The organism is Streptomyces sp. NPDC037273 (assembly GCF_055603625.1).
The window spans coordinates 392,678-447,679 of the sequence record NZ_JBVJVO010000006.1; the positions used below are offsets into that span (position 1 = coordinate 392,678).

Here is a 55,002-nt window from a genome sequence, read left to right on the forward strand (position 1 = left end):
GACGCCGACGAGAGCGGCGAGTCCGGCGGTGCGGCGGCTGTCGCGGGTCTCCTCGCTGAGGTTGCTGGTGACGTCCCAGCCCCAGTAGTAGAAGGCGGCGATGAGGGCGCCGGCGGCGAAGCCCTGGGGGCCGTCGAAGCGGTCGAGGCTGAACCAGGACCAGTCGAAGGCGGTGGCCCGGCCGCGGTGGGCGACGGCGGCGAGGACGAAGCCGATGAGGATCAGCATCTCGACGCCGGACATGACGAGTTGGGCGCGGACGGTGAGGCGGGCGCCGCCGAGGACGACGAGCAGCATCATCAGGAACCAGCCGGCGCCGACGGCGGCCGCGAGCGGGGTGTTCGACGCGAGGTCGGGGTCGATCAGGGAGAGCGTGAGGGAGCCGGCGGGGAGTGAGCCGGCCACCATGAAGACGGTGGCGGCGAAGACGAGGGCCCAGCCGGAGAGGAAGCCGAGGAAGGGGTGGAGGGTGCGGCCCACCCAGGAGTAGCCGGCGCCGGCGTTGACGTCGATGCGGCCGAGGCGGGCGTAGGCGAGGACGATGCCGAGCATCGGTATCGCGCAGAAGAGGAGGGCGGCGGGGCCGGCGTAGCCGACGGCGCCGAAGAGGACGGCGGTGGTCGCGGCGAGCGAGTACGCGGGGGCGCTGCCGGCGACGGCCATGACGATGGTGTCGAAGGTGCCGAGGACGTTGGGCTGGAGCCCTCTGCTCGTGGTGGTGCGCATGGCGGGTCCTCGGGACGGGGAGGTGTCAGGCGGGGTGGTGCGGGGGCGGTGCCGGGGGCAGGGCGAAGTGGCCCGTGCGCCGGGCCGGTTGCCGACGGCGGTGGGCGCGGATCACGGTGAATCGAGCGCATCGTAGTCGCCCCGGTGCCTTCCGGTAACGGCGGTGGGGAAGGTTCCGTTCCGTGACCGCCGGTAAGTCCGCCGGTACGCCCCCTTGGCGAGGTTTACCGCAGGTCGGGACTGGCGATGGCGCGGGCCGCGCGGACCTCCTGGCGGAGCGGTTCGAGGACTCCGGTCTCGTCGCCGAGGAGTGCGGAGCGGACTTCGACGAGGGTGTCGGACGCCCGTAGCCCGTCGGCGAGTTCGCGCAGTTCGCGGGTGACGGCGGTGACTTCGGCGGGGTCGGGGGGCGGGGCGCCGTGGCTGACGCGGATGCGGGCGGCGGTGGTGGCGTCGACGATCCGTTCGACGGCGACGACGAGCGGCCACCAGGCGGCGGCCCGGGCGCCGGTGGGCGGCGGTTCGGTGAGGGCGCGCTGGAACTCGGAGCGGACGGTCGACAGGTCCCGGTAGAGCTTGCGGCGGGCGCGGTGGCGGTCGGCCTGGTCGGTGCGGGTGGCGTCGGTGCGGGCGGCGTCGCCGCCGAAGGCGGTCTCCACGTAGGCGGCGGTGTCGGCGACGGCGTCGGCGAGCCGGTCGCCGATCCGGGTGTGCCAGGACTCGGGCCACAGGAGGTAGCCGGCGACGAGGGCGATGCCGCAGCCGATGAGGGAGTCGTAGAGCCGGGGCATGACGAGGTCGAAGCCCTGGTGGTTGAGGGTGTCGGAGAGCAGCAGGATGACCGGGGTGATGGCCGCGGTCTGGAAGGCGTACCCCTTCGCGGAGAAGGCGGGGATGAGGGCGGCGAGGACGATCATCACGGGCACGTCCCACCAGCCGCGGGGGACTTCGGAGAGGACGAAGGCGGCCAGGACGAGTCCGGCGGCGGTGCCGGCGGCGCGGAGCACGGCGCGGGAGAAGACCGAGCCGAAGTCGGGCTTCAGGACGAAGGTGACGGTGAGCGCGACCCAGTAGGAGCGGGGTACGGCGATCAGCGAGACGAGGGCCTGGGCGAGGCCGATGCAGAGCGCGAGCCGCAGGCCGTACCGCCAGGACGCCTCGGAGAGCAGGACGGCGCGGGTGGCGCGGCGGGCCCTGACCCGCAGGGCGGCGGGGCGGCCGAGCCGGTCGTCGACGTTGTACGGGTCCGGGTCGGCCTTGTGGACGACGGCGGCCGCGTGCCGCAGGGCGTGGTCCACGGCCTTCTCGGCGGGCCGTTCGGGCGCGGGCAGGTCGAGGGCGGGGGCTCCGGTGCGGCCTTCCTCGACGGCGTCGGCGAGTTCCCGTACGGCGGCGGGGACGGCGGCGGGCAGCGGTCCGACGAGCCGGGCGCGGAGGTGTGCGGCGGGCGCGGCTTCGAGGAGCGGGATGAGCACGTTGAGCTGTGACAGCAGTCTGACGAGGTTGGGCGCGCGGCCGTGCTGCCGGGTGCGGCGGGCGAGCACCAGGTCGTAGGACTGGTTGAGGGAGGCGGTGACGGCCTGCCTCTTCTCGTCGTACGCGGGCGTCCCCGTGGCCTCGTACAGCTCGGCGAGGGACCGGTAGGTGGCGGCGACGGCGGCGCGTTCGGGCGCGGCGCGGCGCAGCGGCCAGCCGAGCAGGGTGAGGAGGAGGACGAAGAGGCCGCCGAGGGTGAGGAGCAGCGGCGCCTTCCACCACGGTCCCGGCATCGGAAGGCCCGCCCCGACCACACAGTTGAGCAGCAGCAACAGCCCCGACACGGAGGCCACCGCCCCGATCGACGAGATCATCCCCGACACCAGCGCCACGAGCGTCAGCGCGGCCACGGCCACCCACCCGTGCCCGAACACGAGGGTGCCCAGGGTGACGCCGAGCGCCCCGAACAGCTGCGGCACCGCGATGTTGAAGATCCTCATCCGGTACGCGTCGGCGGTGTCCCCGATGACCCCCGACAGCGCCCCCATCGACACCAGCGCCCCGTACGCCGGCTCCCCCACCGCGAGCCCCACCGCCAGCGGCGCCGACAGCGCCACGGAGGCGCGCAGCACGGCGGCCCAGGGGATCGGCGTCGGAGCGGGCTTCAGCCCTGCGGTGAGCCAGGCGGGCGGGGCGAGCCGTACGGGACGGGTGGGGCGTGCCATGCGACCAAAAGTACTGTTCCCCGGCGGTATGCCCGTCGTGTGGTGTCAGTTGCGGTAGGACTCGACCTCGGAGGCGGGGCGGAGGGTGGCGGTGTCGGGGTCCTCGCCGAATTCGGACTTGGCGCGGCGTTGGCGGAGCAGGTCCCAGCATTGGTCGAGGCGTACTTCGAGGTCGGCGAGGCGGGCGCGTTCCTCCGGGGGGAGGCCGTCGGTGCCGGCGCGGCTGCGGAGGGCGCGCTCTTCCTCGACGAGGGCGCCGATGTCGTCAAGGATCTCCTCGTTGTCCATGCCTTCCAGCGTGGCGGATCAGCGCGCGGCCCGCAGGTCGAGATCGGTGAGGACGGCGCGGTGGTCGGAGCCGGCGAGGGCGGGGAAGCGGATGTCGCGGACGGTGAAGGCGGCGCTGACCAGGACGTGGTCGATCTGTACGAACGGCGGGAGGGGGGCGTCCGCGGGCCAGGTGGGGGTGCGGCTCGCGTCGGCCGTCCGGGCCGCGTCGCGGAGCCGGCCGCGGTCGAGGACGGCGCGGAAGGCGGCGTGGTCCTGGGAGGCGTTGAAGTCGCCGGCGACGAGGGACGGGCCCGTCTGGTGGGCGGCGGTGTCGGCGATGCGGCCGAGTTCCCGTTTCCACCGGGGCACCTGGTGGGCGAGCGGCGGTTCGGGGTGGGCGAGCTGGAGGCGTACGGGCACTCCGGCGATGTCGGCGGTGGCGCCGGGCATGCCCAGGGTGGCGGGGATCGTCCGCCGGTCGCGCAGCGGGTAGGCGCTGAGCAGCAGGGAGCCGGCGGATCCGGCGGCGTCCACGGTGGCGCGGTGGGGGAGCTCGGCGGCGAAGGCCGTGGTCAGGGTGTGGACGCAGGCGGGGTCGCATTCGGCGACGAACACGATCCGGGGGTGTTCGCGGCGGACGAGCTCGGTCAACGCGCGCGTGCCCCGGCCGAATTCCACGTTGGCGGACATGACTCTGAGTCGGGCGAGCGACGGACCCTGGGCGTCGGACGTCGGCGGTGTGTAGGGCAGGGAGGCCCAGGCGGTGGCGGCGAGGACGACGGCGGCGGCGAGGCAGAGGGCGCGGTGGCGGGCGGCGACGCCGAGCAGGACGGCGAGCGCGGCGGGGATGGCGAACCAGGGGAGGACGGCGAGGAGCTGGGGGACGGGCGTGACGGCGTCCGTGTCGAGGAGCCGGCAGCCGGTGACCACGGCGGGCGGGGCCGCGAGCAGCCCTCCGGCCCAGGCGGCGAGGCGGCGCCTGGGCCGGAGGGGCGGCGGCTCGGTGGGCCCGCCCGCCGTGGTCGTCACGTCTCGTCAGTGCCGCAGGGCCTGGGCGATCTCGGCCGTCGTGTCGCCGGTGAGGGTCCGATTGCTGCGGGCGGTACCGGACTTGGATTTTCCGGGCTCGACGCCGTCGATGTTCATCACGACGGAGTCGAGCAGGTTTCCGCCGCCGTCACGGAAGTTGACCATGATCGTGTAGTCGGCGTTCTTGTCCTTGGGGTTGGTCGCGGTGATCTCCGCGACCGTGCGGTCCCCGTCGGTGCTCGTCGGGCCTGCCTTGACGTCGCCGCCGGCGTTGACCCCGTCCTTGACCTCGTTCATCTTCTCCTCGGCGGCCGAGGCGACGGCCGCGGTGGCCGAGGAGATGACGTCACCGGCGGCGTCCTTGGCGGCGTCGCAGCCGGTGAGGGCGAGGGCGGTGGTCGCGGCGAGCGCGAGGGCGAGTCCCGTGGTGCGTCTCTGCACGGTCATGGGCGGGCCCTCTCAGTACTTCTCGCGGCCGTACGCGTCGTCCGTGGCCAGCGCCCAGATCACGAAGATCGAGATGGCCATGGAGAACAGCGCCCACCACGGCTGGTACGGCAGGAAGAGGAACTGGAAGAGGACGTTGAGCGAGGCCAGCGAGATGCCGGCGACCCGGCCCCACTCGGCGCCCTTGAGGATGCCGTAGCCGGCGACGGCGATGATGACGCCGAGGATCAGGTGGATCCAGCCCCAGGTGGTCAGGTTGAACTTGAAGACGTAGTCGCCGACGCGGGCGTAGACGTCGTCCTCGGCGATCCCTGCGATGCCCTGGAAGACGTCCATGAAGCCGGTGACCAGCATGAGGACGCCGGCGAAGAGGGTGCCGCCGGCGGCCCAGGCTCCGGCGGTGCTCGGCTGGGTACGCGGCGGGCGGGGTGCGGTGTTCTGGCTCATGGCCCCATCGTGGGAGCGTTCGTACGATTCCGAACTTTCAGTTGAGCCGAACGAGTGAGCGGAGGAACGCGTCGAGCGCCGCGTCGAACTCCTCGGGACGCTCCAGGTTCGGCAGGTGCGCCGCCCCCTCGACGACCACGAGCGTGGAGTCCGGCAGCAGCGCGTGCATCTCCTCCGCGTCGCTGACCGGCGTGTACGTGTCGTCCCGGCCCACCACGACCAGCGCGGGCACGTCCGCCCCCGCCAGCGTCTCCCGGTAGTCCGGACGTTCCGCCCGTCCGCGCAGGGCGGCGGCCGCCGCGACCGGGTCGGTGCCGCACATCATCCGGTGCACGTGCGGCGCCGCGTGCGTGTTGTACGGGGCGACCATCCGGTCCAGTACCTCGTCGGCGTACCCCCGCATGCCCTCCCGCAGGAGCCGGTCGGCCATGTCGTTCCTGGCCCTCTTGCCCTCCTCGGTCTCGGCGGCGGGGAAGGTGTCGGCGAGCACGAGCCCCCGCACGCGCTCGGGGTGCCGCCGGTACAGCTCCATGGCGATCTGGCCGCCCATCGAGAGGCCGGCCACCACGCACCGCTCGACGCCCAGTTCGTCGAGCAGGTCGACCAGGTCCTCGGCGAAGTCCGCCAGGCCCGTGGAGTCCGTCGTGGCGCCCAGCGGGGTGTCCCCGTACCCCCGGAGGTCCGGGGCGATCACGCGGTGGGTGCGGGAGAAACGGTCGATCTGCGGCTGCCACATGGTGTGGTCGAACGGGTGGCCGTGGACGAGGAGGAGGGCGGGGCCGGTGCCCCGGTCCTCGTAGAAGACGCGGGTGGCGAGGGTTTCGGCGATGGGCATGACCGCAGGCTAGGCAGGCCCCTTGACTCGGTGCAATAAAATCTTTGCTCTCGGTGCAATGGGGGCAGGGCCTCGGGGTCCGGCGGGAGGAGAGTGTGGTGGAGGAGTACCGGCGGATCGCCGACCGGGTCGAGGCGGCGGTGCGCGAGGGCCGGCTGAGGGCCGGCGACCGGTTGCCGCCGCAGCGGGTCTTCGCGCGGCGGCACGGGATCGCGAACTCGACGGCGATCAGGGTGTACGGGGAGCTGGCGCGCAGGGGCCTGGTCGTCGGGGAGGTCGGACGGGGGACGTTCGTCCGCGCCGCGCCGCCGCTGCCCGGGGCCGCGCTCGCCGAGGCCACCGGAGCCGCGCCCGTCGACCTCCAGCTCAACTACCCCGTCGCGGAACGGCAGTCGGAGCTGATGGCCCGGGCGCTCGCCGCCCTCGCCCGGCCCGACGTCCTCGCCGATGCCGTGTCGGGGCCGGCCGCCGCGACCGGCACCCCCGAGGCCCGGGAGGCGGCCGCCGCCGTGCTCGCGCGGCCCGGCTGGGCGCCGGACCCCGACCGGGTGCTCTTCGCGGGCAACGGCCGGCAGGCCATCGCCGCCGCGCTCTCCGCCCTCGTGCCGCCCGGCGGCCGACTGGGCGTCGAGGCCCTCACGTACCCGCTGGTCAAGGCGGTCGCCGAGCGGCTCGGCATCCGGCTGGTGCCGCTCGCCCTCGACGAGGAGGGCGTACGGCCCGAGGCGCTCGCGGCGGCTCACCGGGCCGCGCCGCTCGCCGCCGTGTACCTCCAGCCGACCCTGCACAATCCGCTCTCCGTCACGGCGGGCGAAGGACGGCGGGCCGAACTGGCCGAACTGCTCAGGGGCCTGGACCTGGCCGCCGTCGAGGACACCACCTGGGCCTTCCTCCACCCGGACGCGCCCGCCCCGCTCGCCGCGCACGCGCCCGAACGGGTCCTGCTCGTCGACAGCCTCTCCAAGCGGCTCGCCCCGGGCCTCACCTGCGGCTACCTCGTCGTCCCCAACCGGCTGAGGGACACCGTGGCGGACTCGCTGCGCTCCGGCGCCTGGACGGCCGGCGGGCTCGCGCTCGCCGCCGCCACCCGCTGGGCCTCCGACGGCACGATCACCGAGGCCGTCGGCGCCAAGCGCGCCGAGACCCGGGCCCGGCACGCCCTCGTCCTCGAACGCCTCGGCGGCCACGCCCTCCGCACCTCCCCGCACGCCTACTACTGCTGGTGGGAACTCCCCGCGCCCTGGCGGGCCGAGACCTTCACGGCCGCGGCCGCCGCACGCGCGGGCGTGGCCGTCACCCCGGGCAGCGCCTTCGCCGTCGGCCCCGGCACCGCCCCCGACGCCATCCGCGTCGGCCTCGCGTCGCCGCCCCGCGCGGTCCTCGGCGACGCGCTGATGCGCCTGGCGGCGCTGGCGGCGTCGACGGCACCGGAGGCCGAGCGGGGCTGAGGCCGCGGGGGCCTGAGGCCGAGCGGGCCTGAGGCCGCGGGGGCCGAACGCGAGGTGCCCCGCCCGGGGAAGGGCGGGGCACCGGTCTGCGGCAGCCGGACGGTGGGCAGGGATCAGGCGGCGATCCCGCGGCGGCCGGACGGGGGGCCAGGGATCAGGCGGCGATCCCGCGGCGGCGGAACAGGGCCAGGGCGACACCGGCGGCGCCCGCGCCGGCCAGGGCGGCGCCGCCCGCGAAGGCGAGGGTGTGGTCGGCGGCGACCGGCTCGGGGCCGGCGGCGACGGCGCCCTGGGGGACGACGGCGGTCTGGGCGGCGGCGCCGGTGCCCGTCTGGGCCGCGTGCTGGGCGGCGGGCGTGGCGGTGGAGCCCTTCTTGGTGCCGGTGGTGGTGCCGGTGCCGGTGCCGGAGTCCTTGGCCGGGGTCTCCTTCGCGGGGGTGAGGCAGTCCTTCGGGACGGCCGGGAAGCGCACGCCGTCCCACGGGATCGGGCCGCCGTGGACGCGCATCTGGAGCATCGGGAGCTCGGGGGCCGGGTCGAGCAGGCCCTTGATGCGGGCGCCGCCGTAGAGGGCGGTGTCGTGGGTGCGGTCGAGGACCGCGACCAGCTTGCCGTCGTCGTCGAGGAGCTTGCCGACCGGGCCCTTGGGGCTGTTCGAGAGGGCGAGCTGAATGCCCTGGAAGGGCGAGGAGGAGTAGCGGGTGACCGTGCAGCCCTTGCGGACGTCGCTGTAGTCGCCGCCGGTCAGCGGGTTGAGCCAGGACTTGACGGTGCCGTCGGCCTCCAGGACGACGAAGACGGAGCCGAACTGGTCGCCCGCGCCGCCGCCGTTCGCCTTCAGGCGGCCCGTGAGCTTGCCCTGCGGGGAGTAGAGGTCGGCGAGGTAGACGCCGGGGGCCTTGCGGTAGAGCTCGGCGTGACCGCCGTCGGCGAGCGGGCGGCGGCCGAGGCTGGTGCCGGCCGGGACCTCAGGGCCCTGCTCGCCGAGCTGTCCGTCCTGCGAACCGCCGGTCTTCGGGGCGCCGGTGGCGGGGGCGCCGGTGGCCGGGGTGCCGGTGGCGGCGGGAGTGGCCGGGGTGGCCGGGGTCGCCGGGGTGAGGGCAGCAGCCGTGGTGGACGCCGGGGCCGGGGTGCCGGTCGGGGCGGGGGTCGCGGCGAAGGCGCCGGCGGTCGGGGCGAGGACGGCACCGGCGAGGGCGGCGGTGACGATGGCGGTGCGGAGGGCGGTGCGCATGACGACTCCTGGAAGGCAGGTGTGGAAGAAGGAGAGCCGCATGCCGTCTTCTCGTCCGGGTGAGGCCGTTGGAGGTGTTCGGCTGGCTGCGAGAACAAAGTTACGGATCTTGTGCGACGGAAGCTTCGTCGTTGTGTCACGGGCGCGTGACAGGGGTCTCATCCCCTCCTTGCCCTCTCTATTCTGGATATGTAGAGTCCAGATTATGAAGATGAGTGAGGGCGTGGAATGGGCCCTGCACAGCTGCCTGAACCTGGCCTGGATCGGACCCGAGCGCGCGGTCCCCGCCGCGCGCCTCGCGGCCTACCACGAACTGCCGGCCGCCTACCTCAACAAGCAGCTCCAGGCCCTCGCCCGGGCCGGCATCGTCAGCTCCGTCTCCGGCCCCAAGGGCGGCTTCCGGCTGGCGCGCGGCCTGGACCGGATCACGCTGATGGACGTCGTCGCCGCGGTCGAAGGCCCTGACGAGGCCTTCCGCTGCACCGAGATCCGGCAGCAGGGCCCCGGCGCCGGCCCCTCCGGCTCGTACGCCGCCGAGTGCGCCATCGCCGGCGCCATGGGCCGGGCCGAACTGGCCTGGCGACGCGAGCTGATGGCCCAGACCCTCGACGACGTACGGGAACGGGCCGAGCTCCAGGCCCCGGAGGCGCCCGAGCGGATCCGCGACTGGTTCGCCGCCGCCTGACCCGACCGGCGCCCGCTATTCCGGATGCCGGACATCCAGTTCACGGACGTGTCACCGGCCGCCCCCGAGGCGGCCGCGATCCCCGGAAGGACGCCACCGGCGCCCCCGTCCCCGGCGACTTCGCCGCGCAGGTCGAGCTCTCCCTGACGCCTCAGCGGGGTCGCGGCGCTCGCGCTGCCGGGGATGCTCTTCGAGATCGACGCGGTGGCCGTGCGGCCCGTCGCCTGATCCACTTGCGGGGCGCCGGGCGGAGGTGTGCCCTTGAGGGTGCGGGAAGCAGCAGGGGGGCGACCCGAAGGAGCTCCTGCCATGGCGGCACACGCAGCGGTACCCGTCCGGCGCCAGATCAGTACCCACGGCTGGGGATGGGCGATCACGGTCGGCGTCCTGTACGGCCTCTACGCGGCCACCGTCGCCCGGCACGGCGGCCCCACCACGCTGGGCCAGCTGTGGCTCGGCCTGATCTCGGCGGCCGTCCTCGCCGTGGGCATCCAGATGCTCAGGCGCTACGGGCGCGCCCTGCCCCGTGAGCTCCGCGCCGTCGCCTGGGGCGCGTTCGCGGGCATCGCCCTCGGCTTCCTCTTCAGCCTGTCCGGCGCCAGCGTCCTGTCGTCGAGCGGGCTCGGACTGACCTTCGGCGCGCTCAACGGGGCCTGCGCCTACTACCTCTTCTACACCCACGAGGACGCCGCCGGGCGCCCCGCGCCGTACTGACGGCCCCCGCCCCGGGACTCGCCGCCGCGCCGGCGCCGCAGGTAGGCGACCGTCACGGCGGCGAGCAGCACCGGCCAGGCCGCGAGCGGCGCGTAGCAGGCGATCAGCAGGGCGTCCTGGGCCGGTGAGGCCGGGACGCCGGGGCCGAGGTCCGCGTACGCGGCGTACACGCCCCAGCCCGCGATGGCGCAGAGGCCCGCGACCCCGGCGAAGGCCGCGCCGGCCGCCGCGGACGGGTTCACCCGGCGTCCGCCGAGCAGGGGGAGCCGACGGGGGAAGACCTCGCCCCAGGACCGCACGAGGCCCAGGGTGAGGAAGGCGAGCAGCTCGGACACGACGCTGAGCGAGACGACGTACGCGGACATCCCGAAGTCCATCGCGCCGAACTCGGCGTCCTGCGTCACCGGAAGACCGGCGACGAGCGCGAGCCGCCACAGCCCCGACGGGAGGGTGACGAGCGGGACGGCATGGGCGGCGAGGACGGCCCAACGGGGCACGTCGGGCAGGGCCTTGGTCTTCATCATGCGTCCAGCCTCCGCCGCCCCCGGCCCCGGGTCGTCGCCCCGGAGTCCGGTCCGCCTCCGCCGCGCGGCGGAGACGGCCCTCGTCCGCGCGCACGGCGAGTACGGGTGGGGCCCCGCGCACGGCGGTGGCGCCGGCGGGGTGGCCGACGGAGACTGGGAGGAGCGCCCTCCCGGAGGAGACACGGTATGACCGACCTCGCCATCGAGACCGAGGGCCTGGTCAAGGTCTTCGGCGCGACCCGTGCCGTCGACGGCATCGACCTGCGCGTGCCGGCCGGGACCGTCTACGGGGTCCTCGGGCCCAACGGGGCCGGCAAGACGACCGCCGTGAAGATGCTCGCGACGCTGCTCCGCCCCGACGGCGGCCGGGCCAGGATCTTCGGCAGGGACGTCGTCGACGACGCCGACGCGGTACGCGGCCGGGTGAGCCTGACCGGGCAGTACGCCTCCGTCGACGAGGACCTGACCGGTACGGAGAACCTGGTGCTGCTCGGCCGGCTGCTCGGCCACTCCCGGCCCGCCGCCCGCGAGCGCTCCGCGCAGTTGCTCGCCGCGTTCGGGCTCGCGGAGGCCGCCGACAAGCAGGTCAAGAACTACTCGGGCGGCATGCGGCGCCGTATCGACATCGCCGCGTCCATCCTCAACACCCCCGACCTGCTCTTCCTCGACGAGCCGACGACCGGGCTCGATCCCCGCAGCCGCAACCAGGTCTGGGACATCGTCCGCGCGGTGGTCGCCCAGGGCACCACGGTGCTGCTGACCACCCAGTATCTGGACGAGGCGGACCAGCTGGCCGCCCGCATCGCCGTCATCGACCACGGGAAGGTGATCGCGGAGGGCACGAAGGGCGAGCTGAAGGCCTCGGTCGGCTCGGGTTCGGTGCACGTACGGCTCCGGGACGCGGAGCAGCGCCCGGAGGCGGCGCGGATCCTCGGGGAGGTGCTGAGGGCCACCGTCCAGCTCGATCAGGACCCGGTCGCGCTCACCGCCACGGTCGACGGCCACGGCACCGACCTGGGTGCCGCCGAGCAGGCCGCGCGGGCGCTCGCGGAGCTGGCGCGGGCCGGGATCACCGTCGACGACTTCGGGCTCGGGCAGCCCAGTCTCGACGAGGTGTTCCTGGCGCTGACGGACAGGAAGGGAACAGCGGCATGACCACGGTCGCCACCGGCAAGGACACCCAGGGCACGGACGCGCTCGACTTCGTCGCGCCGGACGCCGACGAGCTGGCGGCGCTGCTCGTGGGGCGCTCGCGCCCGCCGCGTCCCAGTGCGCTCTCGGCCTCGATGACCTTCGGCTGGCGGGCGATGCTGAAGATCAAGCACGTGCCGGAGCAGCTGTTCGACGTGACGGCGTTCCCGATCATGATGGTGCTGATGTACACGTACCTCTTCGGGGGCGCGCTGGCCGGTTCGGTCTCCTCGTACATCCAGTTCCTGCTGCCGGGCATCCTCGTGATGAGCGTCGTGATGATCACGATGTACACGGGGGTCTCGGTCAACACCGACATCGAGAAGGGCGTGTTCGACCGGTTCAGGACACTGCCGATCTGGCGGCCCGCGCCGATGGTCGGCTATCTCCTGGGCGACGTCGTGCGCTATCTGATCGCCTCGGCCGTGATGCTGACGGTGGGGATGCTCATCGGATACCGGCCGGACGGCGGGGTCCTGGGCGTGCTGCTGGGGGTGGCGCTGCTGCTGGTGTTCTCGTTCGCGTTCTCGTGGATCTGGACCATGTTCGGTCTGCTGCTGCGCAGCGAGAAGTCCGTCATGGGCGTCTCGATGATGGTGATCTTCCCGCTGACGTTCCTGTCGAACGTGTTCGTGGACCCGAAGACGATGCCGGGCTGGCTCCAGGCCTTCGTCAACAACAGCCCGGTGACGCATCTGGCGACGGCGGTCCGTGAACTGATGGCGGGTGAGTGGCCCGCGGCGGACATCGCCTGGTCGCTGGGGTGGTCGGCGCTGCTCGTCGTCGTCTTCGGGGCGGTCACGATGCGGCTCTACAACCGCAGGTAGCCGGTGCTTCCTGTCAGGCGGGCGGCTCGTCGTGGGCGGCGGTCTCGCCGCGGACGACGACGACCGGGCAGGGGGCGTGCTGGGTGACGTGGGAGGAGACGGAGCCGAGGACGGCGGCCTTGAAGCCGCTGTAGCCGCGGTCGCCGACGACCAGGAGCTCCGCGCCCTCGGCGGCGTCGAGCAGGGCCTGGGGGGCGTTGCCGCTGACGACGGTGCGGGTGGTGGCGGCGGCGACCTGCGGGTCGAGGGCCTTGGAGAGGGACTCGTCGAGGATCTGCTTGGCGAGCCGCTCGGGGTCGAACTCGGCCGGGACGCCCGGCATCAGCGTCGCCCAGGACGCCGGGTACTCCCAGCTGATCACCGCCTGGAGGGTGTCCCCGGTGAGGGCGGCCTGGGCGGCCGCCCACTTCAGCGCCTTGAGGGAGGGCGCCGATCCGTCGACGCCCACCACGATCCTGCCGGCCATCGCCGACCTCCGTTCGTTGTACGGCACATCTGAACGATCCGCCACCAACGTAACAAAAGGGGTCAGTCCAGGCGAAGGTCCGCCAGCTGGCGTTCGAACGGAACGACCTCGTCCTCGTCCTGCTGCCGGGCCGGCCGGGCCGCGACCGCGTCGGCCAGCTCCTGACCCGCCCGGGTGATCCGGGACGGCAGGCCGTCCGTCCACTCGTCGCCGCCCGAACCCCAGTCCTCCGAGGCCGCGTAGACGGCGGTCGGGATCGTGAGGGCCCGCAGATAGGCGAAGAGCGGCCGCAGCGCGTGGTCGAGGACCAGCGAGTGGCGGGCGGTGCCGCCGGTCGCGCCGATCAGGACCGGGGTGCCGGTCAGCGCCGCCGGGTCGATCAGGTCGAAGAAGGACTTGAACAGACCGCTGTAGGAGGCCGTGAAGACCGGGGTCACCGCGATGACCCCGTCGGCGCCCGTCACCTTGTCGATCGCCGCCCGGAGCTGCTCCGACGGGAAGCCCGTGACGAAGTTCTTCGCGATGTCGACGGCGAGGTCGCGCAGTTCCACCACCTCGACGTCCACGGCGTACTCCTGCTCGGCCAGCCGGTACCGGGCCGCCTGGAGCAGCCGGTCGGCGAGCAGCCGGGTGGAGGACGGGGCGCTGAGTCCGGCGGACACGGCGACCAGCTTCAACGTCTGCATGGCCTCAGACCTCCAGCTTCTTCTGTACGGACGGGTGGAGCGGGGCGGTCTCCGGCACGCCGGCGGGCCGCAGGTTCGCGAACTCCTTGCGCAGCACCGGGACGACCTCCTCGCCGAGGATGTCGAGCTGCTCCAGGACCGTCTTGAGCGGCAGCCCGGCGTGGTCGACCAGGAACAGCTGGCGCTGGTAGTCGCCCACGTAGTCGCGGAAGGACAGGGTGCGCTCGATGACCTCCTGCGGCGAGCCGACGGTCAGCGGGGTCTGGCTGCTGAACTCCTCCAGGGAGGGGCCGTGGCCGTAGACCGGCGCGTTGTCGAAGTACGGGCGGAACTCCCGTACCGCGTCCTGCGAGTTCTTCCGCAGGAAGACCTGGCCGCCGAGGCCGACGATGGCCTGCTCGGCGGTGCCGTGGCCGTAGTGCGCGTACCGCTGCCGGTAGAGGCGGACCATCTTCTCGGTGTGCTCCTTGGGCCAGAAGATGTGGTTCGCGAAGAACCCGTCGCCGTAGTAGGCGGCCTGCTCGGCGATCTCGGGGGAGCGGATCGAGCCGTGCCAGACGAACGGCGGGACGTCGTCGAGCGGGCGCGGGGTGGCGGTGAAGCCCTGGAGGGCGCTGCGGAACTTGCCCTCCCAGTCGACCACGTCCTCCCTCCACAGCTTGTGGAGGAGCGCGTAGTTCTCGATGGCGAGCGGGATGCCCTGGCGGATGTCCTGGCCGAACCACGGGTAGACCGGGCCGGTGTTGCCGCGGCCCATCATCAGGTCCACCCGGCCGTCGGCGAGGTGCTGGAGGGTCGCGTAGTCCTCGGCGATCTTCACCGGGTCGTTGGTGGTGATCAGCGTCGTGGACGTGGACAGGATCAGGTTCTCCGTGCGGGCCGCGATGTGCCCGAGGAGGGTGGTGGGGGAGGACGGCACGAACGGCGGGTTGTGATGCTCGCCGGTCGCGAAGACGTCGAGCCCGACCTCCTCCGCCTTGAGCGCGATGGCGACGGTGTTCTTGATCCGCTCGTGCTCGGTGGGGGTACGGCCGGTGGTGGGGTCGGTCGTCACGTCACCGACGGTGAAGATCCCGAACTGCATCGTGCTCACCTCTCGCTGGGCTCTTTGGTTGAATCTTAAACTGTCACGTCCAACGGCGCGACCCCCCGCCCTATTCCCGCCCGTACCCTGGACGCCATGACCGAGAAGACCCACGACAACGAGAACTGGAAGGAGCGGGGCGTCGCGCTCCGCGTCTTCGTCTACGTCTTCGCCACCCACGCCTTCGCCGGCTTCGTCTGGCTCCTCTTCTACGTCGGACAGAACGCCCAGAAGTGACCGTCCGGTAAGGCCCCGCACCGGCTCACGTAAAGTCCCGCACGTGAACGCTGCGATATCGGTGGTGTCGGTCGTCGGAATCGGCGCGGACGGCTGGGACGGGCTCCCCGAGAGGTCCCGCCGCGTCCTGCGCGCCGCCGACGTGCTGCTCGGAGCGCCCCGCCAGCTCGACCTGCTCCCCGCCGAGGGCCCCGCCGCATGCCCCGGCGAGCGCGTCGCCTGGCCCTCGCCGCTGCGGCCCGCCGTCCCCGGACTGATCGACGCCCACCAGGGCCGTACGATCGCCGTCCTCGCCAGCGGAGACCCCTCCTTCTACGGGATCGCCCGCACCCTCGCGGAGACCGTCGGCGCCGAGCGCCTCGACGTCCACCCGCACCCCTCCTCCGTCTCGTACGCCTGCGCCCGCCTCGGCTGGGCCCTGGAAACCGTCGAGACCGTGTCCCTGGTGGCCAGGCCGCTCGCCGCCCTCGCCGCCGCCCTCCACCCCGGACGGCGCCTCCTCGTCCTCGGCGAAGGCCCCGGCACCCCCGCCGACGTCGCCGCCTACCTGCGCGCCACCGGCTGGGGCGGCACCCGCGTCCGGGTCCTCGAACAGCTCGGCGGGCCCGCCGAGCGGCTCCTCGACGGCACCGCCGCCGACTGGCCGCACGAGCGGACCGACGCCCTCCACGTCCTCGCGCTCGACGCCGTACGGGACCCGGACACGCTCCGGCTCGGCGCCACGCCCGGACTCCCCGACGAGGCGTACGAACACGACGGCCAGCTCACCAAGCGGTACGTCCGCGCCGCCACCCTCGCCGCGCTCGCCCCCGCCCCCGGCGAACTCCTCTGGGACATCGGCGGCGGCTCGGGATCCATCGGCATCGAATGGATGCGCACCCACCGCTCCTGCCGGGCCGTCGCCGTCGAGAAGTCCCCCGAACGCGCCGCCCGCATCACCCGCAACGCCGACACCCTCGGCGTCCCCGCCCTGCGGGTCGTCACCGCGCAAGCGCCCGAAGGACTCGCCGCCCTCCCCACCCCCGACGCCGTCTTCATCGGCGGCGGCCTCACCGTCCCCGGCCTCCTCGACGCCTGCTGGAACGCCCTCCCGGCCGGCGGCCGGCTCGTCGCCAACACCGTCACCCTCGAATCAGAGGCGCTGCTCGCCGACCGCTACCGCCGCCACGGCGGCGAACTCGTCCGGCTCGCCGTCGCCGCCGCCGTGCCGGTGGGCGGGTTCACGGGATGGCGCCAGGCCATGCCCGTCACCCAGTGGTCCGTAACGAAGTAATCGAAGGGTTCACCACAGTCATGACCGTCTACTTCATCGGCGCGGGCCCCGGCGCGGCCGACCTCATCACCGTGCGCGGCGCGCGGACCCTCGCCCAGTGCGGCGTCTGCCTCTACGCCGGCTCCCTCGTCCCCACCGAACTGCTCGCCGAGTGCCCGCCGGACGCCCGGCTGATCGACACCGCCCAGCTCGACCTCGACCGGATCGTCGCCGAGATCGCCGCCGCCCACGAAGCCGGCCACGACGTCGCCCGCCTCCACTCCGGCGACCCCTCCGTCTTCAGCGCCGTCGCCGAGCAGATGCGGCGCCTCGACGCGCTCGACATCCCCTACGAGGTCGTCCCCGGCGTCCCCGCCTTCGCGGCCGCCGCGGCCGCGCTCAAGCGGGAGCTGACCGTGCCGACGGTCGGCCAGACGGTCATCCTCACCCGCATCGCCCAGCAGGCCACCCCCATGCCCGAGGGCGAGGACCTCGCCACCCTCGGCCGCAGCGGCGCCCTCCTCGTCCTGCACCTGGGCGCACGGTACGTCGACCGGATCGTCTCCGAACTCGTCCCCCACTACGGCGCGGACTGCCCGGCCGCGGTCGTCGCCATGGCCAGCCGCCCCGACGAGCTCGTCCTGCGCGGCACCCTGGAGGACATCGCCGACCAGGTGAAGGGGGCCGGCATCACCAAGACCGCCGTCATCATCGTCGGCCGCACCCTCGCCGCCTCCGAGTTCCGCGACAGCCACCTGTACGACCCCGCGCGGGAGCGGCACACCTGCTGAACCCTTTGCGGAGACGACGGAGGCCGGACCCCCACACGGGTCCGGCCTCCGTCATCACCACCACGGCTCAGGCGTTCGGCCGCTTGCCGTGATTCGCCTTCTTCTTCTTCCGCGCCCGCTTCTTGTTCCCGCGCTTCGCCATGGGAATGCCTCCCTTTCGTGGGGAATTTCGTGGGGGATCCTGCGTCGCTGTCGAGCCTAGGTTCGGGGCCGGGGGCCCGCATGTCGGTGCCACCGTCTTGAATGGGCCCGTGACCGTCTACGACGTCGCCCGGGCGCTGCCGGGCATCGAGGAACTGCGCGACCACAGCCGAGGGCTCGCGATGCTGGAAGCCGTGCTCTGCCCGGAGTGGGAGAGCCGGTACTACTCCTTCGACGCGCACTGGTCGGAGTACGAGCAGCTGGCGTCCATGAAGAACGGCCAGGGCGACGAGTACACGATCGTGCTCTCGCCGGCGGGCGCGTTCGCCCGCGTCTTCGACCACGAGTCGCCGCTGAGCCCGTTCGGGGAGCTCGCCGACGGGCAGACCTGGCCCGGCGTGCTCGACGGAGTGCCGGAGGCCTTCCGCGCCTACCTGACGGAACCCGCCTTCACCGACGAGGACGGCGTCCACGTCACCACCGCCTGCCTCTGGCGCGAGCCCGCGGACACGGCGTGGCGGACGGGCACGGTCGCGTACCCCGACGAGGCTTCGGCGGAGGACCCGGACGGCTCGGGCCGCCTGCTCCACCTCCTCGTGGACCGTTCGGCCGAGGCCTACGCGGAGTGGGCCTCGGACTACTACGAGACCGAGGTCGACGTGGCGGCCGTGCGCCAGGTCCTGGCGCTCACCCCGCTGACGGCCGAGCTCGTCGCGGCCCTCAACCCCGACGTCACCCTCGCCGACCTCGCCGAGGACATCGCGGAGACCGGCTACCCGGTCACCCCCGGCGACGCGTAGCCGCCCACTCCGGCGCCAGCAGCGACATCACCGTCGCGTCCACCCGCTCGCCCTCCCACAGGAGGGCGCCGCGGAGGGTGCCCTCCGCGGTGAAGCCGACCTTCTCGTAGACGCGGCGGGCGCGGGGGTTGAAGGCGTAGACCTCCAGGGAGACGCGGTAGAGGCCGAGGGTCTCGAAGCCGTAGCCGACGATGAGGCGGGTGGCCTCGGTGCCGAGGCCGCGGCCGGAGCCCTCGGCGGCGAACGCGATCCGGAAGGAACAGCTCTCGTTGTCGGCGTCCCACTCGTTGAGGACGGCCTCGCCGACGACCCGGCCCGTGGCCCGTTCGACGACGGCGAGGTCCAGCCGGTCGTCCTGGACGTTCCGGGAGCCGTACCACTTCCGGAGGGCCGGCTCGTCGAACTCGACATGGGAACCCGTCAGCCGGGCCACCTCGCGGTCCTCGAACAGGGGAAGCAGCGCGGGGACGTCGTCCTCGGTGAGCGGACGGAGGGTGACGAGCTCGCCCGTCAGGGTGGGCTTGTGGAGGAAGTCGGGCATGCGGCGATCCTCCACCGCGGGCCCGCCGCCTGTCGCCCGGATTACGCGCCGGGTCCGGCGGTCGCCGTCCGCCGTCCGCCGACCGCCGTCCGCCGTCCGGATCAGGCGCCCGGTCCCGCCGTCGACGAGCGGCCGACGACCGTTCCCGCGCGGTCGATGCAGATCACGTCGACGGCGACCGGGGCGCCCCGCAGGACCGCGAGGGCCTCGTCGCGGGCGCGGGCGGCCACCAGGTCGCCGAGCGGGACGCCGGCGGCCTCGCAGAGGCGGAGGGCGGCGAGGCCGGTGTTCGCGGCGGCGATCTCGGCCGCCAGGGACTCGGAGGCGCCGCCGGTGCGGGCCAGGGCGGCCAGGAAGCCCTTGTCGACCTGCGAGCGGGCGGAGTGGAGGTCGAGGTGGCCGGCGGCGAGCTTGGAGAGCTTGGCGAAGCCGCCGCAGAGGGTGAGGCGGTCGACGGGGTGGCGGCGGACGTACTTGAGGACGGCGCCCGCGAAGTCGCCCATGTCGAGGAGGGCGATCTCCGGAAGGTCGTAGAGCGTCGTCACCGTGCGCTCCGACGTCGAGCCCGTGCAGCCGGCCACATGGGTGAGGCCGCCGGCGCGGGCGACGTCGACGCCCCGGCGGATCGAGTCGATCCATGCCGAGCAGGAGTACGGGACGACGACACCGGTCGTGCCGAGGATCGACAGGCCGCCGAGGATGCCGATCCGGGGGTTCCAGGTGGAGCGGGCGATCTCGGCCCCGTTGTCGACGGAGACGGTGATCTCGACGTCGCCGCCGGCCCCGTGCCGGGCCGCGACCTCGGCGACGTGCTCGCGCATCAGCTGCCGGGGCACGGGGTTGATCGCGGGCTCGCCGACCTCCAGGGGGAGGCCCGGCAGCGTGACCGTGCCGACCCCCTCGCCGGCCCGGAACACGACGCCGGAGCCGGGCGGCAGCAGCCGGACCGTCGAACGGATCACCGCGCCGTGCGTGACGTCCGGATCGTCGCCGGCGTCCTTCACGACGGCGGCCATGGCCGTCCCCCCGCCCTCGCCCCCGGTGAGCAGCTCCGCGGTCAGCGCGAAGGACGGCGTCTGGCCCTTCGGCAGCGTGATCGTCACCGGGTCGGGAAATTCGCCGGTCAGCAGGGCCGTGTACGCGGCGGTCGTCGCCGCCGTCGCACAGGCACCCGTCGTCCAGCCCGGGCGGAGACCGGTGTGCTTGAGTTGGGCCTCACGCCCGCCGCCTGAAGTCACGAAGAGGCTCCTGTGCACATACTCATTCTCGGCGGGACCACCGAGGCCCGCGCCCTGGCCGCGCTGCTGGACGGCACCGCCGGGCTCCGGGTCACCAGCTCCCTCGCGGGACGGGTCGCGAGCCCCCGCCTTCCGGCCGGCGAGGTCCGCGTCGGCGGCTTCGGCGGGGTCGACGGTCTCGTCCGCTGGATGCGGGAGCACGCCGTGGACGCGGTCATCGACGCCACCCATCCCTTCGCCGAGCACATCAGCTTCAACGCCGCCCATGCGGCCGCCACCGCCCATGTTCCCCTGCTCGCCCTCCGCCGCCCCGGCTGGGTCCCCGGCGATGGCGACGACTGGCACTCCGTGGCCTCCCTCGACGAGGCGGCCCGCGCCCTGGACGGTCTCGGCCACCGCGTCTTCCTCACCACCGGCCGCCTCGGCCTCGCCACCTTCGCCCCCTGCCCCCAGTGGTTCCTCGTCCGCTCCGTCGACGCCCCCGACACCCCCATGCCCGCCCGCACCCACCTCCTCCTCGCCCGCGGCCCCTTCACCCTCGACGACGAGCGCCACCTCCTCGCCCACCACCACATCGACGTGCTGGTGACGAAGGACAGCGGCGGCGCGGCGACCGCCCCGAAACTGACCGCCGCCCGCGAGGCGGGCATCCCGGTCGTGGTGGTCCGCCGCCCGCCGGTCCCGGAGGGCGTCCCGGTGGCGACGACTCCTGAGGAGGCGGCCGCCTGGGTGGCCACTCGGTGACTTCGCTCGGCGCGACAGGGGATCTGGCGCGGCGTTGAATGGAGAGATGGATGCCGTCCGATGGCTGGTGACAGCGGGGGTCGTGTCCGTGTTGGGAGTGGCTTCGGGGACGGGGCCGAGTCCGACGCCTGAGCCGCCGGCGGCGCAGCCGCCGCCGTTGTTGGACCGGGCGGATGTGGACCGGGCGGTGGGGCGGGTGGATGCCGATGTCGCGGCGATGATGAAGCGGACGGGGCTGCCGGGGGTGGCGGTGGCGGTGGTGTACGAGGGGAAAGTGGTGCACCTCAAGGGGTATGGGGTGCGGGAGGTGGGGAAGAGCGCGCGGGTGGACGCGGACACGGTGTTCCAGCTGGCGTCGGTGTCGAAGCCGATCGCGTCGACGGTGGTGTCGGGGGCGGTCGGGGTGGAGGGCTGGACGAAGCCGGTGGCGCCGGAGCTGCCGGAGTTCCGGCTGAAGGACCCGTGGGTGACCTCGCACATGACGGTGGCGGATCTGTTCTCGCACCGGAGCGGGCTGCCGGACCACGCGGGGGACCTGCTGGAGGACCTGGGGTACGACCAGGAGTACATCCTGGCGCACCTGCGGTACGAGCCCTTGGCGCCGTTCAGGGCGAGTTACGCGTACACGAACTTCGGTCTGACGGGGGCGGCGGAGGCGGTCGCGGCGGAGAAGGGCGTGGCGTGGGAGAAGCTCGCGGAGGACACGCTGTACCGGCCGGCGGGGATGAACGACACGAGTTCGCGGTTCGAGGACTTCGCGGGGAACCCCGACCGGGCCGTCGGGCACGTGAAGGAGCCGGACGGCACGTGGAAGGCGCGGTACGTGCGGGATCCGGACGCGCAGTCGCCGGCGGGCGGGGTGAGTTCGTCGGCGCGGGACATGGCGGTGTGGCTGCGGCTGCAGTTGGGGAACGGGACGCTCGACGGGCGGGAGATCGTGGACGCCGAGGCGCTGGAACTGACGCACCACCCCGAGTCGGTGGCGTCGCCGGCGCGGGCCCCGGCCGGGCGGACCGGGTTCTACGGGCTCGGCTGGAACGTGTCGTACGACAACGAGGGAAGGCTGCGGCTCTCGCACACCGGCGCGTTCGCGGAGGGCGCGCACACCAACGTGACGATGCTGCCGGGCGAGGAGCTCGGGATCGTGGTGCTCACCAACGGGGCGCCGGTGGGTGTCGCGGACGCGGTGGCGCTGGACTTCTTCGACACCGCGCAGGACGGGAAGCCGAGCCGCGACTGGGTGCCGCTGCTGAACGCGCTCTACGAGCAGGAGGCGGAAGCGGGACGGTCGCCGACGGACTACGCGCATCCGCCGGCCGGTGCCGCGCCCGCGAAGGCGGCGGACGCGTACACGGGCACGTACACGAGTGACTACTACGGCCGGATGACGGTGGCGGAGGCCGACGGCGGTCTGGTGCTGCGGCTGGGTCCCGAGCCGCAGACGTACCGGCTGACGCACTACGCCGGTGACACCTTCAGCTTCCCGACGCGCGGGGAGAACGCCGTCGGGCTGACCGGCGTGACGTTCTCCCCGGACGGGAAGTCGGTGCGGGTGGAGTACCTGGACCAGGAGGGTCTGGGGACGTTCACCCGCGGTGGCTGAGTCAGCCGTAGCGGCGCGGGGTCCAGGCGATCGTGCGGCCGTCGGCGCGTTCGACGGCCCGCGTCTGGGAGGAGCCGATGAGCAGGAGGGTCCGCATGTCGACCTCGGAGGGCTCCAGGGTCTTGAGGGTGAGGACCCGGACGGACTGCTCGGGGCCGCCGACGTCGCGGGCGACGACCACCGGGGTCTCGGGGGCGCGCAGTTCGAGCAGGAGGTCGCGGGCGGCGGCCACCTGGTGGGTGCGGGACTTGGAGCCCGGGTTGTAGAGGGCGATGACGAGGTCGGCGGAGGCGGCGGCGCGCAGCCGGGCCTCGATGACGTCCCAGGGCTTGAGGCGGTCCGAGAGGGAGATGGTGGCGTAGTCGTGGCCGAGCGGGGCGCCGGCCGCGGCGGCGGCGGCGTTGGCCGCGGTCACGCCGGGGAGGACCCGTACGGGCACGTCCGCGTACTCCGGCTCGCAGGCGACCTCCAGGACGGCGGTGGCCATGGCGAAGACGCCGGGGTCGCCGCCGGAGACGACCGCGACCTTGCGGCCGCGGCGGGCCAGGTCGAGGGCGAACTCGGCGCGTTCGGACTCGACCTTGTTGTCGGAGCCGTGGCGGATCTGGCCGGGGCGCAGGACCGGGACGCGGTCGAGGTAGGTGGTGTAGCCGACGAGGACGTCGGCGTTGACGAGGGCGCCGCGTGATTCGGGGGTGAGCCAGGGCGCGCCGGCGGGGCCGGTGCCGACGACGGTGACCTCGCCGCGTTCCCGTGCGGGGGGCTCCTGGTCGATACGGGAGGGCAGGACGGCGACGGAGAAGTACGGGACGGTCGACGGGTCGACGTCCGTGAGCCGCTCGGTGCGCTCGCCGGCCATGAACGCCCGCTCCACGTACCGGGCGTCGTCGAGGCGTCCGGCACGCTCCAGGGCCCGCCGGACGGTGGGGAAGGTGCGGCCGAGCTTCATGACGACGGCCGAGTCGGTGCCGGCGAGCCGGGCCGTCAGCTCGTCCTCGGGGAGGGTGCCGGGGATGATCGTGAGGACTTCCTCGGCCTCGCAGAGCGGTTCGCCGAGGCGGGCGGCGGCGGCGCTGACGGAGGTGACGCCGGGGATGACGGTGGTGTCGTAGCGGTCGGCGAGCCGCTTGTGCATGTGCTGGTAGGAGCCGTAGAACAGCGGGTCGCCCTCGGCGAGGACGGCGACGGTGCGGCCGGCGTCGAGGTGGGCGGCGAGGCGGGCCGCGGCCTCCTCGTAGAAGTCGTCGAGGGCGCCGCGGTAGCCGCCGGGGTGGTCCGTGGTCTCCACCGTGAGCGGGTACATGAGCCGCTCCTCGATGTGGTCCTCGCGGAGGTGCTCGGCGGCGATGGAGCGGGCGATGGAGCGGCCGTGGCGGGCCGAGTGGTAGGCGACGACGTCGGCCTCGGCGATGGCCTTCACGGCGGCCACCGTCATGAGGTCCGGGTCGCCGGGGCCGAGCCCGACGCCGTACAGCTTGCCGGCCGCAGTGGTCATGCCTGGATCTCCGCTTCGTGGGCGAGGGCGTTGATCGCGGCGGCCGTCATGGCGCTGCCGCCGCGCCGGCCCCGTACGACGAGGTATTCGAGGCCGAGGTCGTTCTCGGCGAGGGCGTCCTTGGACTCGGCGGCGCCGATGAAGCCGACGGGTATGCCGAGGACGGCGGCGGGCTTGCCGGCGCCCTTGGCGACCATCTCCAGGAGGTGGAAGAGGGCGGTGGGGGCGTTGCCGATGGCGACGACGGAGCCTTCGAGGCGGTCGCGCCAGAGTTCGAGGGCGGCGGCGGAGCGGGTGGTGCCGAGGTCGGCGGCGAGGGCGGGGAGGGCCGGGTCGGAGAGCGCGCAGATCACCTCGTTGTCGGCGGGCAGCCGCTTGCGGGTGACGCCGCTGGCGACCATCTGGGCGTCGCAGAGGATCGGCGCGCCGGCCTGGAGGGCGGCGCGGGCGCGGGAGACGACCTGGGGCGAGTAGGCGATATCGCTGACGAGGTCGGTCATGCCGCAGGCGTGGATCATCCGGACCGCCACCTGGGCGACGTCGGCGGGCAGGCCCGCCAGATCCGCCTCGGCGCGGATCGTGGCAAAGGACCGGCGGTAGATCTCCGCCCCGTCCTTCTCGTAGTCGAACATGCTGGTGCTCTCGCTCATCTCGTCAGCGGGTGGGTGGCCGTGCGGGCCGTGGTGACTGCTTCGGGCAGGGCGGTACGGGGGGTGGGGACGCCGTCCACCAGGTAGGCGCCGTCGGCGGTGGCGACGACGTCGACCCAGGTGCCGTGCGGGTGGCCGCAGCGGCGCTCGCATCCGGAGTAGTGGACGGGGAGACCGCGTACGGGGCCCGGGGCGGCGTCGGCGCGGACGTCCGCGAGGGACTTGGCGCAGCCGGGGCGGCCGGTGCAGGCGGTGACGTTCACCCAGGGGGAGCCGGGGTCGGTGATGAGGCCGTGCTCGGCGAGTCCGGGGCGGTTCGGGGACGTTCCCACGATCACGGCGCCGCGCCACGGCGTCAGCCGTACCTCCTCGGCGGGCAGCAGTGCCCGCAGCTGGGCCGCGGTGAGGCGGCCGAGGGGTGCGAGGACGTAGTGGGCGGCGGGGCCGAGCGGGCCGGGGGCGGGCGGGGGCCCGTAGAGCAGCAGCGATTCCGCCGGGGTCACGGGCTGCGCCGTGATGCCCGCCCGGTCGAGGGCGTCCGCCAGGCCGGGGGCGTACCCCTCGGGGAGCTCCGCGACCCGCCAGGCGCCGGTTCCGGCCGTGCGTGCGGCGTCCAGGAAGGCCCCGGCGGCGGCGAGCGCGGCGCGGGGGGCGTCGGCTCCGGCGACCCGGAACGCCCGCCCGCCGACGTACAGGAGCGCCGACTCCCCCTCCACTGCGACCAAGGTCACATCTCCGCCGAGCCCGGCCACGTCCCCGCGCCCGTCGTCGAGGACGAAGAGGAAACGGCCGGAAAGCGTTGCCGCCCACGGTTCGGCGCAGAGGAGGGCGTCGAGTTCCCTGGCCCACAACTGGACCTCGGGACCGCCGAGTCCGTCGAGGCCGGCGGCGGGGGAGACGACGATGTTGCGGACGCGCTCGTGCGTGGACGAGGGCAGCAGGCCCGCGTCCGCGAGCAGCGCGGCGAGCTCCGCGCCGCAGCCGTCCGCGAGGCCGCGGAGCTCCGCGTTGCCCCGGGAGGTGATGCTGACCGACCCGTCGCCCAGGGACTCCGCCGCGTCCGCCAGCGCCTCGACCTGACGTGCGGTCAGTCTGCCTGCGGGGAGGCGCAGTCGGGCCAGGCCGCCGTCGTCGGCGGCGTGCAGGCGCAGCGCCCCGGGGCAGGCGTCGCCACGGTCCCTTGCGGGGGGTTCGTTCCGCTCGGGCGTCGAGGGTGGGGTGGGCGGCATGGCGGCGAGCATACCCACGGGGAACGGGCCGCTCACCGGGTGTGATCCGGCCGACTCCCCGGCTCTCTTCGGCCTGTCCGCGCCACGATCTAGGATGCAGATCGGCATGGGGTCCCAGGACCCCGGGGAGGAAGCCCGGTGAGAATCCGGCGCGGTCCCGCCACTGTGAGCCCGTACCGGCCGAGCCGGCACGGGTGAGTCAGGAACTCCTGCCATCCATACGACCACCCGGGGCGCGGACAACCCCGAGGAAGGCCTGCGCACGCCATGCTGCTCCTGCTGTCGCACTCCGACACCGACCTGCTCAGCGCCCGCGCGGCGAACGCCGCCGCGACCGGACCGGTGGAGTACCGCTTCGCCAACCCGGCCCGCCTTCCCCTCGCCGACCTCGCCGGCCTCCTCGACGAGGCCGAACTCGTCGTCGTCCGCCTCCTCGGCGGGCTCCGCTCCTGGCAGGAGGGGATCGACGCGATCCGCGCCGCCGGGAAGCCGGTCGTCGTCCTCAGCGGCGAACAGGCCCCCGACGCCCAGCTGATGGAGGCCTCCACCGTCCCCGTCGGCGTCGCCACCGAGGCCCACGCCTACCTGGCGCACGGCGGCCCGGCGAACCTGGAGCAGCTGGCCCGCTTCCTCTCCGACACCGTCCTGCTCACCGGCCACGGCTTCGAGGCCCCGGCGGCCGCCCCCACCTGGGGCCCGCTGGAGCGCACCCCGCGCCGCACCGAGGGCCCGACGGTGGCCGTGCTCTACTACCGCGCCCACCACATGAGCGGGAACACCGCCTTCGTCGGCGCCCTCTGCGACGCGATCGAGGACGCCGGCGCCCAGGCCCTGCCGCTGTACGTGGCGTCCCTGCGGGCCCCCGAGGCCGAGCTCGTCGCCACCCTCGGCGGCGCCGACGCGATCGTCACGACCGTCCTCGCGGCCGGCGGCACGAAGCCCGCCGAGGCGCAGGCCGGCGGCGACGAAGAAGCGTGGGACGCGGGGGCGCTGGCCGCGCTCGACGTGCCGATCCTCCAGGCGCTGTGCCTGACCGGCTCGCGCTCGGCGTGGGAGGAGAACGACGAGGGCCTGTCGCCGCTCGACGCCGCCAGCCAGGTCGCCGTGCCCGAGTTCGACGGCCGGCTCATCACCGTCCCGTTCTCCTTCAAGGAGATCGACGCCGACGGCCTGCCCGCGTACGTCGCCGACGCCGAGCGCGCGGCCCGCGTCGCCGGCATCGCCGTCCGGCACGCCCGGCTCCGCCACATCCCGAACGCCGAGAAGAAGCTGGCGCTCGTCCTCTCCGCGTACCCGACGAAGCACTCCCGCATCGGCAACGCGGTCGGCCTCGACACCCCCGCCTCCGCGGTCGCGCTGCTCCGCCGCCTGATCGCCGAGGGCTACGACTTCGGGCCCGAGGCCGAGCTGCCCGGTCTGGTCTCCGGCGACGGCGACGAGCTGATCTACGCCCTCATCGAGGCCGGCGGCCACGACCAGGACTGGCTCACCGAGGAGCAGCTCGCGAAGAACCCGGTCCGCATCCCGGCCGCCGACTACAAGCGCTGGTACGCCGAACTCCCCGCCGAGCTGCGCGAGCAGGTCGAGGAGCACTGGGGGCCGGCGCCCGGCGAGATGTTCCTCGACCGGTCCCGGAACCCGGAGGGGGACATCGTCCTGGCCGCGCTGCGGCGCGGGAACCTGCTGATCCTCATCCAGCCGCCGCGCGGCTTCGGCGAGAACCCGATCGCGATCTACCACGACCCCGATCTCCCGCCGTCCCACCACTACCTGGCCGCCTACCGCTGGATCGCCGCCCGCGCCGAGGACGGCGGCTTCGGCGCCGACGCCATGGTCCACCTGGGCAAGCACGGCAACCTGGAGTGGCTGCCCGGCAAGAACGCCGGCCTGTCCGCCGCCTGCGGCCCGGACGCGGCGCTCGGCGACATCCCGCTGGTCTACCCGTTCCTCGTCAACGACCCGGGCGAGGGCACCCAGGCGAAGCGCCGCGTGCACGCCACCCTCGTCGACCACCTCGTCCCGCCGATGGCCCGCGCCGACTCGTACGGCGACATCGCGCGGCTGGAGCAGCTGCTCGACGAGTACGCGCAGATCTCCTCCATGGACCCGGCGAAGCTGCCCGCGATCCGCGCCCAGATCTGGACGCTGATCCAGGCCGCCAAGCTCGACCACGACCTGGGCATGGAGGAGCGGCCGGAGGACGACGGCTTCGACGACTTCCTGCTGCACGTCGACGGCTGGCTGTGCGAGGTCAAGGACGCCCAGATCCGCGACGGTCTGCACGTCCTCGGCGGCGCCCCGGAGGGCGAGGCCCGGATCAACCTGGTCCTCTCCATCCTGCGCGCCCGCCAGATCTGGGGCGGCACGCAGGCGCTGCCGGGTCTGCGGGAGGCCCTCGGCCTCGACGAGTCGGCGCCCACGCGCACGGACGCCGACGCCGTCGAGGCCCAGGCACGTGCGCTGGTCGAGGCGATGGAGGCGGCGGGCTGGTCGCCGGAGGCCGTCGAGACGGTCGCCGAGGCGTACGGCTCCGAGGTCCGCGACGTCCTGTACTTCGCGGTCCACCAGGTCGTGCCGCGCCTCGCCGCCACCACCGACGAGCTGGCGCACGCCGTGCACGCCCTGAACGGCGGCTTCGTCCCGGCGGGCCCCTCGGGCTCCCCGCTCCGCGGCCTGGTCAACGTGCTTCCGACCGGCCGCAACTTCTACTCGGTCGACCCCAAGGCCGTCCCCTCCCGGCTCGCCTGGGAGACCGGCCAGGCCCTCGCCGACTCGCTCCTGGAGCGCTACCGCACCGACAACGGCGAGTGGCCGACCTCGGTCGGACTCTCCCTGTGGGGTACGAGCGCGATGCGCACCGCGGGCGACGACGTCGCCGAGGCGCTCGCCCTGCTCGGCGTCCGCCCGCTGTGGGACGAGGCCTCCCGCCGCGTCAACGGCCTGGAGCCGATCCCGCTCGCGGAGCTCGGCCGCCCGCGCGTCGACGTCACCCTGCGCATCTCCGGCTTCTTCCGTGACGCGTTCCCGCACGTCATCGGCCTTCTCGACGACGCCGTCCGGCTGGTCGCGGGCCTGGAGGGCGAGTCCGCCGAGGAGAACTTCGTCCGGGCGCACGCGCAGGCCGACCTCGCCGAGCACGGCGACGAGCGGCGCGCCACCACCCGCATCTTCGGCTCGCGGCCGGGGACGTACGGGGCGGGCATCCTCCAGCTGATCGACTCGCGCGACTGGCGCACCGACGCCGACCTCGCCGAGGTGTACACGGTGTGGGGCGGTTACGCGTACGGCCGCGGGCTCGAAGGCCGTCCGGCCCGTGCCGAGATGGAGACCGCGTACAAGCGGATCGCGGTCGCCGCGAAGAACACGGACACCCGCGAGCACGACATCGCGGACTCGGACGACTACTTCCAGTACCACGGCGGCATGGTCGCGACCGTCCGCGCGCTGAAGGGCACCGCCCCCGAGGCGTACATCGGCGACTCGACCCGCCCGGAGACCGTCCGCACCCGCACCCTCGTCGAGGAGACCTCCCGGGTGTTCCGCGCCCGGGTGGTCAACCCGCGCTGGATCGAGGCGATGCGCCGCCACGGCTACAAGGGCGCGTTCGAGCTGGCGGCGACCGTCGACTACCTCTTCGGCTACGACGCCACGACGGGTGTCGTCGCCGACTGGATGTACGACAAGCTCACCCAGGAGTACGTCCTCGACGCGGAGAACCAGGCCTTCCTGAAGGAGGCCAACCCGTGGGCGCTGCACGGCATCGCGGAGCGGCTCCTCGAAGCCGAGTCCCGTGGCATGTGGGAGAAGCCGGACCCGGAGACCCTGGCCGCCCTGCGCCAGGTGTTCCTGGAGACGGAGGGCGACCTCGAAGGCTCCGACGAGGACTGACGGCCGTTCATACGCCCACGAGTTCCGGGGCCAGCACCAGGTGGCGGCCCCGGAAGCCCTCCCGCAGCCGCCGGTCGTGGCTGACCACGACCAGCGTGCCCGGATAGCGCGCGAGCGCGGCGTCGAGCTCCTCCACCAGGCCGGGGGCCAGGTGGTTGGTCGGCTCGTCGAGGAGGAGCAGCTCGGCGGGTGAGGTCACGAGCCTGGCCAGCTCCAGCTTGCGGCGCTGGCCGGCCGACAGGAGACGCACCGGGGTCGTGAGGTCCCGGGCGGCGAAGAGCCCGAGGGCGAGCAGTTCGTCCTCGCGGCCTTCGCCGAAGGCCTCGCTCACCGTACGGGGGTCGGTGGGCGGGGCCGTCTCCTGGCGGAGCATCCCGACGCGGGCCGGCGCGCTCACCGTGCCGGCGTCCGGGACGAGTTCGCCCGCGAGGACCTTGAGGAGGGTCGTCTTCCCGGCGCCGTTCGGCCCGGTGACCAGGAGCCGTTCGCCCGCGTCGAGGTGGAGGGCGTCGAGCCGCAGCCGGCCGTCCACCCGCACGTCCGCCAGGTCGACGGGGGCGCCTGCGCCGCCGGTGAGGTCCGCGCGGAAGCGCAGCGGGTCGGCCGGGCGCGGTACGGGCCGGGCGGACAGCCGGGCGAGCTTCTCGCGGGCGGCCCTGATCCTGCTCATCGCCCCGTGCGCCCGCGAGCGGGCACGGAAGGCGCCCGCCCCGCTGAAGGCCGCCGGGGCTTTGCGCGGGATCGCGGAGAACCGGTCGATGTGGGTGTCGGCGAGGGCCCGGTACCGGGCGAGCTCCTCCTTCCACTCCTCGTACTCCCGCTGCCTGCGGGCCCGTTCGGCGGCCCGTCCGGCGAGGTAGCCGGCGTATCCGTCGCCGTAGCGGCGCACGGTGTGCCTGTCCTCGTCGACTTCGAGGACGGCGGTGGCGACCCGGTCGAGGAACATCCGGTCGTGCGAGACGGCGACGACCGTCCCCCGGTGGGCGCGCAGCCGCTCTTCCAGCCAGGCGACGGCCTCGTCGTCGAGGTCGTTCGTCGGCTCGTCGAGCAGCAGCAGTTCGGGTTCGGCGGCGAGGACGCCCGCGAGGGCGAGCCGGGAGCGCTGTCCGCCGGACAGGGTGCCGAGCGGCCGTTCCCGGTCGAGCGGTCCGCGCTCGCCGAGCCGCCGCAGCGTCGTCTCCACCCGCCGGTCGGCCCCGGCGCCGCCGCGCGCCTCGTAGGCGGCGAGCAGCTCGGCGTATCCGGCGAGGTCGCCGGTGGTGGCGAGGTCCGCCTCGGCGTCGCGGATCGCCCGCTCCAGGGCTCGTATGCCGGCGAGCGCGTGGTCGACGGCGTCGCCGACGGTGGCGGTCGGGGGGAGGTCCAGGGTCTGGGCGAGGTGGCCGAGGCCGCCGGGGGCGTCGACGGTGACCTCGCCGCTGTCGGGCGTCTCGATCCCGGCGAGCAGCCGGAGCAGGGTCGATTTCCCCGAGCCGTTGTCCCCGACGATCCCGAGCCGCTCGCCGGGGCGCACGGTGAAGGAGACCCGGTCGAGCACCGTGCGGTGCCGCACGTACCGGTCGTCGTAGCGCTTGCCGACCTCGGTGAATTGGGCACGGAACAAGGGGCACCTCCTGCCGTCAGAGACGCGAGACGGTACGTCTCGCTTCGGCGAAGGTACGCCACGGCGCCCAGCTTCGCAAGACGAGACGTCTCGTTTCGTTGAACTCCCCGGGTGGCGGCTCAGGCGGAGGCTATGCGCAGCACCAGCGCGGCCGCCGCGATCAGGGCGAGCGCCGCCGGCGGCGCCACCTGGAAGTCCTTCGCGCGCAGGTGGGTGACGACGGCCCCGGCGAAGTAGAGCACCAGGCCCACGGCCGCGGCCTCGCCGAGCAGCGGGACGAAGAGGCCCGCGACCAGGCCCGCGGCGCCCGCCGCCTTCGCGGTCGCGAGCCACGGAAGCCAGCCCTCGGGCACTCCCAGCTTGGTCATGCTGCCGGTGACCTGCGGGTTCTTGGTGAAGGTCAGGAAGGCGGAGGCGGTGGACGCGAGGGCGAGCAAGCCCGCGACGACGGCGTAGGCGATGGACATGGAGAGGCTCCAACGGTATGGGGACGACAACCGTTGAAGAGTAACAACGATTTCTGTCGCTCCACAATCGTGTTGTTGTTACGGTGGACGACATGGCAGCTCATCCGACCGACCGCCTCGGCTTCCTCCTCTCCTTCCGTGGCGAGCTCACCGGCGCGCGCATCCGCGCCGCCCTCGGTGTGGCCGGGCTGCACCCGCGCAACGCGATGACCCTGATGCAGCTGGCCCCCGGAGCCACCAGCCAGCGTGAACTCGCCCTCGCGATGGAGATCGACCCGAGCCAACTGGTCGCGATCCTCAACGAGTTGGAGGCCGCCGGGCTCGCCGAGCGCCGCCGCGACCCGGCCGACCGGCGCCGCCACATCGTCGAGATCACCCCCGCCGGCACCGCCGCCCTCGACCGCGTCGACCAGGCCGTCGGCGAAGCCGAGCGTGAACTCTTCGGCGACCTCACCGAGGCCGAACAGACCCTCCTGCGCGGGCTGTTGGACCGCGTCGCCGTCGACCCGGCCGCCCACGACTGCGGCGCCGAGTAGGCCCTTCCCCGCGCGGCTCACACCACGAGCCGCACCACGTCCTCGAACTCCACCGCCCCGCCCAGCCACACCACCGGGCCCGCCGGGCCCGGCCGTGTGGAGGAGGTGATCGTGGAGGGGCTGCCGAGGGAGTCCCCCATGTCGACGGCGATGTCGACCGTCATGTGGGTGGGGTCGGCCAGTTGAGCGGCGAGGCACCCCGTGCTGTTGGCGTTGGCGATGTCCTCCGGAACGCCGATCGACGGCGCGAACATCCGGGCCGCCCGCCGCCCCGAGGGTGTCGGCCCCGTGTGGACGTAACAGCCGAGGAGCCCCAGCCAGTCGCACGCGGCACGCAGCCGCCCGGTGTCGGGGGCGAGCCCGGCGAGCACCGCGGGGGAGGTCACCGGGACCAGCAGCCGCGGCCGCCCCGTCGAGGCGACCCGCACCCCGGGCCCGAGCGCGTCCCCCGGGACGCCGAGCGCGGGCAGTACGAGGCCGAGTTCGGCCGCCGTGGGTTCGCGCAGGTCCACCCCGCCGGCCTCGAAGGAGGCCCGGATCCGCCCGCCCTCCCGTACCCACCGGCCCGCGAAGTCCCGCCCCGCCGCCGTCCGCAGGGCGGTCCGGTGGGTGCCGGAGCCCGCACGCCCGGCCAGGAAGGCGAGCGCCGCGAGGGTGCCGTGACCGCAGGCCGGCAGCTCGCCTCCGGAGGTGAAGAAGCGCAGCGAGACCGCCGGGTCGCCGTCCCGCGCAGAGACGAAGACCGCGTGCGAGGTTCCGGCCAGGGCCGGCACCAGGCGCCGCCGCTCCTCGCTCAGCGGCACCTCGTCGAGCACCGCGGTGGGGCTGCCGCCGGCGCCGTCCTCGCGCACGCAGGCGCGGACGACCGTGACGGGCAGCTCGCCGCCTTCCCACCGGTCCCTGGTCACCCCGGAACCCTCCCGCTCCGGAAACGGAAGCACAAGGGGCCGGTGCGCCAAGGGTGTTACTTGTCCTTCGCCGCCTTGACCGCCGCGGCCGCGTCGACGTTCCCCAGGCCGAGCTTGGGGGCCTTGGCCGGGTTGGCGGCCGTGTCGCGGATGGTCTGCATGATCTCGGCGGGGGAGAGGCCCTGCTGGTGGAGGAGGGCGGCGACGGCGGAGACGTACGGGGAGGCCATGGAGGTGCCGGAGAGCTGGCCGTACCCGGTGGTGTTCTTGAGGGTCTCCTTGGTCGTGTACGTCGGGAGGGTCGAGAGGATGTTCACGCCCGGGGCCGACACGGCGTTCTGCGCGCCGAAGTTGGTGAAGGAGGCGGCCTGGCCGTTCCGGTCGGCGGCGTTGACGACGAGGACCGGGGTGTCGACCTTGTAGGGCTGGAGCGCGGTGGAGTCGTTGCCGGCGGCGGCGACGACGACGGCGCCCTTGCCGTTGGCGTGGGAGATGGCCTGGTTGAGGATGCCGCCCTTGAGGAGGCGGGCCATCAGGCCGGATTCGCCGAGGGAGAGGTTGATGACGTGGGCGCCGTGGTCGGCGGCCCAGACGATGCCCTTGGTGATGTTGGCGTCGCTGCCGCTGCCGTCCGCGCCGAGCACCCGGACCGGCATGATCTTGGCGCCGGGGGCGCCGCCCGCGACACCGATGCCGTTGTCGGTGTGGGCGGCGGCGATGCCGGAGACATGGGTGCCGTGACCGTTGAGGTCCTTGGGCTCGTCGTCGTTGTCGACGAAGTCGTAGCCGTCGACGAGGCGGCCCTTGAGGTCGGGGTGATCGAGGTCGACGCCGGTGTCGACGACGGCGATGACGGTGTCGTCGCCCTTGGAGGTGGACCAGGCGTCCGGCAGCTTCAGCGCGTCGATGCCCCACTGCTTGCCGCGCAGCGGGTCGGGTTCGCTGTCGTCGCCGCAGCCGGTGACGAGCCCCGCGGTGAGGGCGGCGAACGCGGTGAAGGCGGCAAGAGTGGCGGGCCGGCGGCGCATGAAGATCTCCCCATTCGTCTGCGTTTGACCCAGTGAACAACCGGTTCGGGCGCGTCGCATCTCGAGCGATCTTCTGGAGTGATCTTCTCGCGCGACCTCTCTCGCAACGCGCATTGTTCTAGTAGAGTGCGAACAAGGGAGGTTTTCATGTACCGTGCCACGCCTCGTCTCCGCGCGCTCGCCGCGCTGCCCTTCGACCTCGCGCTCGCCGCCTACCTGGTGGTGTTCGCCCTCTGGTACGACCGGCTTCCGGACCCCCTCGCCACGCACTTCGGCGGCGGGGGCGAAGCCGACGGCTTCACCGGCCGGGCGATGTACGGCCTCGTCGGTACCGGTCTGCTGGTCGGACTCCGGTTCGGCTGGATGTTCCTCGTCCGCCGCAACGCCCTGTGGGGAGCCTGGGCGACCGCCGGCTTCATCGGCCCGCTGCTCTTCCTCGTCGTACGGGACAACCTCGACACCGCCGACGCGGCCGGGGTCGAGTCGCCCCTGGCCAACCTCGTCGTCGCCGCGGCGGCGGGAGTCCTCTGCGCTCTCGTCGGCCTGTTCCTGACCAGGTTCGTCCCCGAGCCGGACACCGAGACCCCCGCCGGGCAGGGGCCACGGCTCCGGCTCGGGGCGAGCGAGGTGGCCGGCTGGACGCGGACCACCGGCTCCTGGCCGCTCGCCGGCGTCGCGCTGCTCGCCCTCGGGGCGGTGCCGTTCGTCCTGGCCTTCGTGCCCTGGCCCTGGAGCCTGTTCGCCTTCGTCGACTTCGCCGTCGTCGTCCCCGGGCTCGCCCTGGCCCGCATAAGGGTCAGCGTCGACCGCCGCGGCCTCACCGTCCGCCCGGCCGTCGCCTCCTGGCCCCGCATCCGGATCCCGCTCGACGAGGTCGCGGACGCCGACGTCCGGGACATCCACGCCGTCACCGACTTCGGCGGCTGGGGCTACCGGGTGCGGGCCCACCGGACGGGCGTGGTGCTGCGGTCCGGTGAGGCGCTCGTGGTGCGGCGGGACGGCGGGCGGGAGTTCGCGGTGACCGTGCCGGACGCGGGGACGGCGGCCGCCCTCCTCAACGCGCTGGCCGAGCGGCATGGGAAGGTCTGAGCGTGCTCTTCCGTGTCGACCAGGCCTCCTCCGTCCCCCTCGGCGACCAGATCGCCGCCTGCGTCCGGGGCGCGCTCGCCGACGGTTCGGCGGCGCCCGGCGAACGCCTCCCGGCCGCGCGCGAGCTCGCCGACTCGCTCGGCGTCAACGTCCACACCGTCCTGCGCGGCTACCAGCGCCTGCGCGAGGAGGGCCTCATCGAGCTCCGCCGGGGCCGCGGCGCCCTCATCGTCCCCGGCGCCACCGCCCCCGACCGCGCCCGGCTCGTCTCGCGTCTCCGCGAGGCCGCGGTGGAGGCCCGCGAGCTGGGCCTCAGCGACGAGGAGTTCGTGGAACTGGCCCGTACGAGCCTGGGCTAGCCGGAGCACGTCAGCCCAGCTCGCGTACCGGCGCGCCCGCGAGGAAGGCCTCGATGTCCTCGACGGCCTCGCCGAAGTAGACGCCGTAGTTGGCCTCGGTGACATAGCCGAGGTGCGGGAGGGCGAGGACGTTCGGCAGGGTGCGGAGCGGGTCGTCGGCGGGCAGGGGCTCGGTGTCGTACACGTCGAGGCCGGCGCCGGCGATCCACCCCTCGCGCAGCGCCCGCAGGAGCGCCTCGCCGTCGACCAGACCGGCCCGTGAGGTGTTCACGAGGTACGCGGAGGGGCGCATCGCGCGCAGTTCGGCCTCGCCGACCAGGCCGCGGCTGCGGTCGGAGAGCACCATGTGGAGCGAGACGAAGTCGGCGGCGGCGAAGAGTTCGCCCTTGTCCTTCGCGAGCCGCGCGCCGTGCCCGGCGGCCCGCTCCTCCGTCAGGTTCGGGCTCCAGGCGACGACGTCCATGCCGAAGGCGCGGCCGACCGCGGCGACCCTGGCGCCGATCTTGCCGAGGCCGACGAGGCCGAGGGTGCGGCCGGCCAGGTCGGTGCCGACGGTGGACTGCCAGGGCCCGCCCTCGCGCATCGCCTGCGCCTCGGTCCGTACGTGACGGGCGAGGCCGAGCAGCAGGGCCCAGGTCAGCTCGGTGGGCGGCTCGGACCCGCTGCCCGTGCCGCTGACGACGACGCCCCGGGCACGGGCGGCGGCGAGGTCGATAGAGGCGTTGCGCGGACCGGAGGTGACGAGGAGCCGGAGCCGCGGGAGGCGGGCGAGGAGCTCCGCGTCGAACCGGGTCCGCTCCCGCATGATCACGGCGATCTCGCAGTCCCCGATCGCGGCGGCGACCGCGTCCCGGTCGCCGAGGTGCTCGCGGAACACCCGGACGTCGACGCGGTCGGCGAGCGGGCTCCAGTCGGCGGAGGTGAGGGCGACGCCCTGGTAGTCGTCGAGTACGGCGCAGCGCAGCTTCATGTCGCCATGATCGCCGACGCCCCCGTGCGCCGCCCAGGGCGACAGAACGGCCCGCCTCTCGGAGAATTGCCCTGTTCTGTCTCGTTATGAGAGTGGGTGCCCATGGCCGTGGCCGGTGACAGTGCCGACGAACTCGCCGTACTCCGGGCCCGGGTGGCCGCCCTCGAAGCCGACAAGGCGGCCGCCCCGCCACCCCGCCACCGCCTCCGCTCCTTCTTCTCCGCCCTGCTGATCGTCCTGGGCTGCGTGTTCGTGCCGCTCGGCATCGTCGCCTCCTGGACGGCCGACATCGTCGGCGACACCGACCGCTACGTCCAGACGGTCACCCCGCTCGCCTCCGACCCGGACGTCCAGGCCGCCGTCGCCGACCGGGTCACCACCGCTGTGATGGACCACATCGACCTGGCCTCGCTCCTCGAAGGCGTCGCTCCCGACCAGCGGCCCCTGGTGGAGAAGGCCCTCGGCAAGCTGGGCGGTTCGCTGGAGAGCGCCGTCGGCAGCTTCGTCCACGACCGTGCGCAGGACGTCGTCGCCTCGCCCGCCTTCGAGACCATCTGGACCGATGCCAACCGCGCCATCCACACCTCCCTCGACCGGGCCCTGACCGGCAGCGACGACGGCGCCGTGAAGATCGACACGGACACCGTCTCCATCGACCTGGCGCCCGTCATCGACCGGGTGAAGGAACGGCTCGTCGACTCCGGGCTCACGGTCGCGGGCAAGATCCCCGAGGTCCACACCGACTTCACCGTCGTCAGGTCCGAGGACATCGGCAAGGTGAAGACCGGCTTCTCGCTCCTCCAGACCATGGGCGTGTGGCTGCCGGTCATCGCCGTCCTCCTGGTCGCGGGCGGGGTGCTGCTGGCCGCCCGCCGGCGCCGCACGCTGGTCGCCGGCGCCCTCGGCGTCGCCTTCGCCGCGATCGTCCTCGGCGTCGCCCTCACCGTCTTCCGCACGGTCTATCTGAACGCCCTGCCCGCCGGCGTCTCGCCCGCCGCCGCCGGATCGGTGTACGACACCCTCATCCGCTACCTCCGCACCTCCGTCCGGGTGTTCGCGGTCCTCGGCGTCCTCATCGCCCTCGCCGCCTGGCTCTCCGGACCGAGCCGCCCCGCCGTCCTCACCCGCGGCCTCTGGCACTCCGGCATCAGCGCCACCCGCGCCACCGCCGACCGCGCCGGCCTGCGCCTCGGCCCCGTCGGCCCGTTCGTCCACCGTCACCGCACCTGGATCACCTGGCTGCTCGTCGCCGCCGCGGCCGCCGCCTGCGTCTTCTGGCCCCACCCCACCGGCTGGGTCGTCGTCGGCCTCGCCCTCGCCCTGCTCTTCGCCCTGGCGATCGAGGCCTTCCTGGCGGAGGAGCCGGAGGACGGCGGCCCGAGCGAGCCGACCGGGAAGACCGCCTAGAGGTTCACGCCTAGACGTTCACGCAGGGAAGTCCTTCTCCAGGCGGGCCGGTACGAGCGCCGCCCCCGCGAGGAGGCCGACCGCGATCGTGGTGACGACGGTGACGAAGTCCATCAGGTCGTGGAAGCCGTGCAGCACGTGACCGCCGGCCAGGGAGGTCAGTGCCCGCAGGCCGAGGGAGCCGGCGGTGAGGGTGAAGAAGCCGCCGAGGAAGAGGACGAGCCGGGGCGGGCGCCCGGCGGGCCGGGAGAGCAGGTCCGCCGCGACCGCGAGGGCCGTCGCGGCGACGAACGTGCCGACGACCTCGCCGAGCAGCGCCGTGCCGGCCGCCTGCACGCCCAGCGACAGGTAGACGAGCGCCGTCACCCAGCCCGCGACCCGCCACGGCACCCCGAACGCCAGGATCAGGCCGACCGTGAACACCGCCCAGCTCCCGACGATCACCCACCGGGACAGGTCCGTGTCCCCCGCGGTGTCGAGGAGCGCGCTCGTCGGGGTGCCGGTGACGGCCACGCCGATCAGGACGCCCACGTACAACTGGAGGAGCAGGACGAGGGCGTAGACGAGCCGGACGGCACCGGTCGTCATGAAGCCGCCGACGAGTTCGGCGGCGGACGCGCTCAGCAAGTCGCCCGGCACGAAGAAGAACAGCGCCGGAAGCATGATCAGCACGGGTCCGCCGGCGCCGTCCCCCGGCCGCAGCACACCCAGGGTCACCAGGGACACCAGGGTGGCGGCGAGCAGCGGCAGCACGTGGGCGAGGCGCGGCCGCCGGTCCGACAGGACGGTCAGCGTCGCCACCAGGGCCGACAGGAGGGCGGTGGTGCCGATCTCGTACCAGGTCGGCTGGACGGCGGGCGCGAACCCCACCGAGAACAGGACGATGCCGAGGCCCCGGGCCCAGCGCGGCACCCGGGAGGGCAGCCGCTCGACCCGCCGCAGTCCGGCCGTCGCCTCGGACAGCGGCGGCCGGGTCTCCCGTACCCGCTCGACGAACTCCTTCAGGGCCACCACCCGGTCGAGCCGGGCGACGTCGGGGAACGCGGTGACCGTCGAGGTCAGGGTGCGGCCCCCGGCCGTAACGGAGACCACGGCCCCGTCCGCGACGAGCACGGTCTCGGCCTGCCCGCCGTACGTCCGGGCGAGCCCGCGGACGACCCGGTCGACGCCCTCGGCGCCCTCCCCGCTGAACCGCAGCATGAAGCGGGCGAGTTCGCGGAGGAAGGCGTGCAGGGCGTCGGGGTCGGGGGCGTCTCCGCGATCCGGGGACGTGGTCAAGCGGGGTTCCTCACCGGCGTACCGTGCTGTCCGTCTTCAGGTCGTCCACGGCGTCGTCGAACTCGTCGACCTTGTCCGGGCAGTAGACCTGGAGGACGATCCGCTCGGCCTCGACGGCCTTGGTGTCGGAGATGACGGGCCGCTGGCCGGGGCCCGCGGCGCCGTTGGACTGCTGGATCTTCCACAGCGCGGTCTTCAGGGCGTTGCCCGGTTCCTCGCAGACCTGGCCGCCGTCGGTGCCGAGGAGCCGCTCGACGGTGTCGGTGTCGGGGGAGGGGTAGCCGGCCTCGACCAGCTGCTCCTGGAGCTGGTTGGCCTTGGAGAGCGTCCGGCTGTTCGTCTTCACGCTCGCGTAGCGGATCACGCCGGTGACGGCGAGGCCGACGAGGATGACGATCGCGCCCCAGTAGATCCACTTGTGCTCGGTGGCGAAGCGGGTGGGGCTCATGACCGGTCTCCCTCGCTCGACGGGTCACCGGCGGCGGCCGTGCGCCACTCCGGCTTGCGGAACTTCAGGAACAGCCACGGGATCAGCAGGCCGAGGATGATCAGGCCGCCGCCGATGACGAGGACGTACGAGAGGACGCTGTTGCCGCCGAACTGCGAGGGCGGCACGAAGCCGATGGCGAGCGCCGCGAGCGAGGCGAGCAGGCCGACCGAGCACAGCAGGCCGAGCGCGGGCGCCCGGTAGCCGCGCGGGTGGTCGGGCTGGGTCTTCCGCAGCCGCATCGCGGCGGCGAACATCAGCAGGTAGACGATCAGGTACACCTGCGTGGTGATGGTCGAGAAGATCCAGTAGACGCTCGACACGTTCGGGATCAGCGCGTAGAGCAGGGCGATCACCGAGGTCACCACGCCCTGGGTGACCAGGATGTTCTGCTGGATGCCGAACTTGTTGAGCTTCTGCAGGAACGGCGGCAGGTAGCCCTCGTGGCGGGAGATCTCCAGGAGGCCCTTGGACGGCCCGGCGAGCCAGGTCAGCATGCCGCCGAGGGAGGCGGAGATCAGCATGACGGCGGCGATCGGCGTCATCCAGCCCACGTTGAAGTACGAGAAGAACGCGTCGAACGCCTGCATCACACCGGCCGTCAGGCTCAGCTGGTCGGACGGCACCACCCAGCTGATCGCCAGCGCGGGCAGGATGAAGATCAGCAGCACCAGGCCCATCGCCAGGAACATCGACTTCGGGTACTCCTTCGCCGGGTCCTTCAGCGAGGAGACGTGCACCGCGTTCATCTCCATGCCCGAGTACGACAGGAAGTTGTTGACGATCAGGACCAGGCTCGCGAGGCCCGTCCACTGCGGCAGCAGATGGCTCGAGTCCATCGGCGCCGCCGACGGGTTGCCCTCGCCGAGGAACACCATGCCGAGGACGACGAGGACCGTGCCCGGCACCAGCGTGCCGATGATCAGGCCCCAACTGGAAAGACCCGCGAGGGCCTTGGTCCCGCGCGAGGACACCCACACGCCGGTCCAGTACAGGACCATGATGACGATCGCCGTGTAGACGCCGTTCGACGCGAGCGAGGGGTCGATGACGTACGCGATCGTCGAGGCCACGAAGGCCAGCAGACTCGGGTAGTAGAAGATCGTCATCGCGAACTGGCACCACACGGCCAGGAACCCCAGCGGCTTCGACAGGCCCTCCGCGACCCACCGGTACACACCGCCGCTCCAGCCCGAGGCGAGCTCAGCCGAGACCAGCGCCGTCGGCAGCAGGAACACGATCGCCGGGATGAGATAGAGGAACACGCAGGCCAGGCCGTACACCGCCATCGTCGGCGCCGCCCGCAGACTCGCCACCGACGCCGTCGTCATCAGCGCCAGCGTCACCCACGTCATCGTCGTCGGCGCCGCAGGACGCGCCGCCGCACGCGGTCTGGGCACCTCCGCCGGAGTGTCGATGCTGCTCACGAGCCCTCCCTCACGTCACCCGTCACACGATCACCTCAGGCTCGAACGGCCCCGGAAGAGCGGCAACCGGTGTCGGCCGTACGGGGGACGGGCCCGCGCCCGGGCGCCTCGGGGCGTACGGGCGCCCGGTTCGCCGCCTTCAGGGCGCTCGTGCCTTCAGTGCGTACGGCTGAAGGAGCGGCGGTACGAGCGGGGCGGGACGCCGCGGCGGCGGACGAACTGGGCGCGGAGGACGGCGGCGCTGCCGAAACCGACGGCGTGGGCGATCTCCTCGACCGGGAGGTCGGTGGTCTCCAGGAGCTCCTCGGCGCGGCTGAGCCGCAGCCCGAGCAGCCAGGCGTGCGGGGTGGTGCCGGTGGAGGCGGCGAACCGGCGGGCGAAGGAGCGGCGGCTCATCAGGGCCCGGCGGGCCAGTTCCGCCACCGGGAGCGGCTCGTGCAGGTGCTCCCTCGCCCAGGCGAGGACCTCGGTGAGGCGCTCGTCCCTGCTGTCCTCCGGGACCGGGGTGGCCAGGTACTGCGCCTGGCCGCCGTCGCGGTGCGAGGGGAGCACCAGGTCGCGGGCGATGGCGTTCGCGGTGGCCGCCCCGTACTCCCGCCGCAGCAGGTGCAGGCAGAGGTCGAAGCCGGCGGCGGCGCCCGCGCCCGTGACGATCCGGCCCTCGTCGACATAGAGCGCGTCGGACTCGACCGCGATCCCGGGGTGGCGCTCGGCCAGGAGCCCGGCGAACCGCCAGTGCGTGGTGGCCCGCCGCCCGTCGAGCAGCCCGGCGGCCGCGAGCGCGAACGCGCCGACGCAGTGCGCCGCGACCAGGGCGCCCCGCGCGTGCGCGGCGGCCAGCGCGTCGAGCACCGCCGGGGCCGGGGGCGTGCGGAACCCGGCCCACGGCAGCGCGATCACCAGGTCGGCGGCGGCGAGGCGGTCGAGACCGTGCTCGACGAACAGCGGCAGCCCCACGTCCGTACGCACCCGGCCCGGCCGGTCCGTGCAGAGTGCGAAGTCGAACCGGGGCAGGTCCTCCCCGCGCGCGTCGAACACCTCCGACACGATCCCCGCCCCGAGCATGCCGACACCGGCCGGGGCATAGGCGGCGACGGTCGTGAACGGCGGCATGCGGGGAGTCTGGCACGCGGGGGACCGGCCGCCCACGGGGAGGTCCGGCGGCAGCCGTGGACGCGATGGCACGATTCCCGCGATCAGTGGCAGCACGGCCACTCGTGAACGAACCGGCCGCGCAGAAGACTTGGGGCCATGACGACGACACAGCGCAACGACGGCGACGCACCCCGCGGCCGCACCGCCGCCTACACGGTCCTGACCACCGGCTACACGCTCTCCACCGGCCCCGGAGTCGCCGCCACCGTCTCCTACGTGCACGACGGCGACCGGCACGTCATCGTCGACCCCGGCATGGTGGCCGGCCGGGACCGGATCCTGGGCCCGCTCGCCGCGCTCGGGCTCGGCCCGGAGGACATCACCGACGTGGTGCTCAGCCACCACCACCCCGACAACACCATGAACGTCGGCCTCTTCGGCCACGCCCGCGTCCACGACCACAAGGCGATCTACGAGAACGACCAGTGGACCGACCGCGACGCCGAGGGCCACGAGATCACCCCGTCCCTGCGGCTCGTCCGCACCCCCGGCCACAGCCCCGAGGACATCACGCTCCTCGCCGGCACGGCGGACGGCGTCGTCGCCTTCGTCGGCGACCTGTGGTGGCGGCCCGACGGCCCCGTCGAGGACCCGGTCGCCCCCGACCACGGGATCCAGCGCGCCTCGCGCCTCCGCGTCCTCGCCACCGCCGACACCATCGTCCCCGGCCACGGCCCCGCTTTCCCGGCCGACGACACTGCACCCCGCTAGCAAGGGCGCCCGACGGGGGTGTGTCACGGCCCGGTCCGGCTCCCACCCGCGCGGCGGGCCGTACCGCACCCTAGAATCGGCTTCCATGTCGAAGCCTGACGAGCTGCTCGTTGACATCGCCGCCACGGTGGAGTCCGGGCGAAGCAATCAGATGTCCCTCACGGTGGTCACGGGGGGCGCGGTTCTCACCGGCCGGCTGGCCACCGAAGCCCTGTGGAGGCAGCGGGTGTCGGAGGTCCTGACGGACTCCGACCGCCTGGGCGAGTTCTCCCGGGTGTTCAGCCCGATCGCCCGCAAGGATGAGCCGCCCACCCATCTGCACTTCCATCTCGCCCGCATCCTGCAGGGCACCGTCGCCATCCCGGAGACCGGCGGCATGTACCGCGTCGCCATCGAGGACGTCAGCGCCTGGACCGTCGGCGACGTCAGCTACATCGACAACTGACCCGCACGGCCGCACCCGGCTCCTACTGCCAGCCGGCGGAGTCCGTGGAGGACGGGGCGGGCGTGGGGGTGGCGGTGGTGACGGTCGCCGTGTCGGCGGCGGTCACCGCGGAGTGCCGCGGCAGGGGCGCGTCGGCCTGCTGGGCGGTGCCCGCGGCGACCACGGCGACCACGGCGGCGACGGCGACGGCGGCGGTTCCGGCGAGCAGGGCGATTCGGCGCATGGCGAACTCCAGTCAGGAGGAGGAGGGGTGGTCGCCGAGCGGCGACCGGATGACTCCATCGTGGCGATGCCCGGGCGGGCTGGGCCAGCGTTCCGGCTGGCAGGCTGCTGCACGGGCCCGAGCCTGCCAACTCGGCCGTTTCTGGCAGCCAGTGGCCACTGTCACCTAGCTGAACCCCCAGGCCGTCGACAGGCCGGAGGACGAGCGGGCAGGGTGGGTGAGCGGGCCCCGGCGCAGCTGCGACGGGCGGCCCCGACCCCCTTCGTACGGCCCCGACGCGCGCCGCACGACCCCCCCCGTCCCGCCCGGTTCTCCCGGGCGCCCAGGAGTGTGACCGCGGTGCACCTGATCCACGTACTGTTCCGGGCCTGTCCCGGCCAGCCGTGCGGGCCGCCGCTGCCGGCCGGGCCCGAGCGCGCGGAGGTGTTCGCCGCCGCGGCGGTGGAGCACGCGACCGAGCACGAGGGCTGGGAGTCCGGCTCGGCGGCCGTCACCGTGTTCGTCCGGGCGGCGACGGTCGCCGAGGCCGAGGCGCGGGCCGGTGCCGTCTGCGTGGCGCTCGCCGGGTCCCCGTGGCAGGTGGTGGCCGTGTGGCCGGGTCTGGTCGATGCGTACTACGAAAAACTGGTCAAGTGGGATGAATCCTGAGTGAGTTGTCCCGAGCGCTGGCGCGAAATAGCCACAACGGAGCGTCAGCGCACGGACTTTCGACGTGACGGCAGGTCCCCTCGCGCACCGATTCCAGCATGATCGGCATCGGTGCCTAACGGGGAGGCCGTGGTGGAAGAGCTGGGACTCGGCCTGGACAGGCTCGCCGAGCACACCTATCAACTGATGCTCGCCGAGCCGGACATCACCGTGGAGGCCGTCGCCGCGCGCACCGGCTCCGACGCGGCCCAGGTCCGCGCGGCGATGGACCGGCTCGCCGCGCTCTCGCTGCTCCGCGCCCCCGCCGACGGCGGCGACCCGACGCTCGTCGTCGACCCCGAGTACGGCCTGGAGGCGCTGCTCGCAGGCCAGCAGGCCGAACTGCTCGAACACCAGCACAGGATCGAGCGGAACCGCGCGGCCGCGACGGCCCTCATCGCCAAGTTCGCCCACCTGCACGTGCCGCGCACCCACCCCGACGTCGAGCACCTCGGCGACCTGGAGGCCGTCCGCGCCCGGCTCGCCGAGGTCACCGCGAAGGTCGCCGACGAACTCCTCGCCTTCTGCCCCGGCGGCGCCCAGACCGAGGACAACCTGGAGGCGTCCAAGCCCCTGGACGCGGGGCTCCTCGAACGCGGCGTACGGCTCCGCACCCTGTACGTCGACAGCGTCCGCCACCACGCGCCCAGCGTCGCGTACGCGAAATGGCTCAACGCCCGCGGCGGACAGACCCGTACGGTCGCCGCCCTCCCGCTCCGCATGATCATCGCCGACCGCGAGCTGGCGCTCGTCCCGGTCAACCCCGAGGTCAGCGCCGAAGGCGCCGTCCTGATGCGCGGCCCGGGCACCGTCGCCGCCCTCTGCGCCCTCTTCGACCACCTCTGGATCACCGGCACCCCCCTCATCGAGGCCCTGCCGGGACCCGGCGACGACCTCGGCCGCCAGGAGCGCGAAGTCCTGCGGCTGCTCGCCCAGGGCCTCACCGACGAAGCCGTCGCCGTCCGCCTCGGCGTCTCCCTGCGCACCACCCGCCGCGTCACCGCCAAACTCATGGACCGCCTGGGCGCCAAGAGCCGCTTCCAGGCCGGCATGCGCGCGGTGGAACTCGGCTGGCTCTGACCGGCGCGCGTCCCTGTCCCGTACCCGGCTCTGATCCGCGCGCCCCTGACCCGTACCCGGCTCTGATCCGCGCCGCCCTGTCCCGTACCCGGCCTGACCCGCCCCGGCCCTTTCCGGGCATGGCCCGATGTGGCCACCGGCCGGGGCATTGGCAGCCCTGGGCCAGTGGCACCTAGCTGAACCCGGAAAGCCTCGACACCACTTCACCGGCTTGGCAGAGTCTTCTCACGAAGGGCATCCCTTCAATTCCGTCGGCCCTCCGCAGGAACGGATTCCGAAGTGGACAGGCTTCTCCAGGCCACGCATTTGATTTCCCAAACCGATATAGGTGAGACGGCGGAGCCGTGGCACCGCACCGCATTCGCAGAGGTCGCCTCGCGTCTTTCCGACCCGGATTTCCCGTGCGTCTTCTCGCGCAACGCCTTCCGGAAAGGACTCCTGAGGTTCGCCTTCGTGGAGGACGGCGAGGCCGGCGGCCTCGACCACCTGGCGGCGGCGCTCGCCGAGTACGTCGAGCTCTCCGAGGACTGGGACGGCCGGCTCGACACCGCGTATCCGCTGGTCGTGCTGTTCGCCCCGGAAGCGGTGGCGCCCGGCGGCTCCGTCGCCGACTACCAGGCCTTCGGATGGCAGGTCCTGCAGGAACTGCACCACCGCGACCCGGCGCCCTGGCCGGAGGACGTCGGCCGGGACCCGGACTCCGCCTCCTGGTCCATGTGCTTCGCCGGAATGCCGCTCTTCTGCAATATGAGCAGCCCCGCCCACGAAGTGCGCAGAAGCCGCAACCTCGGTTCCTTCTTCGCCCTCGTCATCAATCCGCGCGAACGCTTCGACGTCTTCGCGGGGGAGACGCCGAGCGGCCGGAAGGTGCGGGCGAACATCCGCGACCGCATCCACCGCTACGACGGCATTCCGCATTCCCCGCAGCTCGGCTCCTACGGTGTCGGCGCACTCGAATGGTTCCAGTACGGGCTCATCGAGGAGAACGCCGAACGCGCGGGCACCTGCCCCTTCTCCTTTTCGAATTCCTGACGGTTCACGTCCCCCCCCCCGATTTTCTCCCGAAAAAGAACAGGACGTTTCTCTCCGATGATCGAGCTCATCGTCTCCCAGGGCCGGGTGGCCGACCGCGAACCCCGCCTGATCGAGGGAGCCGCCCGTATCGCGCGGGCCCTGGAGCAGCGCCACGGCCTGGAAGGGCGCTATGTCGGCGAGCCCGGGCCGGCCGCCGACGACGACTGGAGCGTCAGCCTGCCGGAGGCCGAGGCGACGCTGAACGGCCTGGCGCGGGCGGTCACCGACAGCGTGCGGAGCGGCAGCCGTACGCTCCTGATCTCCAACACCTGCGGGGCGAGCATCGCCACGCTGCCGGTGGCGGCCAGGGAACACCCGGACGTCGTCGTCCTGTACGTCGACGCGCACGGCGACTTCAACACTCCGGCCACCACGGGCACCGGGTACCTGGGCGGCATGGTGCTCGCCGCCGCCTGCGGCCTCTGGGACAGCGGCCACGGCGCCGGGCTCGACCCGGCGCGGGCGATCCTGGTCGGGGCGCGCGACATCGACGAGGCCGAGGGCGAGCTCCTCGCGAAGGCCGGGGTGCGGATCATCCCGCCGGGCGAGGTGACCGCCGAGAAGGTGCGGGCTGCCGTCGGCGAGGCGCCGGTGTGGGTGCACGTCGACTGGGACGTCCTCGAACCCGGCTACGTACCCGCCGACTACACCGTCCCCGACGGCCTCTTCCCCGAACAGATCCGCGCGATCCTCGCCGCGATCCCGCCGGCGCAGCTGCGCGGCGTGGAGCTGGCCGAGTTCAACGCACCGCTCGACCCCGACCTCTGCGAGACCGCGGTCTCCGTGATCCTCGACGTGGTCGCCCCCGTCTTCGAGAACCCCGCCTTCGAGAGCCCCGTCTTCGAGAGCCCCGCCTTCGAGAGCCCCGCCTTCGAGAGCCCCGCCTTCGAGAGCCCCGCCTTCGAGAACGCCGTCTTCGAGAACTGAGCCTTCGAGACCGATCAGGAGGGACCCCCCATGCCCCTGTACGACAGCATCCTCGACACGGTCGGCCGCACGCCGATCGTCAGGCTCCACCGGATGAGCCCCGCCCACGCCACCGTCTACGTGAAGGTCGAGTCCTTCAACCCGGCCGGTTCGGTCAAGGACCGCCTCGCGCTCTCGGTCGTCAAGGACGCCGAACGCAAAGGGCTGTTGAAGCCCGGCGACACGATCGTCGAATGCACCTCCGGCAACGTCGGCATCGCGCTCGCGATGGTGGCCGCCGCGCGCGGCTACAAGTTCGTGGCCGTCATGGGCGACACGTACTCAGCCGAGCGCCGCAAGTTGATCCGCGCCTACGGCGGAAAGGTCATCCTCTTCCCGTCCGCCCTCGGCAGCCTCGGCGGCAATCGCATCGCGGACGAACTGGCCGCCCGGCACGGCTGGTTCAGGGCCAACCAGTTCGACAACCCGGCCAATCCCGCGTACCACCGGGAGACCACCGCCGGGGAGATCCTGGGCGACTTCGCGGGCAGGCGGCTCGACTACTTCGTCACCGGCTTCGGCACCAGCGGCACCCTGACCGGCGTCGGCCAGATGCTGAAGGTGGCCAGGCCCGACGTACGGATCATCGCCGCAGAACCGGACAACGCGGCGGTCCTCGCCGGCAAGGACTGGAACGTCCACCGCATCCAGGGCTGGTCGCCCAACTTCGTCCCGAGCGTCCTCGACGAGAACGTCATCGACGAACTCGTCACCGTCGACGAGGTGGTGGGCCGCGACACCGCCCGCCGGCTCGCCACCGAGGAGGGCATCTTCGCGGGCATCTCCGCCGGAGCCACCCTCGCCACCGCCCTCCGTGTCGCCGAGACCGCCCCCGAGGGCTCCGTCCTGCTCGCCATGCTGCCCGACACCGGCGAGCGCTATCTGTCGACCTTCCTCTTCGAGGGCGTCGAAGAGGGCTCGGACACCGACTGGCTGGCCTCCCTCGACGGAGCCGACGGTGTGCCGGACGCCGTGCTCACGGAAGCGGCGGGAGTCGGTCCATGAGGGAGTTCATCCCGCCGGCCGCCCGCTTCGCCGACCTCCCCGACGGCTTCCCGCTGCACCGCGGCGGCACCCTGAACGGCGCCCGCATCGCGTACGAGACGGTGGGGCGGCTCACCGAAGCGCGCGACAACGCGATCCTGATCCTCACCGGCCTCTCGCCCGACGCCCACGCCGCCTCGCACTCCGGCGACACCGCCCCCGGCTGGTGGGAGGCGATGGTCGGGCCGGGGAAGCCGGTGGACACCGACCGCTGGTACGTGATCTGCGTCAACGCGCTCGGCAGCTGCAAGGGCTCGACCGGGCCCGCGTCGGTCGACCCGGACTCGGGGGAACCGTACGGCCCCGACTTCCCCGAACTGTCCATCGAGGACATCGCCGACGCGGCGGCCCACACGGTCCGCGCGCTCGGCGTCGAACGCCTCGCCTGCGTCATCGGCACCTCCATGGGCGGCATGAGCGCGCTGTCCCTGCTCGCCCGGCACCCCGGCCTGGCCCGCGGCCACCTGAACATCTGCGGCGCCGCGCGCTCGCTGCCCTTCTCGATCGCCGTCCGCTCGCTGCAGCGCGAGGCGATCCGCTTCGACCCGCAGTGGAACCGCGGGCGGTACGACCCCGAGCGCTATCCGCAGCGCGGGATGCTCACCGCCCGCAAGCTCGGCATGATGACGTACCGCTCGCCCCGGGAATGGGACAGCCGCTTCGGCCGGGCCCGCATCGCGCCGGAACGCCGCGAGGACAAGGACCCCTTCGGCCCCGCCTTCGAGGTGGAGGGCTACCTGGAGTGCCACGCCCACCGTTTCTCCCGCCGCTTCGACCCCAACAGCTACCTCTATCTGAGCCGCTGCATGGACCAGTTCGACCTGGGCGACTCCTGCGGCGGAACCGTCGAGGAAGCGCTCGGCCGCCTGAGCCTGGAGCGCGCCCTCGTCATCGGCGTGGAGACCGACCTCCTCTTCCCGCTCCACCAGCAGCGCCAGATCGCCGACGGCCTGGCCGCCGGCGGCACCCCCACCGAGTTCCTCGCCCTCGACTCCGAGCAGGGCCACGACGCCTTCCTCACGGACACCGACCGGTTCGGCGTACCGGTCGCGAAGTTCCTCACCGCGCTCTAGCGCGCGCCCGTCCGCCCCCGTCCCGCCCCCGCTCCTGTTGCTGCCCGCAGGCCCACCGAACGGAGAACCACGTGTCCGACCACGCCCCCAGGCTCGCCCTCGTCACCGGCGCCAACCGCGGCATCGGCCGAGAGACGGCCCGCCGCCTCGCCGAGGCCGGCGTCCGCGTCCTGCTCGCGGGCCGCGACCGCGCGGCGGTCACGGCGGCGGCGCGGGAGCTGTGCGACGGCGGGTTGGCCGCCGAGCCCCTCGTCCTCGACGTGACGGACCCGGCGAGCGTCCGGGCCGCCGCCGACGAGGTCGGGAGCCGGCACGGCCGCCTCGACATCCTGGTCAACAACGCGGGCATCCGGACCGAGCGGTACGGCCTGCCGCCCTCGCGGCAGCCCATGGACCGGTGGCGCGAGACCTTCGACACCAACCTGTTCGGCGTCGTCGACGTGACCACGGCCTTCCTGCCGCTCCTGCACAGGTCGCCCGCCGGGCGGATCGTCAACGTCTCCAGCCTCCTCGGCTCGCTCACCACCCACAGCGACCCCGACTCGTACGCCTCCACCCCCATGTTCAAGTCCCTGCCGGCGTACAGCGCCGCCAAGAGCGCGGTGAACTCCTGGACCGTCCACCTCGCCTACGAACTCCGCGACACCCCGATCAAGGTCAACGCCGTCCACCCCGGCTACACCCGCACCGGCCTGAACGACGGCGCGGGCGACCTCGACGTCACCGAAGGCGCCGAGTCCAGCGTCCGGATGGCACTCGTCGGCGCCGACGGCCCCACCGGCACCTACACGCACCGGGGCACCACCGTCCCCTGGTGACGCCCCGCACCCGACTCCCCTCTTCTTCCCCTTCTTCTTCCGCACTCACTGGAGAGACACCTTGGGTAACTACCTGGCTCTGGTCACCGACCGGAGCAGCCTCCCCATCGACTACGACATGCCGCTCCTCCTCGAAGCCTGCCGGGACGCCGGCATCGTGGCCGAGGTCTGCTGCTGGGACGACCCCGACGTCGACTGGGCTCGCTTCGACGCCGTCCTGCTGCGCTCCCCGTGGAGCTACGTGGAGGACCTCCCGCGCTTCCTCGCCTGGTGCACCGGCGTCTCCGAGGCCACCCGCCTCCTGAACCCGCTGTCGGTGGTCCACTGGAACCTCGACAAGCGCTACCTGGCCGACCTGACCGCCGCCGGCGTGCCCGTCGTCCCCAGCGCCTTCCTCGCGCCCGGCGCCGACCCGGTGCCGGCCCTGCGGGCCTTCCTCGCCGAGCACCCCCGTACCGCCGAGATCGTGGTGAAGCCGACCGTCGGCGCCTACTCCCGGGACGTCCAGCGCTTCCCCCGCACCCAGGAGGCCGAGGCGGCGGGCTGGATCGCCGGCCTGCTCGGGCGGGGCCACCACGTGATCCTCCAGCCCTATCTGGACTCGGTGGACCAGGACGGCGAGACGAACCTCATCTACTTCGACGGCCAGTACAGCCACGCCATCCGCAAGCGCGCGCTCCTCGGGTCCGACGGCACCGTCGGCGTGCCGACCATGGACGCCCGCTCGGCCAAGCACGCCGCCGAGGACGAACGCGCGGTCGCCTTCACCGCGCTGGCCGCCGCCGCGAGGCTCCTCGACCTGCGCGGGCCGCTGCTCTACGGCCGCGCCGATCTCGTCAGGGGCGCCGACGGAGCGCCCGTCGTGCTCGAACTCGAGCTCTGTGAGCCGTCGTTGAGCATGCCCTTCTCCGCCTCGTCCGCCAACCGGTTCGCGCGGTCCATCGCCGCCCGGCTCGCGGACACCACCCACACCCCCCGCGTACGACAGGACGTGATGGCATGACGACCACGCAGACCCCGAACCCGGACACCCAGAGCCCGCCGGCCGCGCAGACCGCGCCGGCCAGGGTCCCCGCGCTGTCCGGCGGCACCCTCTTCGCCGCCCTCGGCGTGCTGAGCTTCTCCTTCAGCTTCCCGGGGACGGTGTGGGCGCTCGACGGCTTCGGCCCGTGGAGCGCGACCGGGGTGCGCGGCGTGCTCGCCGCCGTCATCGCGCTCGTCGCGCTGCTCGCCACCCGGGCGCCGCTGCCCGCGCGGTCGGACTGGCCGGCCCTGGCCGTAGTCGCCGGTGGCTGCGCGATCGGCTTCCCGCTGCTCACGACGCTCGCCCTGCAGACCTCGTCCACGGCGCACTCGGCGATCGTCATCGGCGCGCTGCCCATGGCCACGGCGGTGTTCTCGGCGATCCTGACCGGCCGGCGGCCCTCGAAGGTGTTCTGGGCGGCGGCCGGCACCGGCGCGGCGACCGTCATCGCGTTCACCCTCACCCGTAACCACGGCAAGCCGACCGTGGCCGACCTCTACCTCTTCGGGGCCCTGCTCGTCTGCGCCGCCGGCTACGCCTACGGCGGCCGTCTCTCCACCCGCATGCCGGGCTGGCGGGTCATCGCCTGGGGCGTCGTCCTCGCCGCCCCCGCCAACCTCGCCGTCGCCGCCTGGGCCCTCCCGCACGAGCCCGTCCACCTCACGGCGAAGGCCCTCCTCGGCATGGCGTACATCGCCGGCATCTCCCAGTTCGGCGGCTTCGTGGTCTGGTACAAGGGCATGGGCCTCATCGGCGTCGCCCGCGCCAGCCAGCTCCAGCTCGCCCAGCCCCTCCTCACCCTCGTCTGGGCGGTCCTCCTCCTCGGCGAGCACGTCGGCGCGGCCGTCCCCCTCACCGCCGCCATCGTCCTCGCCTGCATCGTCGTCACCCAGCGCGCCAGGTCGGCCTGACGACCACCGAGGGCGTTCACCCGATGAGCCTAATTTGGTGACTAGTCCCACTTTGTACGGTGTGGCTCGGGCGGTACGAGGCCGAGCCGCGCCTAGCGTCCAAGTGATCACCGGCGAACTCCATGGACGCGTGCCGGCGGGGTCGGCGCGCGCGCCGTGGGCCGTCGCGGGCGCAGATGAGGACTGAATTCATGCCCAGACGTCGGCCCCGGCTCCTCCGGCTCGCCGTGGGGATCACGACCGCGCTCAGCCTGCTCTACGCGTCCCCCGCGGCCGCCGTGGCATTCGCGGCGCCCGGGGATCCGAAGAGCGCGGTCGGCATCACGAAGACCAACGACACCGGCGGCAAGCCGCTGGAGCCGGGCGACGAGTTCGTCTACACGCTCAACGGCCAGTGCTCGGGCCTGACGGTCGACTGCGTGGACTTCACCGTCACCGACACCCTGCCCGCCGGTCTCGACGTCACCAGCCTCCCCAAGAGCACGACCACGCGGGACGTCAGCTACGACGAGGCGACCCGCAAGCTGGTCATCGTCTACAAGCAGGCCCTGCAGAACCCGGCGGGGGAGACCGGGCTGCGCGCGGGCCAGGCGGGGACGGTCGAGGTCGGGATGCGGCTGCCCGCCGACACCGACCTCAAGGACGGCGCCACCGTCACCAACACGGCGAAGGTCTCCGCCGACAACGCCGACCCGAAGAACGGCTCCACCGACGTCACCGTCTCCATCCCGCGCGTCGTCAAGCCGGTGGCGACGAAGACCTGGGAGGACGGCTCGGCCGTCGCGGGTACGGGCGAGAAGTCGACGGTCACCCTCGGCGTACGCAACAACTCCTCGTCCTCCGCCCAGGTCACCGAGGTCTCGGTGTCCGACGACAGCGCCGAGACCTTCGAGTACTTCGACTTCACCGGCGCCACCGTGACCCGCTTCCCGGCCGGCGCCGACCAGGCCCGCCTGGTGGTCACGACGGCGGACGGCGCCACCCACACCGGCCGCTGGATCTCCGCGCCCGGCCCGCTGCCGCTGCCCGTCGGGGTGGACCCGGCGGACGTCGTCGGGGTCGAGGTCGTCTTCTCCGACAGCGGCGGCGACCCGCTGCCGTACGACGCGACCGGCGGCACCGTCGAGATCGGGCTCGAACTGCGCGACACCAAGCGCTCCGACGACTCCCCGCTGCGGCCCACCGACAAGATCACCGTCGACAACTGCGCCACCCCGTCGGCGAAGGAGACCACGGACGGCACGGTGAAGGGCGCCGACGCCTGCGACACCTACGACATCCTGCCCGACATCCTCGTCCTGAACGGCACCAAGAAGTACGTCCCCGACACCGACGGCGACTTCGCGCAGGAGACCGGCGAACACGCCGTACTCGGCGAGAACTCGCCCGTCAGCACCCTCGTCGACGTCACGAACAACTCCCCGTTCCCGGTCAGGACCATCACCATCACCGAGCCGGACGCGACCGCCACCAGCGAGTTCACGAAACTCGACGTGGACGAGGTACGGCTCCGCCTCCCGAAGGGCGCGACCACCGCGCAGCTGACCGTCAGCTACGCCGACGGAACCAGCACCACGCACACGTACACCGAGAACACCACCGTCGACGTGGCCAAGGCGGGGACCACCGTCACCAAGGTCGAGGTCACCTACACCGGCGTCGACGCCGAAGGGAACCCGACCATCGAGCCGGGCGCCGACGCGGGCCTCGACCTGCACGGCACCCTCACCTCGGCCGTCACCGCCGACGACCTGCCCACCGGCTCCAGCCCCGGCGTCTCCAACTGCGCCGGTTTCACCGGCGACGCGGGCCGCACCGACGGCAGCGGCACGGCCTCCGGCACCGCCTGCCAGACCCTGCCCATCGAATCGCCGAACACCTCCGGCGAGGGCGAGAAGACCGTCGACCAGACCGACGTCCCGCCCGGCCAGCCCATCGGCATGCACCTCAAGGTCACCAACAACGGCAACAAGCCGCTCGTCGACCCCGTCCTCACCGACCCGCCCGCAGGCCCCGACGGCAAGCCGACCGGCGAGAGCCCCTTCGACGTCCTCCAGATCGACTCCGCGACCGTCTCGCCGTCCTCCGCGCCCGTCACCCTCGCCCTGTGGGACCCGACCGCGGGCGGCGGCGCCGGGGACTGGGTCCCGTACGACGCCTCCGACACCGCGCTGCTGCACCGCGCGCTCGGCATCCGCGCCTCGTACGACGGCGACATGCCGCCCCAGTCGACCTTCACCGTCGACCTCGTCACCGAGCGCCGCGAAGGCACCGAGAACGGCGTCGCCTTCTCCAACTGCTACTCGATCACCGCGGGCGGCGACTACGTCCCCGGCGCGAACATCTGCTCCCCGGGCATGAACACCGGCCCCGCCTCGGACTCGGCCTCCCTCAACAAGTCGATCAGCCCCGGCGAGCTCCCCGCGTACGTGCCCGGCCTGCCCCGCCAGACCGCCGACACCACCCTCACCATCCGCAACACCGGCAACATGAGCGCGAAGTACCTCGAAGTCACCGACCAGGACAGCGACTTCTTCGACGCCGTCGACCTCACCGCCATCAAGTCGAACCAGATGCCCGCCGGCGCCGACCGCGTCCGCGTCGACGCCTACGCCAACGGCGCCTGGACCGACGGCACCCCCGCCGGCTCCGCCGCCCTGCCCGCCGGAGTGGCAGCCGCCGACGTCACCGGACTGCGCGTCACCTACTCCTCCACCAGCTCCTTCAACGACGGCTACACCATCACCCCCTGCGCGCAGACGAGTTGCGACGGCGTGCTCGTCTTCACCGTCAGCCCCCGCCACGCCCT

The 55,002-nt window shown here is 73.3% G+C and carries 56 protein-coding genes, 1 pseudogene and 1 riboswitch (2 of these 58 only partly in view); of the genes and pseudogenes, 29 read left to right on the forward strand and 28 right to left on the reverse strand.

The features are described from left to right. From ACZ7G1_RS19330 to ACZ7G1_RS19360, 7 genes are all read right to left on the reverse strand, one after another. A protein-coding gene (locus ACZ7G1_RS19330) for an APC family permease (protein WP_470874282.1) crosses the window boundary here: on the reverse strand, window positions 1-726 show its start. The gene continues 753 nt to the left of window position 1, outside the view; 726 of the gene's 1,479 nt are visible here — the first part of the coding sequence; the start codon lies at window positions 724-726; its stop codon lies off the left edge, out of view. 224 nt (window positions 727-950) lie between these two features. Next, complete coding sequence (locus ACZ7G1_RS19335) at window positions 951-2,927, reverse strand: FUSC family protein (RefSeq protein ID WP_470874284.1); 1,977 nt, start codon at window positions 2,925-2,927, stop codon at window positions 951-953. Window positions 2,928-2,972: 45 nt separating this feature from the next. Further along, window positions 2,973-3,215: a DUF2630 family protein gene (locus ACZ7G1_RS19340; RefSeq protein WP_470874286.1), complete on the reverse strand. Its 243-nt coding sequence runs from the start codon at window positions 3,213-3,215 to the stop codon at window positions 2,973-2,975. A gap of 18 nt (window positions 3,216-3,233) precedes the next feature. After that, complete coding sequence (locus ACZ7G1_RS19345) at window positions 3,234-4,226, reverse strand: endonuclease/exonuclease/phosphatase family protein (protein WP_470874288.1); 993 nt, start codon at window positions 4,224-4,226, stop codon at window positions 3,234-3,236. Between the two features lie 6 nt (window positions 4,227-4,232). Beyond that, entirely contained in the window at window positions 4,233-4,673 is a 441-nt protein-coding gene (locus ACZ7G1_RS19350) for a hypothetical protein (protein WP_470874290.1), read from the reverse strand. 12 nt (window positions 4,674-4,685) lie between these two features. Then, window positions 4,686-5,120, reverse strand: a complete 435-nt coding sequence (locus ACZ7G1_RS19355) for a DUF7144 family membrane protein (protein WP_470874292.1) — start codon at window positions 5,118-5,120, stop codon at window positions 4,686-4,688. Window positions 5,121-5,157: 37 nt separating this feature from the next. Continuing rightward, window positions 5,158-5,955 (reverse strand): alpha/beta fold hydrolase, encoded by a 798-nt coding sequence (locus ACZ7G1_RS19360; RefSeq protein ID WP_470874294.1) that lies wholly within the window; start codon window positions 5,953-5,955, stop codon window positions 5,158-5,160. Between the two features lie 98 nt (window positions 5,956-6,053). Here ACZ7G1_RS19360 and ACZ7G1_RS19365 point away from each other — a divergent pair, with 98 nt between their 5' ends. Further along, window positions 6,054-7,403: an aminotransferase-like domain-containing protein gene (locus ACZ7G1_RS19365; protein ID WP_470874296.1), complete on the forward strand. Its 1,350-nt coding sequence runs from the start codon at window positions 6,054-6,056 to the stop codon at window positions 7,401-7,403. Between the two features lie 154 nt (window positions 7,404-7,557). Here the strand turns inward: ACZ7G1_RS19365 and ACZ7G1_RS19370 are convergent, their stop codons facing one another. Continuing rightward, on the reverse strand, window positions 7,558-8,679 hold the full coding sequence (locus ACZ7G1_RS19370; protein WP_470874298.1) for a hypothetical protein: 1,122 nt from the start codon (window positions 8,677-8,679) through the stop codon (window positions 7,558-7,560). A 169-nt stretch (window positions 8,680-8,848) separates the two neighbouring features. On the opposite strand from ACZ7G1_RS19370, the gene ACZ7G1_RS19375 reads away from it, so the two are divergent. From ACZ7G1_RS19375 to ACZ7G1_RS19385, 3 genes and pseudogenes are all read left to right on the forward strand, one after another. Further along, entirely contained in the window at window positions 8,849-9,322 is a 474-nt protein-coding gene (locus ACZ7G1_RS19375; RefSeq protein ID WP_470874405.1) for an RrF2 family transcriptional regulator, read from the forward strand. Between the two features lie 150 nt (window positions 9,323-9,472). Continuing rightward, a pseudogene (locus ACZ7G1_RS19380) lies at window positions 9,473-9,550 on the forward strand (RidA family protein); the annotation flags it as partial. A gap of 81 nt (window positions 9,551-9,631) precedes the next feature. Next, window positions 9,632-10,036, forward strand: coding sequence for a hypothetical protein (locus ACZ7G1_RS19385; protein ID WP_470874300.1), 405 nt, complete (start codon window positions 9,632-9,634; stop codon window positions 10,034-10,036). Here ACZ7G1_RS19385 and ACZ7G1_RS19390 read toward each other — a convergent pair. Further along, window positions 9,994-10,560 carry a hypothetical protein gene (locus ACZ7G1_RS19390; RefSeq protein WP_470874301.1) on the reverse strand — a complete coding sequence of 189 codons (567 nt, stop codon included), beginning with the start codon at window positions 10,558-10,560 and terminating at the stop codon, window positions 9,994-9,996. The genes ACZ7G1_RS19385 and ACZ7G1_RS19390 overlap by 43 nt on opposite strands. A gap of 186 nt (window positions 10,561-10,746) precedes the next feature. On the opposite strand from ACZ7G1_RS19390, the gene ACZ7G1_RS19395 reads away from it, so the two are divergent. After that, on the forward strand, window positions 10,747-11,715 hold the full coding sequence (locus ACZ7G1_RS19395; RefSeq protein WP_470874302.1) for an ATP-binding cassette domain-containing protein: 969 nt from the start codon (window positions 10,747-10,749) through the stop codon (window positions 11,713-11,715). After that, window positions 11,712-12,578 (forward strand): ABC transporter permease, encoded by an 867-nt coding sequence (locus tag ACZ7G1_RS19400; protein WP_470874304.1) that lies wholly within the window; start codon window positions 11,712-11,714, stop codon window positions 12,576-12,578. The genes ACZ7G1_RS19395 and ACZ7G1_RS19400 overlap by 4 nt, the downstream gene beginning before the upstream one ends. Window positions 12,579-12,591: 13 nt before the next feature. Here the strand turns inward: ACZ7G1_RS19400 and ACZ7G1_RS19405 are convergent, their stop codons facing one another. The 3 genes from ACZ7G1_RS19405 to ACZ7G1_RS19415 all read right to left on the reverse strand — a co-directional run bounded on the left by ACZ7G1_RS19405 (window position 12,592) and on the right by ACZ7G1_RS19415 (window position 14,814). Beyond that, on the reverse strand, window positions 12,592-13,044 hold the full coding sequence (locus tag ACZ7G1_RS19405; protein ID WP_470874306.1) for a universal stress protein: 453 nt from the start codon (window positions 13,042-13,044) through the stop codon (window positions 12,592-12,594). Between the two features lie 62 nt (window positions 13,045-13,106). Continuing rightward, window positions 13,107-13,730, reverse strand: a complete 624-nt coding sequence (locus ACZ7G1_RS19410) for an FMN reductase (RefSeq protein WP_470874308.1) — start codon at window positions 13,728-13,730, stop codon at window positions 13,107-13,109. Window positions 13,731-13,734: 4 nt separating this feature from the next. Further along, the gene (locus ACZ7G1_RS19415) at window positions 13,735-14,814 is read right to left on the reverse strand and encodes an LLM class flavin-dependent oxidoreductase (RefSeq protein WP_470874406.1); all 1,080 of its coding nucleotides are present in this window, start codon (window positions 14,812-14,814) and stop codon (window positions 13,735-13,737) included. Window positions 14,815-14,910: 96 nt separating this feature from the next. Here ACZ7G1_RS19415 and ACZ7G1_RS19420 point away from each other — a divergent pair, with 96 nt between their 5' ends. Genes ACZ7G1_RS19420 through cobM form a run of 3 tightly spaced genes read left to right on the forward strand, consistent with a single transcriptional unit; the run spans window position 14,911 to window position 17,094 of the window. After that, entirely contained in the window at window positions 14,911-15,051 is a 141-nt protein-coding gene (locus ACZ7G1_RS19420; RefSeq protein WP_470874310.1) for a DUF6126 family protein, read from the forward strand. A gap of 43 nt (window positions 15,052-15,094) precedes the next feature. Beyond that, window positions 15,095-16,324, forward strand: coding sequence for a precorrin-6y C5,15-methyltransferase (decarboxylating) subunit CbiE (cbiE, locus tag ACZ7G1_RS19425; RefSeq protein WP_470874312.1), 1,230 nt, complete (start codon window positions 15,095-15,097; stop codon window positions 16,322-16,324). A gap of 20 nt (window positions 16,325-16,344) precedes the next feature. Then, the gene (cobM, locus tag ACZ7G1_RS19430; RefSeq protein ID WP_470874314.1) at window positions 16,345-17,094 is read left to right on the forward strand and encodes a precorrin-4 C(11)-methyltransferase; all 750 of its coding nucleotides are present in this window, start codon (window positions 16,345-16,347) and stop codon (window positions 17,092-17,094) included. A 67-nt stretch (window positions 17,095-17,161) separates the two neighbouring features. Here the strand turns inward: cobM and ACZ7G1_RS19435 are convergent, their stop codons facing one another. Then, window positions 17,162-17,236, reverse strand: a complete 75-nt coding sequence (locus ACZ7G1_RS19435) for a 50S ribosomal protein bL37 (RefSeq protein ID WP_099895366.1) — start codon at window positions 17,234-17,236, stop codon at window positions 17,162-17,164. Window positions 17,237-17,345: 109 nt separating this feature from the next. On the opposite strand from ACZ7G1_RS19435, the gene ACZ7G1_RS19440 reads away from it, so the two are divergent. After that, on the forward strand, window positions 17,346-18,035 hold the full coding sequence (locus ACZ7G1_RS19440; protein ID WP_470874316.1) for a hypothetical protein: 690 nt from the start codon (window positions 17,346-17,348) through the stop codon (window positions 18,033-18,035). On the opposite strand, the gene ACZ7G1_RS19445 is transcribed toward ACZ7G1_RS19440, so the two are convergent. Together ACZ7G1_RS19445 and ACZ7G1_RS19450 are read right to left on the reverse strand one after the other, a co-directional pair. Continuing rightward, window positions 18,016-18,576 (reverse strand): GNAT family N-acetyltransferase, encoded by a 561-nt coding sequence (locus ACZ7G1_RS19445; protein WP_470874318.1) that lies wholly within the window; start codon window positions 18,574-18,576, stop codon window positions 18,016-18,018. The two genes, ACZ7G1_RS19440 and ACZ7G1_RS19445, sit on opposite strands and share 20 nt — an antisense overlap. A 101-nt stretch (window positions 18,577-18,677) precedes the next feature. Further along, complete coding sequence (locus ACZ7G1_RS19450; protein WP_470874320.1) at window positions 18,678-19,814, reverse strand: cobalt-precorrin-5B (C(1))-methyltransferase; 1,137 nt, start codon at window positions 19,812-19,814, stop codon at window positions 18,678-18,680. 12 nt (window positions 19,815-19,826) lie between these two features. On the opposite strand from ACZ7G1_RS19450, the gene ACZ7G1_RS19455 reads away from it, so the two are divergent. Further along, a complete protein-coding gene (locus tag ACZ7G1_RS19455) occupies window positions 19,827-20,558 on the forward strand; it encodes a cobalt-precorrin-6A reductase (protein ID WP_470874322.1) in 732 nt (243 codons plus the stop codon). Window positions 20,559-20,604: 46 nt separating this feature from the next. Further along, window positions 20,605-22,161, forward strand: a complete 1,557-nt coding sequence (locus ACZ7G1_RS19460) for a serine hydrolase (protein ID WP_470874324.1) — start codon at window positions 20,605-20,607, stop codon at window positions 22,159-22,161. Between the two features lies 1 nt (window position 22,162). Here ACZ7G1_RS19460 and ACZ7G1_RS19465 read toward each other — a convergent pair whose 3' ends face one another. From ACZ7G1_RS19465 to ACZ7G1_RS19475, 3 genes are read right to left on the reverse strand one after another with little or no spacing between them, the layout of a single operon-like run. Further along, window positions 22,163-23,656 carry a precorrin-2 C(20)-methyltransferase gene (locus ACZ7G1_RS19465; RefSeq protein WP_470874325.1) on the reverse strand — a complete coding sequence of 498 codons (1,494 nt, stop codon included), beginning with the start codon at window positions 23,654-23,656 and terminating at the stop codon, window positions 22,163-22,165. Beyond that, window positions 23,653-24,306, reverse strand: coding sequence for a precorrin-8X methylmutase (locus ACZ7G1_RS19470; RefSeq protein WP_470874327.1), 654 nt, complete (start codon window positions 24,304-24,306; stop codon window positions 23,653-23,655). The genes ACZ7G1_RS19465 and ACZ7G1_RS19470 overlap by 4 nt, the downstream gene beginning before the upstream one ends. Next, window positions 24,303-25,547 (reverse strand): cobalamin biosynthesis protein CobG, encoded by a 1,245-nt coding sequence (locus tag ACZ7G1_RS19475; protein WP_470874407.1) that lies wholly within the window; start codon window positions 25,545-25,547, stop codon window positions 24,303-24,305. Before ACZ7G1_RS19475 ends, ACZ7G1_RS19470 begins: the two co-directional genes overlap by 4 nt. Window positions 25,548-25,630: 83 nt before the next feature. Further along, window positions 25,631-25,756: riboswitch (cobalamin riboswitch) on the forward strand. Window positions 25,757-25,802: 46 nt separating this feature from the next. On the opposite strand from ACZ7G1_RS19475, the gene cobN reads away from it, so the two are divergent. Next, entirely contained in the window at window positions 25,803-29,423 is a 3,621-nt protein-coding gene (gene cobN / locus ACZ7G1_RS19480; protein ID WP_470874329.1) for a cobaltochelatase subunit CobN, read from the forward strand. A gap of 7 nt (window positions 29,424-29,430) precedes the next feature. Here the strand turns inward: cobN and abc-f are convergent, their stop codons facing one another. Together abc-f and ACZ7G1_RS19490 are read right to left on the reverse strand one after the other, a co-directional pair. Further along, window positions 29,431-31,026, reverse strand: coding sequence for a ribosomal protection-like ABC-F family protein (gene abc-f / locus ACZ7G1_RS19485; protein ID WP_470874330.1), 1,596 nt, complete (start codon window positions 31,024-31,026; stop codon window positions 29,431-29,433). Window positions 31,027-31,145: 119 nt separating this feature from the next. Continuing rightward, window positions 31,146-31,493, reverse strand: coding sequence for a DoxX family protein (locus tag ACZ7G1_RS19490; protein WP_470874331.1), 348 nt, complete (start codon window positions 31,491-31,493; stop codon window positions 31,146-31,148). A gap of 92 nt (window positions 31,494-31,585) precedes the next feature. On the opposite strand from ACZ7G1_RS19490, the gene ACZ7G1_RS19495 reads away from it, so the two are divergent. Next, entirely contained in the window at window positions 31,586-32,029 is a 444-nt protein-coding gene (locus ACZ7G1_RS19495; RefSeq protein WP_470874332.1) for a MarR family winged helix-turn-helix transcriptional regulator, read from the forward strand. A gap of 17 nt (window positions 32,030-32,046) precedes the next feature. Here the strand turns inward: ACZ7G1_RS19495 and ACZ7G1_RS19500 are convergent, their stop codons facing one another. Both ACZ7G1_RS19500 and ACZ7G1_RS19505 read right to left on the reverse strand, forming a co-directional pair. Then, entirely contained in the window at window positions 32,047-32,937 is an 891-nt protein-coding gene (locus ACZ7G1_RS19500; protein ID WP_470874334.1) for a PhzF family phenazine biosynthesis protein, read from the reverse strand. A 56-nt stretch (window positions 32,938-32,993) separates the two neighbouring features. Continuing rightward, a complete protein-coding gene (locus ACZ7G1_RS19505; protein WP_470874336.1) occupies window positions 32,994-33,965 on the reverse strand; it encodes a S8 family peptidase in 972 nt (323 codons plus the stop codon). A gap of 147 nt (window positions 33,966-34,112) precedes the next feature. Between ACZ7G1_RS19505 and ACZ7G1_RS19510 the strand changes: the two genes are divergently transcribed. Together ACZ7G1_RS19510 and ACZ7G1_RS19515 are read left to right on the forward strand one after the other, a co-directional pair. Then, window positions 34,113-35,054, forward strand: coding sequence for a DUF1648 domain-containing protein (locus tag ACZ7G1_RS19510; RefSeq protein WP_470874337.1), 942 nt, complete (start codon window positions 34,113-34,115; stop codon window positions 35,052-35,054). A gap of 2 nt (window positions 35,055-35,056) precedes the next feature. Next, window positions 35,057-35,413, forward strand: coding sequence for a GntR family transcriptional regulator (locus tag ACZ7G1_RS19515; protein ID WP_470874338.1), 357 nt, complete (start codon window positions 35,057-35,059; stop codon window positions 35,411-35,413). 10 nt (window positions 35,414-35,423) lie between these two features. On the opposite strand, the gene ACZ7G1_RS19520 is transcribed toward ACZ7G1_RS19515, so the two are convergent. Next, window positions 35,424-36,383 carry a D-2-hydroxyacid dehydrogenase family protein gene (locus ACZ7G1_RS19520; RefSeq protein WP_470874340.1) on the reverse strand — a complete coding sequence of 320 codons (960 nt, stop codon included), beginning with the start codon at window positions 36,381-36,383 and terminating at the stop codon, window positions 35,424-35,426. A gap of 102 nt (window positions 36,384-36,485) precedes the next feature. On the opposite strand from ACZ7G1_RS19520, the gene ACZ7G1_RS19525 reads away from it, so the two are divergent. After that, window positions 36,486-37,790 carry a hypothetical protein gene (locus ACZ7G1_RS19525; protein ID WP_470874342.1) on the forward strand — a complete coding sequence of 435 codons (1,305 nt, stop codon included), beginning with the start codon at window positions 36,486-36,488 and terminating at the stop codon, window positions 37,788-37,790. A gap of 18 nt (window positions 37,791-37,808) precedes the next feature. Here ACZ7G1_RS19525 and ACZ7G1_RS19530 read toward each other — a convergent pair whose 3' ends face one another. The 4 genes from ACZ7G1_RS19530 to ACZ7G1_RS19545 all read right to left on the reverse strand — a co-directional run bounded on the left by ACZ7G1_RS19530 (window position 37,809) and on the right by ACZ7G1_RS19545 (window position 42,095). Beyond that, the gene (locus ACZ7G1_RS19530; RefSeq protein ID WP_470874343.1) at window positions 37,809-39,068 is read right to left on the reverse strand and encodes a threonine/serine exporter family protein; all 1,260 of its coding nucleotides are present in this window, start codon (window positions 39,066-39,068) and stop codon (window positions 37,809-37,811) included. 10 nt (window positions 39,069-39,078) lie between these two features. Further along, on the reverse strand, window positions 39,079-39,516 hold the full coding sequence (locus tag ACZ7G1_RS19535) for a hypothetical protein (protein ID WP_470874345.1): 438 nt from the start codon (window positions 39,514-39,516) through the stop codon (window positions 39,079-39,081). After that, on the reverse strand, window positions 39,513-40,982 hold the full coding sequence (locus tag ACZ7G1_RS19540; protein ID WP_470874346.1) for an APC family permease: 1,470 nt from the start codon (window positions 40,980-40,982) through the stop codon (window positions 39,513-39,515). The genes ACZ7G1_RS19535 and ACZ7G1_RS19540 overlap by 4 nt, the downstream gene beginning before the upstream one ends. 156 nt (window positions 40,983-41,138) lie before the next feature. After that, window positions 41,139-42,095: a GlxA family transcriptional regulator gene (locus ACZ7G1_RS19545; protein WP_470874347.1), complete on the reverse strand. Its 957-nt coding sequence runs from the start codon at window positions 42,093-42,095 to the stop codon at window positions 41,139-41,141. 138 nt (window positions 42,096-42,233) lie between these two features. On the opposite strand from ACZ7G1_RS19545, the gene ACZ7G1_RS19550 reads away from it, so the two are divergent. Together ACZ7G1_RS19550 and ACZ7G1_RS19555 are read left to right on the forward strand one after the other, a co-directional pair. Continuing rightward, the gene (locus ACZ7G1_RS19550; RefSeq protein ID WP_470874348.1) at window positions 42,234-42,848 is read left to right on the forward strand and encodes an MBL fold metallo-hydrolase; all 615 of its coding nucleotides are present in this window, start codon (window positions 42,234-42,236) and stop codon (window positions 42,846-42,848) included. Between the two features lie 85 nt (window positions 42,849-42,933). After that, window positions 42,934-43,293, forward strand: coding sequence for a hypothetical protein (locus ACZ7G1_RS19555; RefSeq protein ID WP_470874349.1), 360 nt, complete (start codon window positions 42,934-42,936; stop codon window positions 43,291-43,293). 22 nt (window positions 43,294-43,315) lie between these two features. Here ACZ7G1_RS19555 and ACZ7G1_RS19560 read toward each other — a convergent pair whose 3' ends face one another. Then, window positions 43,316-43,516: a hypothetical protein gene (locus tag ACZ7G1_RS19560; RefSeq protein WP_470874350.1), complete on the reverse strand. Its 201-nt coding sequence runs from the start codon at window positions 43,514-43,516 to the stop codon at window positions 43,316-43,318. Between the two features lie 330 nt (window positions 43,517-43,846). Here ACZ7G1_RS19560 and ACZ7G1_RS19565 point away from each other — a divergent pair, with 330 nt between their 5' ends. From ACZ7G1_RS19565 to ACZ7G1_RS19610, 10 genes are all read left to right on the forward strand, one after another. Then, complete coding sequence (locus ACZ7G1_RS19565; protein WP_470874351.1) at window positions 43,847-44,164, forward strand: hypothetical protein; 318 nt, start codon at window positions 43,847-43,849, stop codon at window positions 44,162-44,164. 132 nt (window positions 44,165-44,296) lie between these two features. After that, a complete protein-coding gene (locus ACZ7G1_RS19570) occupies window positions 44,297-45,283 on the forward strand; it encodes a LuxR C-terminal-related transcriptional regulator (RefSeq protein WP_470874352.1) in 987 nt (328 codons plus the stop codon). Between the two features lie 279 nt (window positions 45,284-45,562). After that, window positions 45,563-46,315, forward strand: coding sequence for a YqcI/YcgG family protein (locus ACZ7G1_RS19575; protein ID WP_470874353.1), 753 nt, complete (start codon window positions 45,563-45,565; stop codon window positions 46,313-46,315). 57 nt (window positions 46,316-46,372) lie between these two features. Beyond that, window positions 46,373-47,284: an arginase family protein gene (locus ACZ7G1_RS19580; protein ID WP_470874355.1), complete on the forward strand. Its 912-nt coding sequence runs from the start codon at window positions 46,373-46,375 to the stop codon at window positions 47,282-47,284. Window positions 47,285-47,314: 30 nt separating this feature from the next. After that, the gene (cysK, locus tag ACZ7G1_RS19585) at window positions 47,315-48,328 is read left to right on the forward strand and encodes a cysteine synthase A (RefSeq protein ID WP_470874357.1); all 1,014 of its coding nucleotides are present in this window, start codon (window positions 47,315-47,317) and stop codon (window positions 48,326-48,328) included. After that, the gene (gene metX, locus ACZ7G1_RS19590) at window positions 48,325-49,440 is read left to right on the forward strand and encodes a homoserine O-acetyltransferase MetX (protein ID WP_470874358.1); all 1,116 of its coding nucleotides are present in this window, start codon (window positions 48,325-48,327) and stop codon (window positions 49,438-49,440) included. The genes cysK and metX overlap by 4 nt, the downstream gene beginning before the upstream one ends. 71 nt (window positions 49,441-49,511) lie before the next feature. Further along, window positions 49,512-50,258, forward strand: coding sequence for an SDR family oxidoreductase (locus ACZ7G1_RS19595; RefSeq protein WP_470874359.1), 747 nt, complete (start codon window positions 49,512-49,514; stop codon window positions 50,256-50,258). 61 nt (window positions 50,259-50,319) lie between these two features. Continuing rightward, complete coding sequence (locus ACZ7G1_RS19600; RefSeq protein WP_470874361.1) at window positions 50,320-51,261, forward strand: ATP-grasp domain-containing protein; 942 nt, start codon at window positions 50,320-50,322, stop codon at window positions 51,259-51,261. Continuing rightward, on the forward strand, window positions 51,258-52,193 hold the full coding sequence (locus ACZ7G1_RS19605) for a DMT family transporter (protein WP_470874362.1): 936 nt from the start codon (window positions 51,258-51,260) through the stop codon (window positions 52,191-52,193). The genes ACZ7G1_RS19600 and ACZ7G1_RS19605 overlap by 4 nt, the downstream gene beginning before the upstream one ends. Before the next feature lie 191 nt (window positions 52,194-52,384). Continuing rightward, on the forward strand, window positions 52,385-55,002 hold the 5' portion of the coding sequence (locus tag ACZ7G1_RS19610; protein ID WP_470874363.1) for a DUF5979 domain-containing protein. The gene runs 2,203 nt beyond the window's last position; only the first 2,618 of its 4,821 coding nucleotides appear in the window; the start codon lies at window positions 52,385-52,387; its stop codon lies beyond the right edge, outside the window.

Coding starts and splice junctions, on each gene's coding strand:
- ACZ7G1_RS19335 (WP_470874284.1), bottom strand. CDS start 2,927: ATGGCACGCCCCACCCGTCCCGTACGGCTCGCCCCGCCCGCCTGGCTC.
- ACZ7G1_RS19340 (WP_470874286.1), bottom strand. CDS start 3,215: ATGGACAACGAGGAGATCCTTGACGACATCGGCGCCCTCGTCGAGGAA.
- ACZ7G1_RS19350 (WP_470874290.1), bottom strand. CDS start 4,673: ATGACCGTGCAGAGACGCACCACGGGACTCGCCCTCGCGCTCGCCGCG.
- ACZ7G1_RS19355 (WP_470874292.1), bottom strand. CDS start 5,120: ATGAGCCAGAACACCGCACCCCGCCCGCCGCGTACCCAGCCGAGCACC.
- ACZ7G1_RS19360 (WP_470874294.1), bottom strand. CDS start 5,955: ATGCCCATCGCCGAAACCCTCGCCACCCGCGTCTTCTACGAGGACCGG.
- ACZ7G1_RS19370 (WP_470874298.1), bottom strand. CDS start 8,679: ATGCGGCTCTCCTTCTTCCACACCTGCCTTCCAGGAGTCGTCATGCGC.
- ACZ7G1_RS19375 (WP_470874405.1), top strand. CDS start 8,849: ATGAGTGAGGGCGTGGAATGGGCCCTGCACAGCTGCCTGAACCTGGCC.
- ACZ7G1_RS19385 (WP_470874300.1), top strand. CDS start 9,632: ATGGCGGCACACGCAGCGGTACCCGTCCGGCGCCAGATCAGTACCCAC.
- ACZ7G1_RS19390 (WP_470874301.1), bottom strand. CDS start 10,560: ATGATGAAGACCAAGGCCCTGCCCGACGTGCCCCGTTGGGCCGTCCTC.
- ACZ7G1_RS19395 (WP_470874302.1), top strand. CDS start 10,747: ATGACCGACCTCGCCATCGAGACCGAGGGCCTGGTCAAGGTCTTCGGC.
- ACZ7G1_RS19400 (WP_470874304.1), top strand. CDS start 11,712: ATGACCACGGTCGCCACCGGCAAGGACACCCAGGGCACGGACGCGCTC.
- ACZ7G1_RS19405 (WP_470874306.1), bottom strand. CDS start 13,044: ATGGCCGGCAGGATCGTGGTGGGCGTCGACGGATCGGCGCCCTCCCTC.
- ACZ7G1_RS19410 (WP_470874308.1), bottom strand. CDS start 13,730: ATGCAGACGTTGAAGCTGGTCGCCGTGTCCGCCGGACTCAGCGCCCCG.
- ACZ7G1_RS19415 (WP_470874406.1), bottom strand. CDS start 14,814: ATGCAGTTCGGGATCTTCACCGTCGGTGACGTGACGACCGACCCCACC.
- ACZ7G1_RS19420 (WP_470874310.1), top strand. CDS start 14,911: ATGACCGAGAAGACCCACGACAACGAGAACTGGAAGGAGCGGGGCGTC.
- cobM (WP_470874314.1), top strand. CDS start 16,345: ATGACCGTCTACTTCATCGGCGCGGGCCCCGGCGCGGCCGACCTCATC.
- ACZ7G1_RS19445 (WP_470874318.1), bottom strand. CDS start 18,576: ATGCCCGACTTCCTCCACAAGCCCACCCTGACGGGCGAGCTCGTCACC.
- ACZ7G1_RS19460 (WP_470874324.1), top strand. CDS start 20,605: ATGGATGCCGTCCGATGGCTGGTGACAGCGGGGGTCGTGTCCGTGTTG.
- ACZ7G1_RS19465 (WP_470874325.1), bottom strand. CDS start 23,656: ATGACCACTGCGGCCGGCAAGCTGTACGGCGTCGGGCTCGGCCCCGGC.
- ACZ7G1_RS19470 (WP_470874327.1), bottom strand. CDS start 24,306: ATGAGCGAGAGCACCAGCATGTTCGACTACGAGAAGGACGGGGCGGAG.
- ACZ7G1_RS19475 (WP_470874407.1), bottom strand. CDS start 25,547: ATGCTCGCCGCCATGCCGCCCACCCCACCCTCGACGCCCGAGCGGAAC.
- cobN (WP_470874329.1), top strand. CDS start 25,803: ATGCTGCTCCTGCTGTCGCACTCCGACACCGACCTGCTCAGCGCCCGC.
- ACZ7G1_RS19490 (WP_470874331.1), bottom strand. CDS start 31,493: ATGTCCATCGCCTACGCCGTCGTCGCGGGCTTGCTCGCCCTCGCGTCC.
- ACZ7G1_RS19495 (WP_470874332.1), top strand. CDS start 31,586: ATGGCAGCTCATCCGACCGACCGCCTCGGCTTCCTCCTCTCCTTCCGT.
- ACZ7G1_RS19505 (WP_470874336.1), bottom strand. CDS start 33,965: ATGCGCCGCCGGCCCGCCACTCTTGCCGCCTTCACCGCGTTCGCCGCC.
- ACZ7G1_RS19510 (WP_470874337.1), top strand. CDS start 34,113: ATGTACCGTGCCACGCCTCGTCTCCGCGCGCTCGCCGCGCTGCCCTTC.
- ACZ7G1_RS19520 (WP_470874340.1), bottom strand. CDS start 36,383: ATGAAGCTGCGCTGCGCCGTACTCGACGACTACCAGGGCGTCGCCCTC.
- ACZ7G1_RS19525 (WP_470874342.1), top strand. CDS start 36,486: ATGGCCGTGGCCGGTGACAGTGCCGACGAACTCGCCGTACTCCGGGCC.
- ACZ7G1_RS19535 (WP_470874345.1), bottom strand. CDS start 39,516: ATGAGCCCCACCCGCTTCGCCACCGAGCACAAGTGGATCTACTGGGGC.
- ACZ7G1_RS19545 (WP_470874347.1), bottom strand. CDS start 42,095: ATGCCGCCGTTCACGACCGTCGCCGCCTATGCCCCGGCCGGTGTCGGC.
- ACZ7G1_RS19550 (WP_470874348.1), top strand. CDS start 42,234: ATGACGACGACACAGCGCAACGACGGCGACGCACCCCGCGGCCGCACC.
- ACZ7G1_RS19555 (WP_470874349.1), top strand. CDS start 42,934: ATGTCGAAGCCTGACGAGCTGCTCGTTGACATCGCCGCCACGGTGGAG.
- ACZ7G1_RS19560 (WP_470874350.1), bottom strand. CDS start 43,516: ATGCGCCGAATCGCCCTGCTCGCCGGAACCGCCGCCGTCGCCGTCGCC.
- ACZ7G1_RS19580 (WP_470874355.1), top strand. CDS start 46,373: ATGATCGAGCTCATCGTCTCCCAGGGCCGGGTGGCCGACCGCGAACCC.
- cysK (WP_470874357.1), top strand. CDS start 47,315: ATGCCCCTGTACGACAGCATCCTCGACACGGTCGGCCGCACGCCGATC.
- metX (WP_470874358.1), top strand. CDS start 48,325: ATGAGGGAGTTCATCCCGCCGGCCGCCCGCTTCGCCGACCTCCCCGAC.
- ACZ7G1_RS19605 (WP_470874362.1), top strand. CDS start 51,258: ATGACGACCACGCAGACCCCGAACCCGGACACCCAGAGCCCGCCGGCC.